Annotated in this window: 50 protein-coding genes, 2 pseudogenes and 1 riboswitch (1 of these 53 cut by a window edge); of the genes and pseudogenes, 30 read left to right on the plus strand and 22 right to left on the minus strand. The window is 60.2% G+C overall.

The features are described from left to right. Positions 1-958: 958 nt before the first annotated feature. Positions 959-1,879: a LysR substrate-binding domain-containing protein gene (locus tag QWI20_RS19260; RefSeq protein ID WP_192173225.1), complete on the minus strand. Its 921-nt coding sequence runs from the start codon at positions 1,877-1,879 to the stop codon at positions 959-961. Between the two features lie 165 nt (positions 1,880-2,044). Between QWI20_RS19260 and QWI20_RS19265 the strand changes: the two genes are divergently transcribed. The 8 genes from QWI20_RS19265 to hydA all read left to right on the plus strand — a co-directional run bounded on the left by QWI20_RS19265 (position 2,045) and on the right by hydA (position 9,836). Beyond that, positions 2,045-2,662 (plus strand): hemolysin III family protein, encoded by a 618-nt coding sequence (locus QWI20_RS19265; RefSeq protein ID WP_369306787.1) that lies wholly within the window; start codon positions 2,045-2,047, stop codon positions 2,660-2,662. 377 nt (positions 2,663-3,039) lie between these two features. After that, a complete protein-coding gene (locus QWI20_RS19270) occupies positions 3,040-3,816 on the plus strand; it encodes a transporter substrate-binding domain-containing protein (protein WP_369306788.1) in 777 nt (258 codons plus the stop codon). Positions 3,817-3,868: 52 nt separating this feature from the next. Further along, a complete protein-coding gene (locus tag QWI20_RS19275) occupies positions 3,869-4,546 on the plus strand; it encodes an amino acid ABC transporter permease (RefSeq protein ID WP_369306789.1) in 678 nt (225 codons plus the stop codon). Next, the gene (locus QWI20_RS19280; RefSeq protein WP_369306790.1) at positions 4,543-5,277 is read left to right on the plus strand and encodes an amino acid ABC transporter ATP-binding protein; all 735 of its coding nucleotides are present in this window, start codon (positions 4,543-4,545) and stop codon (positions 5,275-5,277) included. Before QWI20_RS19275 ends, QWI20_RS19280 begins: the two co-directional genes overlap by 4 nt. Positions 5,278-5,298: 21 nt before the next feature. After that, positions 5,299-6,546, plus strand: coding sequence for a cysteine desulfurase-like protein (locus QWI20_RS19285; RefSeq protein ID WP_369306791.1), 1,248 nt, complete (start codon positions 5,299-5,301; stop codon positions 6,544-6,546). 18 nt (positions 6,547-6,564) lie between these two features. Beyond that, the gene (locus tag QWI20_RS19290; protein WP_369306792.1) at positions 6,565-7,437 is read left to right on the plus strand and encodes a MurR/RpiR family transcriptional regulator; all 873 of its coding nucleotides are present in this window, start codon (positions 6,565-6,567) and stop codon (positions 7,435-7,437) included. Between the two features lie 52 nt (positions 7,438-7,489). Next, the gene (locus QWI20_RS19295) at positions 7,490-8,386 is read left to right on the plus strand and encodes an allantoinase PuuE (protein WP_369306793.1); all 897 of its coding nucleotides are present in this window, start codon (positions 7,490-7,492) and stop codon (positions 8,384-8,386) included. Positions 8,387-8,399: 13 nt separating this feature from the next. Further along, positions 8,400-9,836, plus strand: coding sequence for a dihydropyrimidinase (hydA, locus tag QWI20_RS19300; RefSeq protein WP_369306794.1), 1,437 nt, complete (start codon positions 8,400-8,402; stop codon positions 9,834-9,836). A gap of 452 nt (positions 9,837-10,288) precedes the next feature. On the opposite strand, the gene QWI20_RS19305 is transcribed toward hydA, so the two are convergent. Together QWI20_RS19305 and QWI20_RS19310 are read right to left on the minus strand one after the other, a co-directional pair. Next, positions 10,289-11,008, minus strand: coding sequence for a 16S rRNA (uracil(1498)-N(3))-methyltransferase (locus QWI20_RS19305; protein WP_369306795.1), 720 nt, complete (start codon positions 11,006-11,008; stop codon positions 10,289-10,291). A 59-nt stretch (positions 11,009-11,067) separates the two neighbouring features. Next, positions 11,068-12,474 (minus strand): adenosylmethionine--8-amino-7-oxononanoate transaminase, encoded by a 1,407-nt coding sequence (locus QWI20_RS19310; protein WP_369306796.1) that lies wholly within the window; start codon positions 12,472-12,474, stop codon positions 11,068-11,070. A 235-nt stretch (positions 12,475-12,709) separates the two neighbouring features. On the opposite strand from QWI20_RS19310, the gene QWI20_RS19315 reads away from it, so the two are divergent. From QWI20_RS19315 to QWI20_RS19325, 3 genes are all read left to right on the plus strand, one after another. Next, complete coding sequence (locus QWI20_RS19315; RefSeq protein ID WP_369306797.1) at positions 12,710-14,524, plus strand: FAD-dependent oxidoreductase; 1,815 nt, start codon at positions 12,710-12,712, stop codon at positions 14,522-14,524. A gap of 205 nt (positions 14,525-14,729) precedes the next feature. Beyond that, positions 14,730-15,281, plus strand: coding sequence for a cytochrome b (locus QWI20_RS19320; protein WP_369306798.1), 552 nt, complete (start codon positions 14,730-14,732; stop codon positions 15,279-15,281). 31 nt (positions 15,282-15,312) lie between these two features. Beyond that, a complete protein-coding gene (locus QWI20_RS19325) occupies positions 15,313-15,909 on the plus strand; it encodes a YceI family protein (RefSeq protein WP_192173215.1) in 597 nt (198 codons plus the stop codon). Positions 15,910-16,041: 132 nt separating this feature from the next. On the opposite strand, the gene QWI20_RS19330 is transcribed toward QWI20_RS19325, so the two are convergent. The 4 genes from QWI20_RS19330 to ahcY all read right to left on the minus strand — a co-directional run bounded on the left by QWI20_RS19330 (position 16,042) and on the right by ahcY (position 21,640). Continuing rightward, on the minus strand, positions 16,042-17,961 hold the full coding sequence (locus QWI20_RS19330; protein ID WP_369306799.1) for a DEAD/DEAH box helicase: 1,920 nt from the start codon (positions 17,959-17,961) through the stop codon (positions 16,042-16,044). Positions 17,962-18,238: 277 nt separating this feature from the next. Then, positions 18,239-19,048 (minus strand): substrate-binding periplasmic protein, encoded by an 810-nt coding sequence (locus QWI20_RS19335; protein WP_369306800.1) that lies wholly within the window; start codon positions 19,046-19,048, stop codon positions 18,239-18,241. A 155-nt stretch (positions 19,049-19,203) separates the two neighbouring features. Beyond that, positions 19,204-20,049, minus strand: coding sequence for a methylenetetrahydrofolate reductase [NAD(P)H] (gene metF / locus QWI20_RS19340; protein WP_369306801.1), 846 nt, complete (start codon positions 20,047-20,049; stop codon positions 19,204-19,206). Between the two features lie 181 nt (positions 20,050-20,230). Then, entirely contained in the window at positions 20,231-21,640 is a 1,410-nt protein-coding gene (gene ahcY, locus QWI20_RS19345) for an adenosylhomocysteinase (RefSeq protein WP_192173211.1), read from the minus strand. Between the two features lie 21 nt (positions 21,641-21,661). Next, positions 21,662-21,770, minus strand: a riboswitch (S-adenosyl-L-homocysteine riboswitch). 196 nt (positions 21,771-21,966) lie between these two features. Between ahcY and QWI20_RS19350 the strand changes: the two genes are divergently transcribed. Beyond that, complete coding sequence (locus tag QWI20_RS19350) at positions 21,967-22,371, plus strand: acyl-CoA thioesterase (protein WP_133775566.1); 405 nt, start codon at positions 21,967-21,969, stop codon at positions 22,369-22,371. 144 nt (positions 22,372-22,515) lie between these two features. Here QWI20_RS19350 and otnI read toward each other — a convergent pair whose 3' ends face one another. From otnI to QWI20_RS19380, 6 genes are all read right to left on the minus strand, one after another. Continuing rightward, a complete protein-coding gene (gene otnI / locus QWI20_RS19355; RefSeq protein ID WP_369306802.1) occupies positions 22,516-23,307 on the minus strand; it encodes a 2-oxo-tetronate isomerase in 792 nt (263 codons plus the stop codon). Positions 23,308-23,329: 22 nt separating this feature from the next. Further along, positions 23,330-24,787, minus strand: a complete 1,458-nt coding sequence (locus tag QWI20_RS19360) for an SLC13 family permease (protein ID WP_369306803.1) — start codon at positions 24,785-24,787, stop codon at positions 23,330-23,332. A gap of 84 nt (positions 24,788-24,871) precedes the next feature. Then, a complete protein-coding gene (locus tag QWI20_RS19365; RefSeq protein ID WP_369306804.1) occupies positions 24,872-25,534 on the minus strand; it encodes an aldolase in 663 nt (220 codons plus the stop codon). Further along, entirely contained in the window at positions 25,531-26,823 is a 1,293-nt protein-coding gene (gene otnK, locus QWI20_RS19370) for a 3-oxo-tetronate kinase (RefSeq protein WP_369306805.1), read from the minus strand. The genes QWI20_RS19365 and otnK overlap by 4 nt, the downstream gene beginning before the upstream one ends. A 10-nt stretch (positions 26,824-26,833) precedes the next feature. After that, the gene (ltnD, locus tag QWI20_RS19375) at positions 26,834-27,739 is read right to left on the minus strand and encodes an L-threonate dehydrogenase (protein WP_369306806.1); all 906 of its coding nucleotides are present in this window, start codon (positions 27,737-27,739) and stop codon (positions 26,834-26,836) included. 322 nt (positions 27,740-28,061) lie between these two features. After that, positions 28,062-28,889 carry a DeoR/GlpR family DNA-binding transcription regulator gene (locus QWI20_RS19380; RefSeq protein WP_369306807.1) on the minus strand — a complete coding sequence of 276 codons (828 nt, stop codon included), beginning with the start codon at positions 28,887-28,889 and terminating at the stop codon, positions 28,062-28,064. 380 nt (positions 28,890-29,269) lie between these two features. Here QWI20_RS19380 and QWI20_RS19385 point away from each other — a divergent pair, with 380 nt between their 5' ends. Continuing rightward, entirely contained in the window at positions 29,270-29,656 is a 387-nt protein-coding gene (locus tag QWI20_RS19385) for an MAPEG family protein (RefSeq protein ID WP_369306808.1), read from the plus strand. 186 nt (positions 29,657-29,842) lie between these two features. Here the strand turns inward: QWI20_RS19385 and QWI20_RS19390 are convergent, their stop codons facing one another. Then, on the minus strand, positions 29,843-30,262 hold the full coding sequence (locus QWI20_RS19390; protein WP_369306809.1) for a DUF1090 domain-containing protein: 420 nt from the start codon (positions 30,260-30,262) through the stop codon (positions 29,843-29,845). 59 nt (positions 30,263-30,321) lie between these two features. Beyond that, positions 30,322-32,007: an NAD-dependent DNA ligase LigB gene (gene ligB / locus QWI20_RS19395; RefSeq protein ID WP_369306810.1), complete on the minus strand. Its 1,686-nt coding sequence runs from the start codon at positions 32,005-32,007 to the stop codon at positions 30,322-30,324. A 189-nt stretch (positions 32,008-32,196) separates the two neighbouring features. Between ligB and QWI20_RS19400 the strand changes: the two are divergent. After that, positions 32,197-32,815: pseudogene (locus tag QWI20_RS19400) on the plus strand (LysE family translocator). 100 nt (positions 32,816-32,915) lie between these two features. Here QWI20_RS19400 and metK read toward each other — a convergent pair. After that, the gene (gene metK / locus QWI20_RS19405) at positions 32,916-34,106 is read right to left on the minus strand and encodes a methionine adenosyltransferase (protein ID WP_369306811.1); all 1,191 of its coding nucleotides are present in this window, start codon (positions 34,104-34,106) and stop codon (positions 32,916-32,918) included. Between the two features lie 17 nt (positions 34,107-34,123). Beyond that, positions 34,124-35,122, minus strand: a complete 999-nt coding sequence (locus tag QWI20_RS19410; protein ID WP_369306812.1) for an ArsR/SmtB family transcription factor — start codon at positions 35,120-35,122, stop codon at positions 34,124-34,126. Between the two features lie 258 nt (positions 35,123-35,380). Here QWI20_RS19410 and tkt point away from each other — a divergent pair, with 258 nt between their 5' ends. From tkt to fba, 6 genes are all read left to right on the plus strand, one after another. Next, positions 35,381-37,378: a transketolase gene (gene tkt, locus QWI20_RS19415; RefSeq protein ID WP_369306813.1), complete on the plus strand. Its 1,998-nt coding sequence runs from the start codon at positions 35,381-35,383 to the stop codon at positions 37,376-37,378. Positions 37,379-37,502: 124 nt separating this feature from the next. Next, a complete protein-coding gene (epd, locus tag QWI20_RS19420; RefSeq protein ID WP_369306814.1) occupies positions 37,503-38,549 on the plus strand; it encodes an erythrose-4-phosphate dehydrogenase in 1,047 nt (348 codons plus the stop codon). A gap of 19 nt (positions 38,550-38,568) precedes the next feature. Next, complete coding sequence (locus QWI20_RS19425) at positions 38,569-39,732, plus strand: phosphoglycerate kinase (protein WP_369306815.1); 1,164 nt, start codon at positions 38,569-38,571, stop codon at positions 39,730-39,732. 24 nt (positions 39,733-39,756) lie between these two features. Beyond that, on the plus strand, positions 39,757-39,984 hold the full coding sequence (locus QWI20_RS19430) for a hypothetical protein (protein ID WP_369306816.1): 228 nt from the start codon (positions 39,757-39,759) through the stop codon (positions 39,982-39,984). Positions 39,985-40,076: 92 nt separating this feature from the next. Beyond that, positions 40,077-40,400: an MliC family protein gene (locus tag QWI20_RS19435; protein ID WP_065991241.1), complete on the plus strand. Its 324-nt coding sequence runs from the start codon at positions 40,077-40,079 to the stop codon at positions 40,398-40,400. A 121-nt stretch (positions 40,401-40,521) separates the two neighbouring features. Beyond that, positions 40,522-41,586, plus strand: a complete 1,065-nt coding sequence (fba, locus tag QWI20_RS19440; RefSeq protein ID WP_037018967.1) for a class II fructose-bisphosphate aldolase — start codon at positions 40,522-40,524, stop codon at positions 41,584-41,586. A gap of 76 nt (positions 41,587-41,662) precedes the next feature. Here fba and QWI20_RS19445 read toward each other — a convergent pair whose 3' ends face one another. The 3 genes from QWI20_RS19445 to QWI20_RS19455 form a co-directional block, all read right to left on the minus strand. Continuing rightward, on the minus strand, positions 41,663-42,136 hold the full coding sequence (locus QWI20_RS19445; protein ID WP_369306817.1) for a thioesterase family protein: 474 nt from the start codon (positions 42,134-42,136) through the stop codon (positions 41,663-41,665). Between the two features lie 224 nt (positions 42,137-42,360). After that, positions 42,361-43,326 (minus strand): L-carnitine dehydrogenase, encoded by a 966-nt coding sequence (locus QWI20_RS19450; protein ID WP_369306818.1) that lies wholly within the window; start codon positions 43,324-43,326, stop codon positions 42,361-42,363. A 138-nt stretch (positions 43,327-43,464) separates the two neighbouring features. After that, positions 43,465-44,352, minus strand: a complete 888-nt coding sequence (locus QWI20_RS19455; protein ID WP_369306819.1) for a 3-keto-5-aminohexanoate cleavage protein — start codon at positions 44,350-44,352, stop codon at positions 43,465-43,467. A 249-nt stretch (positions 44,353-44,601) separates the two neighbouring features. Here QWI20_RS19455 and QWI20_RS19460 point away from each other — a divergent pair, with 249 nt between their 5' ends. Both QWI20_RS19460 and QWI20_RS19465 read left to right on the plus strand, forming a co-directional pair. Further along, positions 44,602-45,558, plus strand: coding sequence for a GlxA family transcriptional regulator (locus QWI20_RS19460; protein ID WP_369306820.1), 957 nt, complete (start codon positions 44,602-44,604; stop codon positions 45,556-45,558). A 67-nt stretch (positions 45,559-45,625) separates the two neighbouring features. Then, positions 45,626-46,801 carry a hypothetical protein gene (locus QWI20_RS19465; protein WP_369306821.1) on the plus strand — a complete coding sequence of 392 codons (1,176 nt, stop codon included), beginning with the start codon at positions 45,626-45,628 and terminating at the stop codon, positions 46,799-46,801. A gap of 9 nt (positions 46,802-46,810) precedes the next feature. Here QWI20_RS19465 and QWI20_RS19470 read toward each other — a convergent pair whose 3' ends face one another. Both QWI20_RS19470 and QWI20_RS19475 read right to left on the minus strand, forming a co-directional pair. Continuing rightward, complete coding sequence (locus QWI20_RS19470) at positions 46,811-47,230, minus strand: DUF3010 family protein (RefSeq protein ID WP_369306822.1); 420 nt, start codon at positions 47,228-47,230, stop codon at positions 46,811-46,813. A 47-nt stretch (positions 47,231-47,277) separates the two neighbouring features. Further along, complete coding sequence (locus QWI20_RS19475) at positions 47,278-47,682, minus strand: lysozyme inhibitor LprI family protein (RefSeq protein ID WP_369306823.1); 405 nt, start codon at positions 47,680-47,682, stop codon at positions 47,278-47,280. A 335-nt stretch (positions 47,683-48,017) separates the two neighbouring features. On the opposite strand from QWI20_RS19475, the pseudogene QWI20_RS19480 reads away from it, so the two are divergent. The 8 genes and pseudogenes from QWI20_RS19480 to QWI20_RS19515 form a co-directional block, all read left to right on the plus strand. Beyond that, a pseudogene (locus QWI20_RS19480) lies at positions 48,018-48,505 on the plus strand (Hcp family type VI secretion system effector). 9 nt (positions 48,506-48,514) lie between these two features. Continuing rightward, positions 48,515-49,474, plus strand: a complete 960-nt coding sequence (locus QWI20_RS19485; RefSeq protein ID WP_074886729.1) for a hypothetical protein — start codon at positions 48,515-48,517, stop codon at positions 49,472-49,474. Beyond that, on the plus strand, positions 49,471-49,848 hold the full coding sequence (locus tag QWI20_RS19490; RefSeq protein ID WP_369306824.1) for a hypothetical protein: 378 nt from the start codon (positions 49,471-49,473) through the stop codon (positions 49,846-49,848). Before QWI20_RS19485 ends, QWI20_RS19490 begins: the two co-directional genes overlap by 4 nt. Before the next feature lie 803 nt (positions 49,849-50,651). Further along, positions 50,652-51,629, plus strand: a complete 978-nt coding sequence (locus QWI20_RS19495; RefSeq protein WP_074886739.1) for a dipeptidase — start codon at positions 50,652-50,654, stop codon at positions 51,627-51,629. 89 nt (positions 51,630-51,718) lie between these two features. Further along, positions 51,719-52,249, plus strand: coding sequence for a 4-vinyl reductase (locus QWI20_RS19500; protein ID WP_065991251.1), 531 nt, complete (start codon positions 51,719-51,721; stop codon positions 52,247-52,249). 15 nt (positions 52,250-52,264) lie between these two features. Next, positions 52,265-54,325, plus strand: coding sequence for a dimethylglycine demethylation protein DgcA (dgcA, locus tag QWI20_RS19505; protein WP_369306825.1), 2,061 nt, complete (start codon positions 52,265-52,267; stop codon positions 54,323-54,325). A 161-nt stretch (positions 54,326-54,486) separates the two neighbouring features. Continuing rightward, complete coding sequence (gene dgcB, locus QWI20_RS19510; RefSeq protein ID WP_369306826.1) at positions 54,487-56,448, plus strand: dimethylglycine demethylation protein DgcB; 1,962 nt, start codon at positions 54,487-54,489, stop codon at positions 56,446-56,448. Continuing rightward, positions 56,448-57,103: the 5' portion of an electron transfer flavoprotein subunit alpha/FixB family protein gene (locus tag QWI20_RS19515; RefSeq protein ID WP_369306827.1), read on the plus strand. 565 nt of this gene lie beyond the right edge of the window; the window shows 656 of its 1,221 coding nt (coding positions 1-656); it begins with the start codon at positions 56,448-56,450; its stop codon lies off the right edge, out of view. The genes dgcB and QWI20_RS19515 overlap by 1 nt, the downstream gene beginning before the upstream one ends.

Consider the following 57,103-nt stretch of genomic DNA (forward strand, 5'->3'; position numbering starts at 1 on the left):
TAACGAGGGGCGACTGCACTCGACGTTGGGCAACATGACGCCCAATCAGTACGAGCGGCAAGCGGCCTGACAATCACCGATTGAGGTGTCCGGAAAAAGTTGACCACTTCACGTCTTCGTGAGCAAGCTCACTCCCACAAAGGATGTGTCTGATGCAACAAATCGCGGTGTCAGAAGGCGCCGCAAATGTATCTGCCGACAGGTAATTTGTGGGAGCGAGCTTGCTCGCGAAGGGGCCGGTACATCCGCTATAAATTCAGCGCCTGAACTGCCGTCTTCGTGAGCAAGCTCACTCCCACAAGGGATGTGTTTGATGCAAGAAAGCGCGGTGTCAGAAGACGCCGCAGATGTATCTACTGACAGGTAACTTGTGGGAGCGAGCTTGCTCGCGAAGGGGTTAGTGCATCCATCAAATTGTCAGCGGCTGAAATGCCGTCTTCGTGAGCAAGCTCACTCCCAGAAGGGATGTGTTTGATGCAAGAAAGCGCGGTGTCAGAAGACGCCGCAGATGTATCTACTGACCGGTAATTTGCGGGAGCGAGCTTGCTCGCGAATGGGCCGGTACATCCGCTATACATTGAGCGGCTGAAATGCCGTCTTCGTGAGCAAGCTCACTCCCACAAGGGATGTGTCTGCTGCGAGAAAGCGCGGTGTCAGAAGGCGCCGCAGATGTATCTACTGACAGGTAATTTGTGGGAGCGAGCTTGCTCGCGAAGGGGCCGGTACATCCGCTATAAATTCAGCGCCTGAACTGCCGTCTTCGTGAGCAAGCTCACTCCCAGAAGGGATGTGTTTGATGCAAGAAAGCGCGGCGTCAGAAGACGCCGCAAATGTATCTGCCGACAGGTAATTTGTGGGAGCGAGCTTGTTCGCGAAGGGGCCGGTACATCCGCTATAAATTCAGCGCCTGAAATGCCGTCTTCGTGAGCAAGTTCTCTTCCACACGGGGGAGTCAGACTCAGCCTTGTGCCAGCCGGTTCGAGTACATCCGGCATTCCGCCAGCAACGCCAAGAGGTTTGGGTCGCGTTCGCGGGCTTTGAGGAACACCAGCCCGATGTGCTGCTGCATGCGGTATCGCGCCTGCAGCGGCACCAGGCGGACGCGGTTTTCGTAGACGGCGGCGATTCGCCCGGGCAACAGCGCGTAGCCCACACCCGAGCTGACCATGCTCAGCAGCGTGAAGATGTCGTTCACTTGCATGGCGATCTTCGGTTCAAAACCGGCTTGTTCAAACACCCGCGCGCCATCGCGGTGGGTGGCGAAGCCTTGGGTCAGGGTGATAAAGGTCATTTCCCGCAGGTCGCTCAGGTCCACCTCGCTTTGTAACGCAAAGGGTGAATCAGCCGGCGTGGCGAGAAAAATATCGTCGGAGAACAGCGGCAACTGCTCGCAATCCGGATCACTCACGGATTCGTTCAGCGACACCAAAATCGCATCCACCTCCATGTTCTTCAGTTTGTAGAAAAGGTCGATGTTCGAGCCCAGGATCAGGTCGATGTTGAGTTCGCTGCGGCGGATCTTCAGGCCCATGATCAGCTGCGGCACGGTTTTGACCGTCAGTGAATACAGCGCGCCCAGCTTGAATCGCGCCGCCGAAAACCCCGCCGCCTGCCGCGTCTGTTCGATGGTGCTGAGCACGTCCTGCACCAGTTTCTGCGCGCGCTCCTCCAGCACATAAGCGCCTTCGAGCGGCGTAAGGTTGCGCCCCTCGTGCTTGAACAGCGGACAGCGCAACGCGCTTTCCAGCGAGTGAATCGCCCGGTGCACGCTGACCGTGCTCGTCTGCAGCTCCGCCGCCGCGCGCGCGAGATTGCCGGTGCGCATGAACGCCAGAAAGATTTCCAGCTTCTTGAGGGTGAGCTCTTCGTCGATCTGCATCGTATGGATCCGCGCCGGATTCTTGTTCCAAGAGCGCCCGATTGTGCCGAAGAGATCGGCGGCTGACTGCATAAATTCTCGATAACACGACACTAGACGTTGTCATCGCGGTTCAGAAGCAGGACGCTTGGCGCGTGTCACGCAATTGAGAGAGGTAGTTTGCGGATGTACTACGGAGAAAAATTCAACGCCTGGACCCATTTGGTCGGCGCGATTCTGGCGACGATCGGCGCCGTCTGGATGCTGGTTGTCGCCACGATGACCGGGGATATCTGGAAGATCATCAGCGTTGCGGTCTACGGGGTGGCGCTGGTGATGCTGTACAGCGCGTCGACGGTGTATCACAGCGTTCGCGGCCGGGCGAAAGTGATCATGCAGAAGGTTGATCACTTTTCGATCTATTTGCTCATTGCCGGGAGTTACACGCCTTTTTGTCTGGTGACGCTGCACGGGGCGTGGGGCTGGACGTTATTCGGTATCGTCTGGGCGCTGGCGATCATTGGCATCCTCCAGGAAATCAAACCCCGTTCCGAGGCTCGGGTGATGTCCATCGTCATTTACGCGGTCATGGGCTGGATCGTGCTGGTCGCGGTCAATCCGCTGATCGCCGCGCTGGGCATGACCGGATTCATCTGGCTGGCGCTGGGTGGCGTGTTCTACACCGTGGGGATCATTTTCTTTGCGTTCGACACCAAGGTCCGACACTTTCATGGGGTGTGGCACCTGTTTGTCATCGCCGGCAGCCTGCTGCACTTTGTCGCGATTTCGCGTTACGTGCTTTAGGCGTGTGGGGCGAGAGTGGCGCTCCCGCTTGCTCGCGACGATGACGATTCATCTGCTGGATTTTCAGCGGCTGGGATGACGTCTTCGTGAGCAAGCTCACTCCCACACTAGGCGATACCCGACGCACGGCGAGCAATCCATGCGCCGCTTCGGTGCATATCATCCTTCACATCATTGATCATTTTCTGTACACCCCACAGCCTTGTGCGCTTTCCCACCTGCACCAATGCGGATAACTTTCGCACCCGATTGAAGCATTTAATTCATTTATTTTATTTGTTGAATTATTTGATTCGTCATCCTAGTCTGATCCTCGAAACGCCCCCTCTGTGGTAAGGCGGCCTTCTTGAACTGACTGATCAATCGGGGAGCAAGACATGAATGTGAAAGTACTCTTGAGCATGGCCGTGGCAACCGCCTTTTCCGCATCCACCTGGGCCGCTGACTGGACCGTCGGCGCCAACGTGGGCAACGTGCCGTGGGAGTTTCAGGACGCCAAAGGCGAGATCGTCGGCTTCGAAGTCGACGTGGTGAAAGAAGTCGCCAAACGCGCCGGCAAGACCGTGGAATTCGTCAACATCCCCTTCAACGGCCTGTTCAGCGCCGTGCAGTCCAAGCGGGCTGACATCGCCATTTCCTCGATCACCATCACCCCTAAGCGCCTTGAGTCCGTCGGCTTCGCCCAGCCGTATTACGACAGCGACCAGTCCCTGTCCGTGCTCGCCAAATCCGGCATCAACGGCCTGAAAGACATGGACGGCAAGGTGGTCGGCGTCGACACCGGCTCCACCGGCGACATGTGGGTCAACACCCATCAGGCCGAATACAAATTCAAGGAAGTCTCACGCTACGAAGGGCTGTCGCCTGCGATGCTCGATCTCGCGTCCGGCCGCATGGACGGCTACATCAGCGACATCCCGGCGGTCCTGTACTACATCAAGGACAAGCCGCAGTACAAAGTCGTCGCGAAAATTCCTACCGGTGAAAAGTATTCGTTGATGCACGCCAAGGGTTGGGCATCGGCCGGTCAGGTCAACGACATCATCACCACGATGAAGAAGGAAGGCGTGATCGCCGACCTGCACAAGAAGTGGTTCGGTGCCGACGCTGATCCGGAGTCCAGCACCGTCAAAGTGGTCGATGTGCTCAAGTAACCCCTGACCGCTCACGCCCGCGTCTGTCACTGCTCGCCACCAAGGAATCGCAATGGAGTTGTTAGAAACGTTCTTCAACTGGAGCGTGTTCGTCGATGCGCTGCCATTGATGCTCCGCGGCCTGGGCGTGACGGTGATGCTCGGCGTTGTCAGCATCATTCTCGGCCTGGTGGTCGGGCTGGTGCTGGCGATGCTGCGGCTGTACGGCTACGCGCCGGTGCGGTTTCTGGCGCGGGTCTACATCGACGTGCTGCGCTCGATTCCATTGCTGGTGCTGTTGGTGCTGATCTATTACGCGCTGCCGTTCGTGGGCATTCGCCTGTCGTCGTTCGCGGCGGCGACTGCGGCGCTGTCACTGGTGTCCTGCGCGTATTCGGCGGAGATCTTCCGCTCCGGCATCGAAGCCATTCCGCGCGGACAATTCGAAGCCTCGGCCTCCCAGGGCATGAGCTTTTTCAGCACCATGCGCGACATCATCCTGCCCCAGGCCATGCGCATCGTCATGCCGCCGATGACCAGCAACTGCATCAACGTCATGAAAGACACTGCGCTGGCGTCGGTCGTGGCCATGCCTGACCTCCTGAAACAAGCCACACAGGCCCAGGCGCTGGCGGCCAACCCGACACCGCTGGTGGGCGCGGCGGTCATGTACCTCTTGCTGCTTCTGCCGCTGGTGCAACTGGTGAGCTGGATCGAGCGGCGTAACGGCGCCGGGAGGAAAAGCGCATGAGCACCGTGATTGAGATGGAAGGCGTGGCCAAATTTTACGGGCCGTTCCAGGCCCTGACCGACATCAACCTGACCGTCGATCAAGGCGAAGTGGTGGTCATCCTCGGGCCGTCGGGCTCCGGGAAGTCGACACTGATCCGCTGCATCAATCTGCTGGAGGAATATCAGCAGGGCGATATCCGCGTCGGCGATCAGCGCGTTGAAACCGGCCCGAAGCTGGCGGGCATTCGTTGTGAAGTCGGCATGGTCTTTCAGAATTTCAATTTGTACCCGCACCTCACCGTGCTCGCCAATGTGGCGCTGGCGCCGGTCCGGGTGCGCGGCATGTCGCGCCGTGACGCCAACGAACGCGCGCGCCTGCTGCTGGAGAAAGTCGGCATGGGCGCCCACGCGGCGAAATACCCGAGCCAGTTGTCCGGCGGACAGCAGCAACGCGTGGCCATCGCCCGAACCATGGCGATGGAGCCACGGGTGATTCTGTTTGACGAGCCCACTTCGGCACTCGACCCGGAGATGGTCGGCGAAGTGCTGGACGTCATGCAGAACCTCGCCCGCTCCGGCGTGACCATGGTCGTCGTGACCCACGAAATGGGCTTTGCGCGGAAGGTCGCCGACCGGGTGATCTTCATGGAAAACGGCCGAATCATCGAACAGAACAACCCGCACGATTTCTTCACGGCCCCGCAAGAGCCGAGAACCCGCGCGTTTTTGCAGGCCATCCTGCATCACTGATCAGACTCTGGAGCTCATCCCTTGAATGCCTTGGACATCGATTACGTACGCAGCCAGTTTCCCGCCCTCGCCAGCGGTTACGCCTACCTGGACAACGCCGGCGGCTCGGCCGTGCTCAAGCCGGTCGCCGAGCGCATCACCGATTACTTGCTGAACAGTGCCGTGCAGCTGGGCGCGTCATACAGCGATTCGGTGGACGCTGGCGCACGTGTGATGAAGGCGCGGGAATCGGTCGCGCAACTGATCAACGCGCGCTTCCCGGAAGAGTGCGTGATGGGCGGCTCGACCACCCATTTGCTGCAAATCCTTTGCCGCGCCATCGCTCCGTCGATCAATCCCGGCGACGAAATTATCGTCACCAACTGCGACCACGAAGCCAACATCGGGCCGTGGGTGCGGCTGTGCGAAGACCGCGGCGCGACGTTGCGCGTCTGGGCGGTCAACGCGCAGAGCATGGACCTGGAATTGGCTGATCTTGATGCGCTGCTCAGCGACAAGACCCGCTACGTGGCGATGACCCATGCGTCGAACATCCTCGGCAGCGTCAACCCGGTCGCCGAAGTGGCGCGCCGGGTGCACGCGGTCGGCGGCAAGTTGTGCGTCGATGCCGTGGCCTACGCGCCCCATCGGCTGGTCGATGTGCAGGCCAGCGGCGCCGATTATTACGTGTTCAGTTTCTACAAGACCTTCGGCCCGCACTTCGCCGTGATGTGGGGCAAGCGGGAAGCATTGCTGGAGCTGCCGAGCCTGAACCACTTTTTCATCGGTCAGGAGGTCATCCCCTACAAGCTGCAGCCCGGCAACTTGAACTACGAGCTGTCCTACGGCTGCATCGGCATCAGCGATTACCTGATCGACGTCGGCCGCCGCCTCGGCGCCAGCGGCAGCGAACGCCAGTTGATGCAGGCTGCGTTCGATGCATTCGAAGTCCAGGAAGACCTGTTGGCCGAAACACTGCTGGCGTTTCTGCGGGAGACGCCGGGCGTACGAATCATCGGAAAATCCCGTGTGACCGACGGCGATCGCGTGCCGACCATCAGCTTTGTGGTGGAAGGCATTCAATCCGAAGCCATCGTGCGCCGGGTGGACAATCAACGCATGGGCATCCGCTTTGGTGACTTCTATGCGCGCCGCCTGATCGAACAGTTGGGTCTGACCCCTTACGGCGGCGTGGTCCGTGTCTCGATCGCACACTACAACAGCGTCGATGAGCTGAATCGTCTGGTGGAGCATCTGGCTCAGGCGATCACAGAACTGCGTCCATCCTGACTTCTATCGAGCCTTTTTATGCCTGTACCCCAAACCCTGGCCGAGCTGCGTGCAGCCATCGTCGAACATCAGGGACGCCTGACCGCGCGGCAGCGTGACGCGGCGCATTACCTGAACGAGCACCCCCACGACGTGGCGCTGAACACGGTCGCGGCGCTGGCGAAAATCTCCGGCATCCCGTCGTCGGCGTTCATTCGGCTGGCCCAGGCGCTGGGCTTCGGTGGGTTTAGCGATCTGCAGCGCTTGTTCAAGCAGCCGTTGCAGCAGGCCGGGCAGGGCAGTTTCAAAGAGCGCATCCGGCACTATCGCGGCGAGCAATTGCTCGACGATCCCACCGATGTGGGCGCTATGCTCTCGGCGTTCAGCCGCGCGAATATTGTGTCGCTCGAACACTTGGCCGAAGGCGACCAAGTCGAAGCCATCGAGCGCGCCATCGAGCTGTTGGAGCAGGCGCGCACCACCTTCGTGGTCGGCATGCGTCGCTCGTTTCCCATGGCCTCCTACCTGAGTTACGCGCTCAGCCGTGTCGGTCGTCGCGCCGTTCATATCAGCGGTCTGGGCGGCAGCTTGCGGGAGCAGGTCGGCGCACTGCACGGCGATGACGTGCTGGTGGCGGTGAGTTTTCCGCCGTACGCGCAGGAAACCATCGACGCCTGTCAGCAAGCCGTCGCCGCGGGGACGCGCATCGTGGCGATTACTGACAGCATTCTCAGCCCCATCGGACAAACCGCGTCGGTGATGATCGAGGTCAACGACGCCGAACTGCTGGGCTTTCGCTCGCTCACCGCAGCGTTCTGCATTGCGCAGACCCTTGCCATGGGCCTGGCCTTTCGCACCGGCCAGAACCTCGATGGCCCCGACCACGATGCACTGAAAACCATCGACTGCTGAGCCCTGGCTTGGCGGTCTGCCGACTGTTCGAACGTTGCAGGAGTAGGCTTTTATGGCGTCACCCATTCGAGATCTGGTCGGCTACGGCCGGCAGCGCCCCCAGGGCACCTGGCCCAACGGCGCGCGGCTGGCCGTCAACTTTGTCATCAATTACGAAGAAGGCTCGGAGCGTTCCCTGGCCATAGGCGATCCTGACCAGGAGAGCATGACCGAGTGGGGCAGCTATCAGTTTCCCGATGGCGTGCGCAACCTGGCGATGGAGTCGATGTACGAATACGGCGCCCGCGTCGGCATCTGGCGGATCCTCGACATCCTGCAACAGGCCAACGTCCCGGCAACCTTTCATGCCTGCGCGGTGGCCTTCGAACAGAACCCGGATGTCGCTAAGGCGGCGGTCGAGCTGGGCCATGAAATCTGCAGCCACGGCTATCGCTGGGAAGAAGTGTTCCGCCTGACTGAGGCCGAGGAACGCGAGCACATTCGTCTGGCGATCGAGTCGTTCGAACGTACCTGCGGCAAGCGTCCGGTGGGCTGGTATTGCCGCTACGGCGCCAGCGTTCATACGCGTCGGCTGGTGGCGGAAGAGGGCGGGTTTCTCTATGACTCGGACGCCTACAACGATGACGTGCCGTATTTCGTTGACGTCGAGGGCAAGCAACATCTGGTAGTGCCGTACACCAGCGACGTCAACGACTTCCGTTACTGGAACTCCCCGGGCTTGTCCCAGGCGTCCGATTTCCTCGAGTACATGAAGGAAAGCTTCGATGTGCTGTACGAAGAATCCGCCGACGGCTTGCGAATGATGTCCATCGGACTGCACCCACGCATGGTCGGACGTCCAGGCCGGGTCCGCGCGATCAAGCACTTCATCGAGTACGCCCAGGCCCGCGAAGGCGTCTGGTTCACCACCCGCGAAGAGATCGCCAAGGCCTGGCTGACCCGCGCCTGACGGAGTGAACGACATGCAGGCTTTTGATCTGATCATCCGCAACGCCAATGTGGTGACGGCGGCGGACGGTTTCCTGTGCGACATCGGCGTGCGCGACGGCCGGATTGTCGCGCTGGGCCTGGGCCTGCAAGGTGCCGCAGAGGAAGTCGATGCGCGGGGGCGAACTGTGACGCCGGGCGGGATCGACAGCCATGTGCATCTGGATCAGCCCACCGGCGACGGTTCGGTCATGGCCGACGACTTCGAAAGCGGCACCCGCTCGGCGGCCTGCGGCGGGACGACAACGGTAATTCCCTTTGCCTGCCAGCAGAAGGGCCAGACCCTGCGGGCGGCGGTGGAGGATTACCACCGCCGCGCGGACGGTCGCGCGCTGATCGATTACGCGTTTCACCTCATTGTCACCGATCCCACCGAGGACGTGCTGCGCCGCGAGCTGCCCGAGCTGATTGACGAGGGCTACACCTCGTTCAAGATTTACATGACTTACGACGCGCTGAAGCTCAACGACCGCGAGATTCTGGAAACCCTGTCAGTGGCGCGGGCCGAAGGCGCGATGGTGATGCTCCACGCCGAAAACAGCGACTGCATCGCCTGGCTGACCGAGCGCCTGCTTGCCGCCGGTCTCAGCGCGCCGCGTTATCACGCCACGTCCCGGCCGATGCTGGTCGAGCGCGAGGCCACGCACCGGGCCATTGCGCTGGCCGAGCTGGTGGATGTGCCAATGCTCATCGTCCATGTGTCCGGACGCGAGGCCATCGAGCAGATCCGCTGGGCGCAAAGCCACGGCCTGAAGGTCTACGGCGAAACCTGCCCGCAGTATCTGTTTTTGACCGCGGATTCGCTGGGCTGCGATGACAGCTTCGAAGGCGCGAAATGCATCTGCAGCCCGCCGCCGAGAGACGCCGGCAATCAGCAAGTGGTCTGGGACGGCTTGCAGAATGGCTCGTTCGAAGTGTTCTCATCGGATCACGCGCCGTTTCGCTACGGCGGCCCGGACGGCAAACGTGCCCACGGCGAAACGGCGCCGTTTTCTGAAGTGGCCAATGGGATTCCGGGCGTGGAGACGCGCATGGCGCTGCTTTGGTCGGAAGGCGTGCGCAAAGGGCGAATCACGCCGCAGGCATTTGTCGCGCTGACGGCGACTAACGCGGCGCGGCTGTACGGTTTGTATCCGCGCAAGGGCAGCATCGCCATTGGGTCGGACGCGGATCTGGTGATTTGGGATGAGGACCTGGACATCGAGCTGACCAACGAAATGCTGCACCACAACGTCGATTACACCCCGTACGAGGGTATGCGCTTGAGTGCATGGCCGGCGATGACCTTCGCCAGAGGTGAACGGGTGTGGGATGGCAGTCCGTTGGGTGAACCGGGGCGCGGAGAATTTCTGCCCTGCGCCCGCCCGGAGCCTGCGAAAGCCCGGCGTAGAGAGTCGGAGTTACCGGAGTGATGACGGTGATACGCGTCGGGTATCAAAGCCCCCGCAATATGAGCTGACTCACACCATTCCTGTGGGAGCCGAGCTTGCTCGCGAAAAGGCACTCACATCCGCTAAATCTCCAGCGGCTGGAATGCCGTCTTCGTGAGCAAGCTCACTCCCACATGATTTGCTCGGCTGAGCGACCGCGCAGTGTCAAAGCGAGGTATGCACGCGACCTCAGTGGGACCGGCTTCAGCCGGGAAGAGGCGATCCCAGTCGCAGCAAGCTTCACTGACATAACGCTATCCTTGTGGGAGCGAGCTTGCTCGCGAAGGCAATGTGCCTCCCGTCAGAGATTTTCAGCGTATGCATGGGCCCCTTCGTGAGCAAGCTGACTCCCACATGGACCGTGTTCGCTGCCCGACAGCGCGGCGTCGGGACGAAGGAGGAATTCTCCAGAGCCTATTGGCGTCGTCTCTAACCTAGAAATCCCCCCACAACTGCTGCGCGATGCTCAGCGCCACCACTGGCGCGGTTTCGGTGCGCAGCACGCGGGGGCCGAGGCGGGCGGCGTGGAAACCGGCGTCCTGCGCCTGCGCCACTTCGGCGTCATTCAGCCCGCCCTCAGGACCGATCAGAAACGCCAGACTGCCGGGCTTTTCATGACTGGTCAGCGGCGCCGCGACCGGGTGCAGTACCAGCTTCAGGTCTGCTTCCGTCTGCTTGAGCCAGTCGGTCAGGGTCACCGGCGCATGGATCACCGGCACCACGGAGCGCCCGCACTGTTCGCAAGCGCTGATCGCGATCTGCTGCCAGTGCGCCTGGCGCTTTTCCGCACGCTCATCTTTCAGACGCACTTCGCAGCGCTCGCTGATGATCGGGGTAATCTGCGTCACGCCCAGCTCGGTGGCTTTCTGAATCGCCCAGTCCATCCGCTCACCCCGAGAGAGACCCTGGCCGAGATGGATGTGCAACGGAGACTCCGGCTGACCGGCGAAGCTTTCCGTGACCCGAACCCGCACCTGCTTTTTGCCGACTTCCGCCAGCGTGGCGCGGAACTCATTGCCCGAACCATCGAACAGCTGCACCGCGTCGCCTTCGGACATGCGCAACACGCGGCTGATGTAATGGGCCTGGGCCTCTGGCAGTTCGTGCTCACCGACGCTGAGGGTGGCATCGACGAAAAAGCGGGACAGTCTCATGGTTGTTTCTCTAAAGATTGTGTTGAATGCAGCACCTGGAGAATGGGTGTAACGGCCTGTTAGCCGGGATCACGAAAGTCCGGATGGAAGTTTTCCCTCACTGCCACACTCACGCTGCTGCGCGTCGCGATGTCGATCCCCTCGGTCGCGACGTCGGCCAGGAAGTCGATCTGCTCTGGCGTGATCACGTAGGGCGGCAGGAAGTACACCACGCTGCCCAGCGGACGCAGCAGCGCGCCTCGGGTCAGCGCGTGCTCGAACACCTTCAGCCCGCGCCGTTCCTGCCACGGATACGGCGTTTTGCTTGCCTTGTCCTGCACCATCTCGATGGCAATCGCCATCCCGGTCTGCCGCACTTCAGCGACGTTCGGGTGATCGACCAGATGCGCCGTCGCGGTCTTCATGCGCTGGGCCAGCGCCTTGTTGTTTTCGATGACGTTGTCCTGCTCAAAAATATCCAGCGTCGCCAACGCCGCCGCGCACGCCAGCGGGTTGCCGGTGTAACTGTGGGAGTGCAGGAACGCGCGCAGGGTCGGGTAATCATCGTAAAACGCGTCGTACACGTCGTCGGTGGTGATGCAGGCCGCCAACGGCAGATAACCACCGGTCAGTGCTTTGGACAGGCACAGAAAATCCGGACGGATGCCGGCTTGCTCGCAGGCAAACATGGTCCCGGTGCGGCCGAAGCCTACGGCGATCTCGTCATGAATCAGGTGCACGCCATACCGGTCGCAGGCTTCGCGCAGCAGCTTCAGGTAAATCGGGTCGTACATGCGCATGCCGCCGGCGCCTTGAATCAGCGGCTCGATGATCACTGCCGCGACGCTGTCGTGATGCTCGGCCAAGGTCTGCTCCATCACCGCGAACATCGTGCGGGTGTGCTCTTCCCAGCTCACGCCTTCAGGGCGGTGGTAGCAGTCCGGGCTCGGCACCTTGATGGTGTCCATCAGCAGCGCTTTGTAGGTCTCGGTGAACAGCGGCACGTCGCCGACCGCCATCGCCGCCATGGTCTCGCCGTGGTAGCTGTTGGTCAGGGTGACGAAGCGTTTCTTGTCCGGCTTGCCGCGATTGAGCCAGTAATGAAAGCTCATCTTCAGCGCGACTTCGATGCAGGACGAACCGTTGTCGGCGTAGAAGCAGCGCGTCAGGCCTTCGGGCGTCATCGCTACCAGCCGTTCGGACAGCTCGATGACCGGCTGATGGCTGAAGCCCGCCAGAATCACGTGCTCCAGCTGATCGACCTGGTCCTTGATGCGTTGATTGATGCGCGGGTTGGCGTGGCCGAATACGTTGACCCACCACGAGCTGACTGCGTCGAGGTAGCGCTTGCCTTCGAAGTCCTCCAGCCAGACCCCTTCGCCGCGCTTGATCGGAATCAGCGGCAGTGTTTCGTGGTCTTTCATCTGGGTGCAGGGGTGCCAAAGGACCTTTAGGTCGCGCTGCATCCACTGGTCGTTAAGGCCCATTACTCTTCTCCACATAGCGGCTCGCATGGCGCGAGGGCAAACAATCGCGCAAGCCTATGCAATGCATGCCAGCGGGACAACCTTTTGCGCGTTGTTTAAATCGCCGCGGGCGCCGTTTTCAAGCCTGACGGACATTGGTGGCGGGCGTTTCGCGGCTCGCGTATCCTTCGCGCTCTTCGAAAAATCGGACAACAAAATCCGACAATTCCCCCCGTTTTTCTCCGGAGTTCGCTGAATGCTTTCTGGTTGGCTGCGCGCCTGTGCGCTGGTGATGGTTGGGCTGGTCAGCGCTTCAGCGCTTGCCGTGGATAAACCGCATACGGTGATCGTCGTCGGCGGCGGTCTGGCGGGACTCACAACGGCTTACGAGCTGCAGAGCAAAGGCTGGCAAGTCACCTTGCTGGAAGCCAAACCCAACGTCGGCGGCCGCTCCGGTCTGGCCGGCAGCGAATGGATCGGCAACGCCAAGGCTCAGCCGGTCCTGAATCAATACATCGATCGCTTCAAAATCAAAGCGGTGCCTGCGCCGGAGTTCGTGCGGACCCCGAGCTACCTGATCGAAGGCGAATACTTCACTGGCGCCGACCTGGCGACCAAACAGCCAGCGACTGCTGAAGCCATCAAGCGCTACGAAGCGGCGGTGGATGACTTGGCTCGCTCGATCACCGACCCGGACAACCCGGCTGCCAACAGCACGCTGTTTGCGCTGGACCAGATCACCGTCGCCAACTGGCTGGACCGTCTGAGCCTGCCCCCGACCGCACGCCAGCTGATCAACCAGCAGATTCGTACGCGCTACGATGAACCTTCGCGTTTGTCGCTGCTGTACCTCGCACAGCAGACGCGGGTCAATCGCAACGTCGACGACCGCGACCGTCGCGCCGCTCGCCTGCCGGGTGGCAGCGCCGTGTTGGCCGAGGAATTCGTCAAACAGCTGAAAGTCATCAAGACCAATTCGCCCGTGTCGGCCATCAATCAGGACAAGGACGGCGTGACCGTCAAAGTCGGTTCGCTGGGCTACGAAGCCGAATATGTCGTGTTGGCCGTGCCGTTGCGCGCGCTGAGCAAGATTCAGATGACCCCGGCGCTGGACGCCCAGCGTCTCGGCGCGATCAAGAGCACCAACTACGGCTGGCACGACCAGATCATGCTCAAGTTCAAGACCCCGGTCTGGGACAGCAAAGCGCGCATGTCTGGCGAGATTTACAGCAACACCGGCCTGGGCATGTTGTGGGTCGAGCCTGCGTTGAAGGGCGGCGCCAACGTCGTGATCAACCTGTCCGGCGACAACGCCCGCATCATGCAGGCGTTCGGCGACAAGCAGTTGGTGGATCAAGTGCTGATCCGCATGCAGGCGTTTTATCCACAGGCGCGCGGCGCGTTCACCGGTTATGAGCTGCGTCGTTCCAGCATCGACCCGTCCAGCGGCGGCGCGTACCTGGCGTTCGGCCCGGGCCAGATCAGCAAATACTGGCGCTTGTGGGAACGCCCGCTGCAGCGCGTAGCCTTTGCCGGCGAACACACTGACACGTTGTACCCGGGCACCCTGGAAGGCGCATTGCGTTCAGGTCAGCGCGCGGCCATTCAGGTGCAGGGTCTGTCTGAAGGCAAGTCGTACGAGCCGGTCAAAGCGCCGCCACCGAAAGCCCCTGAACCGGCCAAAGAGAGCAGCGGCGGCATTGGCGGCTTCTTCTCAAACATGTTCGGCGGTTCCAAGCCTGAGCCGAAACCGGCCGAGAAAGCGCCAGCACCTGCTCCGGCCCCAGCTCCAGCGCCTGCCCCGGTAACGCCGCCGCCAGCTCCAGTGGTTGAACCGGCCAAGCCTGCTGTCGTAGAACCTGCGAAAAAGGCCCCGGCCAAGAAAGAGCCGGCGAAAAAGGAGCCCGTCAAAAAGGCCCCGGCCAAACCGGCAGCCACCCACAAAGCCCCTGCCAAAACCGACGCTGCGAAAAAAGCGCCGGCCAAGGCCACGGGTGACAAGGCGGCACCGGCCCCTCCGGCGGCTCCGGCAACGGCTCCGGCAGCACCCGCGACCGACAGCAAAAACTGATCGGTAACGGCTGAAAACAAAGGCGCGGCTTGATACCGCGCCTTTTTTTCGCCTGGATGAACCGTAACGCTGGCTTAATCTCATTCGGACGAAAATATGTCAGGAGATTTCAATCGGATTTCCTGATTCTTCAAAGCAACATTTTGCGCTTTCTTTCGATAGGTAAAGCGCTAGTCTCTCCCTCGGCCCTCACAGGATATTCAGCATGCAGCTACGCAACTCTTCTTCTCGCTATGGCTGGGTCAGCATCGTTTTGCATTGGGGTGTCGCGCTGACGGTGTTTGGCATGTTTGCGCTAGGGTTGTGGATGGTGGGGCTGGGCTATTACGACACGTGGCGCAAGGCTGGCCCGGACCTGCACAAGAGCATCGGCATCACGCTGTTCCTGTTCATGCTGATCCGGGTGATCTGGCGCTTCGTCAGCCCGCCGCCAGCAGCGCCTGCCTCCCACAGCCGGTTTGTGAAAACCGCTGCAAAGCTGGGCCATGCCTTTCTGTACCTGGACCTGTTTTTGGTGATGTTCGCCGGTTACCTGATTTCCACCGCAGACGGTGTCGGGATTCCGGTGTTTGGATTGTTCGAAGTGCCTGCATTGATCAGCGGACTGCCCGACCAAGCAGACGTCGCAGGCACCGTTCACTTGTACCTGGCCTGGACCTTGGTGATTTTCGCTGGACCCCACGGGCTGGCCGCTTTGAAGCATCACTTCGTTGATCGTGATGCCACGCTTGTACGCATGCTTGGCCGCAAGGCCTGATACTCAATTCAGCTGAAAAGGAAGAAGACGTATGTTGAAAAAGACACTGGCTGCACTGGCCCTCGGTACCGCGCTGCTGACAGCGGGTCAGGCCATGGCCGCTGATTACACGATCGACAAGGAAGGCCAGCACGCCTTCATCAACTTCAAGATCAGCCACCTGGGCTACAGCTTCATCTACGGCACGTTCAAGGACTGGACCGGCACATTCAGCTTCGACGCCGCCAAGCCTGAAGACAGCAAGATCAGCATCGACCTGAAGACCGCCAGCGTTTTCACCAACCACGCTGAACGTGACAAGCACATCAGCAGCAAGGACTTCCTCGACGTCGCGACCTATCCTGACGCCAAGTTTGTTTCCACCAAGGTCACCAACGTCGGCAAGAATGCTGACGGCAAGACCACGGCTGACGTGATCGGCGACCTGACCCTGCACGGCGTGACCAAGCCGGTCACCGTCAAGACCACTTTCCTGGGCGAAGGCAAGGATCCATGGGGCGGCTACCGTGCCGGCTTCGAGGGCACGACCTCGATCAAGCGTTCTGATTTCGGCAAGATGATGGACCTGGGTCCACAGTCCGACACCCTGGACCTGATCATCTCGTTCGAAGGCGTCAAAGCCAAGTAAGACGAGTTGTTGTGGTGATAAAGCGCCGACCTTTGGGTCGGCGTTTTTGTGTGTGGCATTGCTTGAATCACGCAAACAAAAACGCCCCGAACCAGTCGGGGCGTTTTATGTGCTGCGAACAGCCGGCGCTGCTTAACCTTCGCGGTTGCGGGTCAGCAGGGCTGGTTTTTCACCGCGTGGGCGGCTTGGCAGCTGATCAAGTTGTTCAGCCGAAGGGAATCGATCGCCCTTGGACTCTTTGTGCATGATCTTTGGTGCCGGCTGGCCGTCGCGAGGCCCGCGAACCGCTGGCTCCTGACGCGCTGGCTGCTCTTCGCGTGCCGGACGACGGGCACGCGGCGAGTCTTCACGGCGGGCCTGACCATCACGGCCGGAGCCATTGCGAGGACCGCTGCGCTTGGCCGGAGCGCCGGCGCTGTCGGTGCTGGCAGGCGCGCCAGATGCCGAACCGCCGCCTGAACCGCTGCGCGGACCGCTACGGCCTGGCGCCTGACCGCGAGGTGCCGGTGCAGCGCCAGTGGCAGGAGCGCCCGGACGACGGCCGCGGCTCTGGTTCTTGTTCTGGTACGGGCTGACGTAGTCGGCGCGGTTGCCGAAGTTGTCCACTTCGTCATCCAGGAATTCGTCGGGGGCGCGATTAGCACCTGACGCTGCTGGCTGCGACTGACGTGACTCGCTCGACGCGGTGCCCTGACGCGGCTTTTGCGGACGCGCCGGACGTGCCGGGCGCTCGCCTGAAGCGGCGGCCGCTGCGGGCTTTTCCTTGCCCTTGTCTTTGCCTTTGTCCTTGCGAACGCCACCACCACCGCCGCCGTTCGGACCGTCGCCACGGGGGCCACGGGCATTGCGCGGGTTACGCACGTCCGGACGCTCGCGGACTTCCGGCTTCTCGGCTTCAACGGCCGTGATGTCGAAGCCCATCAGATCGCCGTCGGCAATCTTCTGCTTGGTCATGCGTTCGATGCTTTTCAGCAGCTTTTCTTCGTCCGGCGCAACCAGCGAGATCGCCTCGCCGCTACGGCCTGCGCGACCGGTACGACCGATGCGGTGCACGTAGTCTTCGTCGACGTTAGGCAGTTCGAAGTTGACCACGTGGGGCAACTGGTCGATGTCCAGACCGCGGGCAGCGATGTCGGTCGCGACCATGATGCGAACGGTGCCGGCCTTGAAGTCGGCCAGCGCTTTGGTGCGCGCGTTCTGGCTCTTGTTGCCGTGGATCGCCACAGCGCTGAGGCCGTGTTTATCCAGGTATTCGGCCAGGCGGTTGGCGCCGTGCTTGGTGCGGGTAAACACCAGCACTTGTTCCCACGCGCCTTGAGTGATCAAGTGCGCCAGGAGCGAGCGTTTGTGGTTGGCCGGCAGGCGGAAAACGCGTTGTTCGATGCGCTCGACCGTGGTGTTCGGCGGCGTGACTTCGATGCGTTCCGGGTTGTGCAGCAGTTTGCCGGCCAGAGCGGTAATGTCCTGCGAGAACGTTGCCGAGAACAGCAGGTTCTGACGCTTGGACGGCAGGCGCGCGAGGACTTTCTTCACGTCGTGAACGAAGCCCATGTCGAGCATGCGGTCGGCTTCGTCCAGCACGAGGATTTCAACGTGGGACAGATCGACGCTGCCCTGACCGGCCAGATCGAGCAAACGACCCGGGCAGGCGACCAGGACGTCAACGCCGCGGGCCATGGCCTGAACCTGCGGGTTCATGCCGACACCGCCGAAGATGCAGGTACTGACGAACTTGAGGTTTTTGGCGTAGATCTTGAAGCTGTCGTGGACTTGGGCGGCCAGTTCACGAGTCGGGGTCAGGACCAGAACACGCGGTTGGCGCGGGCCGTGACGCTGGGATTTGTCCGGATGACCGTTGGGAAACAACCGCTCCAGGATAGGGAGGGCGAAACCACCGGTTTTACCAGTACCTGTCTGGGCGGCGACCATCAGATCGCGGCCTTGCAACACGGCGGGAATGGCCCGCTGTTGCACTGGGGTAGGCTGGGTGTAGCCAGCAGCCTCGATGGCGCTGACTAAAGCCTCGGAGAGACCGAGGGAAGCAAAGGACATGAGTAATCCTGTCTTGAGTTGGGGCCATAGAGGCCCAAATAGGGATGATCTTCCAGGCGCAGACTAAGGTTCTGCACGTAACGTGAATGCGCTCGACCCTGCTGCGGTCATCGCACACTCCTTGGAAGGTGCAATGGCGTCCGGTCCTGTGGAGGTCTGTAAGTTCAACTCGAGGCAGGGGCGCAAAAAGTGCGCTGCTGACGTGTTCGAGAAGTCTTCTGTGAGACCGTGCACCCGGGCGCAAGCCTGGCGGAGACGCCGGAGTATAACAGAGCAATCACAACGCGCTGCTTTCCTGCTGCTCAACGGTTTTATCGACACTTTCCCCCGATTGTGCAGGGATTGGCGCCGGCGTTTCTCCGGTATACCGCTCTAGCAGTTTCGCGTAGGCGGGTTCTTGCTTGAAACGCTTCAGTTCTGCGCTGAACCGCTGGGCCAAAAGGTCCATGCCGGCATTGCGGCGCAGCGCCAGGTACTGGCCCCGATGATTGAGCACGGTGGGCAACTGACTGACCTGGCCTTCGAGCTTGAGCCGCTCGATCATCTGCCGCCCCAGCAGCTGATCGGTCACCATCAGGTCGATGCGGCCGCGGATCAGTTTGCCGAAGTTCGCTTCATGGCTCGGCGCAGGCTCACGGATGAACTCGGTGGAGCGGTCGAACGCCGGGCTGTATCGATAACCTGGAGATACACCGACGGTCAGCCCGTGCAGGTCTTCCACGCCATTGAAAGCATGGGGCCTGGCATTGGCCTGAAACAGCACCCAATCGATGCTCGACAACGGTTCGTCCGGATACAACAGATCGGCGCGCGCTTCTTCCTTGTTTATATCGAGAATGCCGTCGGCCTCGCCTTCGCTGAGCATCATCAGGCAGCGCTTCCACGGAAGAAACTGCCACTCGACGTCGATGCCCAGGCGCTCGAAGACAATCGCCGTGGCGTCGTAATCCAGGCCGGAGGCATGGTTGCCGTCCACGATGACGTAGGGAGACCAGGGTTCGGTGACGATCCGCAGTTTTTCGCCCAGTGCGCTGAAGCTCAGGCAGGTGAGGAGGGCAGCAACGGATAGGGAGAGGATGAACGGCATGCGCGCGAGATTACGACGCGAGCTGATTAAATAGAAGCAGTGATTCTCAATGAAAACAGAAGCCTGGACGCAACGACGGGACTGGCAGGCGTCCTGGTGACGAAGCCTGCCGGTGAGACCAGCGTGGTTTCAATCCGTATGGATTGAAACCGATATCACGCAGAAAGCTGCAGGTTGTTCCAGACCGCCAGACTCGGTTCGGCCTGATTCAGCGTGTAGAAATGCAGACCGGGCGCACCGCCGTGCAGCAGTCGTTCGCACATTTCGGTGATGACCTGCTCGCCGAACGCCTGAATGCTCGCTGTGTCATCGCCGTACGCTTCCAGCTGCTTGCGAACCCAGCGCGGGATCTCCGCACCGCACGCGTCCGAGAAACGCGCCAGCTTGCTGTAGTTGGTGATCGGCATGATGCCCGGCACGATCGGAATATCCACGCCCATCTTCTGCACGCGCTCGACGAAGTGGAAGTAGCTGTCGGCGTTGAAAAAGTACTGGGTGATCGCACTGTTGGCGCCGGCGTTGGCCTTGCGCACGAAGTTTTTCAGATCGTCTTCGAAGTTGCGCGCCTGCGGGTGCATCTCCGGGTAGGCCGCGACTTCGATGTGGAAATGATCGCCGGTTTCTTCACGGATGAAGCTCACCAGGTCGTTGGCATAACGCAGCTCACCGCTGGCCATGCCCATGCCGGAGGGCAGGTCACCGCGCAGGGCAACGATGCGTTTGATGCCAGCTTCCCGGTACTGCGTCAGCAAGCTGCGCAGGTCGGCCTTGCTGTCACCGACACACGACAGGTGCGGTGCGGCCGGGATGTGCACTTCTTTTTCCAGCTGCAGCACGGTGTTGATCGTGCGGTCGCGCGTGGAGCCCCCGGCACCGTAAGTGCAGGAGAAAAAACTGGGGTTGTAGCTGGCCAGCGTACGCGCCGTGGCAAGCAGTTTTTCATGACCAGCGTCGGTCTTCGTCGGGAAGAATTCGAAGCTGTAGCTACGGTCTTGGCTCATGGAGCGAGTCTCCAGCGGCAAGCTACAAGCCATAAGCTGCAAGAGTGGCGGTGCGCCGTATCCTGCAGCTCAAGGCTTGTCACCTGGTGCTGCTAAATGCTTGGACGATTTAAAGCCTGACGCGGCAAGTCATGACAATGGTGATGCCTTCACTTGCCGCTTGAAGCTTGCCGCTTATTGCTTAGTAGCGATAAGCGTGCGGCTTGAACGGACCTTCGACGGTCACGCCGATGTAGTCGGCCTGGGTCTTGGTCAGCTTGGTCACGACGCCGCCGAAGCCACGTACCATTTCCAGCGCCACTTCTTCGTCCAGCTTCTTCGGCAACACTTCAACGGTCAGACGCTCGGCTTTCTGGGCAGGGCTCAGGTCAGCGTACTTCTGGCCGAACAGGAAGATCTGCGCCAGCACCTGGTTGGCGAACGAGCCGTCCATGATGCGGCTCGGGTGACCGGTGGCGTTGCCCAGGTTCACCAGACGGCCTTCGGCCAGCAGGATCAGGTAGTCATCGTTCTGAGGATCGAACGAGCCCGAACCGGTGCGGTGGATCTTGTGCACTTGCGGCTTCACTTCTTCCCATGCCCAGTTCTTGCGCATGAAAGCCGTGTCGATTTCGTTGTCGAAGTGACCGATGTTGCAGACCACTGCGCGTTTCTTCAGGGCCTTGAGCATGTTGGCGTCGCAGACGTTGACGTTACCGGTGGTGGTGACGATCAGGTCGATCTTGCCCAGCAGTGCTTTGTCGATGCTCGCTTCGGTGCCGTCGTTCTCGCCGTCGATGAAAGGCGAAACCAGTTCGAAACCGTCCATGCAGGCTTGCATGGCGCAGATCGGGTCGACTTCGGTGACCTTGACGATCATGCCTTCCTGACGCAGCGACTGAGCCGAACCCTTGCCCACGTCACCGTAGCCGATGACCAGCGCCTGCTTGCCGGACAACAGGTGGTCGGTGCCGCGCTTGATGGCGTCGTTCAGGCTGTGACGGCAGCCGTACTTGTTGTCGTTCTTGCTCTTGGTGACCGAGTCGTTGACGTTGATCGCAGGGATCTTCAGTTCGCCCTTGGCCAGCATGTCCAGCAGACGGTGAACGCCAGTGGTGGTCTCTTCGGTCACGCCGTGAACGCGGTCGAGGATGGCTGGGTATTTCTTGTGCAGCAGCTCGGTCAGGTCGCCGCCGTCGTCGAGGATCATGTTGGCGTCCCATGGCTGACCGTCCTTGAGGATGGTCTGCTCCAGGCACCACTCGTACTCGGCTTCGGTTTCGCCTTTCCAGGCGAAAACAGGAATGCCGGCAGCAGCGATAGCGGCAGCGGCCTGATCCTGAGTCGAGAAGATGTTGCAGGACGACCAGCGTACTTCGGCACCCAGGGCAACCAGGGTTTCGATCAGCACGGCAGTCTGAATGGTCATGTGGATGCAGCCGAGAATCTTCGCGCCCTTGAGCGGTTGCTCGGCAGCGTACTTGCGACGCAGGCCCATCAGGGCAGGCATTTCGGATTCGGCGATGATGGTTTCGCGACGGCCCCAGGCAGCCAGGGACATGTCGGCGACTTTGTAGTCGTTGAAATCGTTGGGCGTCAGTACAGCACTCATTAAGAGTCTCCATTCGTAGGGTGCGAATGGGCGCCGTTGTGCGTTTAAAGCTTGACCGGCGCAAAGCCTGATCAAACAACGCCCTCTCCGAGCCTGACAGGTCTGACCTGCTGCAGCGCCCCTCGGACAGGTGGCGGGAAAACGGTAACAAGGTGTGATGACCGTTTTTTGAAGCGGTGCCGATTATCTTTCTTTGAGCTGCAAGTGGCAAGCTGCAAGCGGCAAGCGGTAAACAACAGCGGACCTGCTTTTAACTTGCAGCTTCAGGCTTGAAGCTTGAAGCTGGGGCACATCCACCACCGTCTCCCAAACACCCCGGAGCCCCCATGAACTTTCACACACGCAAATGGGTAAAACCCGAAGACCTCAACCCCAACGGCACGTTGTTCGGCGGCAGCCTGCTGCGCTGGATCGACGAAGAGGCGGCCATCTACGCCATTGTTCAGTTGGGCAATCAGCGCGTCGTGACCAAGTACATTTCCGAGATCAACTTCGTCAGCGCCTCGCGTCAGGGCGACATCATCGAGCTGGGCATCACCGCCACCGAGTTCGGGCGCACCTCCATTACGCTGACCTGCCAAGTCCGCAACAAGATCACCCGCAAGAGCATTCTCACGGTCGAGAAAATGGTCTTTGTCAATCTGGGTGAAGACGGCCTGCCGGCGCCCCACGGCAAGACCGAAATCACCTATGTGAAAGATCAGTTCAAGGAAGACGTGATCAACGAGTGATCGCGCAATGGACGCGGATGACTGATCAAGGAAGACCTCGTAGGAGTGAGCTTGCTCGCGATTGCGGTGTGTCAGGCGAAGAAGCTTCGTCTGGTCTGACGCATCGCGAGCAAGCTCACTTCTACAGTAAAAAGACAGCGCCTGTTATGCCGGATGACGCGCCTGCCAGTCGCGCAGCCACTGCAGGCCTTCGCTGGTATCGCCTTTCGGACGGTATTCGCAGCCGACCCAGCCGGTGTAGCCCAGGCGGTCGATCTGTTCGAACAGCCACGGGTAATTCACTTCCCCCACGGTTGGCTCATGGCGGTCCGGCACGCCGGCGATCTGGATGTGGCCGATGCCGGCGAAGTCGCGACGCAGTTTGCTGGTGACGTCGCCTTCCACGATCTGGCAGTGATAGCAGTCGAACTGCACCCGCAGATTATCGGCGCCGACTTCTTTCAGCACAGCCTGGCCTTGATCCTGACGATTGAGGAAGAAGCCCGGAATGTCTCGGGTGTTGATCGGTTCGATCAACACCGTCAACCCGACCTTGGCGGCTTGCTGTGCGGCGAAGCTCAGGTTTTCCAGGTACACCGCGTGATGCTTCTGGCGCAGGTCTTCACTGGGCAGCAAACCGGCCATGACGTGAATCCGGTCGTTGCCCAGCACCGCTGCGTAATCCAGCGCCTTCTGGAAACCGTCGCGAAATTCACTCTCCCGGCCCGGCAACGAAGCAATGCCGCGCTCGCCCTTGGTGAAGTCGCCGGGCGGGGCGTTGAACAGCGCCTGGGTCAAACCGAAGTCGTCCAGACGCAGCTTGATTTCCTCGGCCTTGAAGTCGTACGGAAACAGATACTCCACGCCCTTGAAGCCGTCACTCGCCGCAGCCGAGAAACGCGTCAGAAAGTCGTGTTGCGGATACATCATGCTGAGGTTGGCAGCGAAGCGAGGCATGGTTATCTCCCAATTGAAGCCGTTAGACGAAAGGCCAGAGCAGCAGCGTCATCAAGAACCCGAGGGTGCCCAGAATGGTCACCAGAAAGGTCCAAGTGCGCAGGCCGTCGGCAACATTCAGGCCCGCCAGTTTGGTGAACATCCAGTAACCGGCGTCGTTGATGTGCGACATGGCCAGACCGCCACCGCCCATGGCCAGGCAGAGCAGGGCCATGTGGTTGGCGCTCAGGTTCAGCGTGGCGATCAGCGGGCTGAGAATGCCGGCCGTGGTCACCAGCGCCACTGTGGTCGAGCCCTGTACGGCGCGCAACAGCAGCGTGAGCAGAAAGCCCAGGGCGAGAACCGGCAGGCCGGTGTTGCGCAGTGCTTCAGAGACGACTGCGCCGATACCGGTATCCACCAGCACCTTGCCGAATACGCCGCCAGCGCCTGCAATCAAAATCACCATCGCCACGCCGGGCAATGCCGAACCCACGACATCGGACACCTGACTGCGGCTCCAGCCACGGCGCGAACCCAGCAGCCACGCGCACAGCAGCGTGTCGATCAGCAGGGCCACCAGCGGCGCACCGAGGACGGTCAGCACGCTGCGCAGCATTGATTCGGCCGGCAACATCGTGGTCGCCAGTGTGCCCAGCAGGATCAGAATGATTGGCAGCAGAATCAGCGCGATGATGATGCCTGCGCCCGGCGCCGGCGCTTTTGGCAGACGTGCCGCCAGGCTGCTGGCGTTTTCTTCCAGCCCCAGTACCTTGGCGTGTGCCGCTTCGGAGGTCGTTGAGTAATCGTTGTTCGCCCACGCCACCAGGTCCTGGTTGGTGATGTGCGGACCGTAGACTTCGCTCCGGATATCGTCAGTCATCGGGTAGGTCTTGCGGGTGATGCGACCGGCAATCAGGTAGCCGATCAGGCACAACACAGCAACGATCGGCAGCCCGAACATCAACACGCGGCCCAGGTCCGCACCCAACTGACCGGCTGCCGCAACGGCGCCCGGGTGTGGCGGCAGGAAGGCGTGTACCGACAGCAGCGCGGCGCACATGGGCAGCGCGAAAATCAGCAGCGGTTTACGTGCGGCGCGAGCGACACCATAGGCCAGTGGCATAAGGATGATCACGCCCACTTCGAAGAACACCGGAATACCGACCATGAACCCCGCGACGGTCAGGGCCAGCGGCGTGCGCCGGTTGCCGAAGCGGTTGATCAGCGTCTTGGCCAGCGCCTCGGCGCCACCGGACAGCTCGATGATGCGGCCGATCATGGCGCCCAAGGCAATGATGATCGCGATGTGGCCGAGGGTTTTGCCCATGCCGCCTTCGATGGTCGCCACCAGATCGCTGGGTTTAACCCCGGCCACCAGCGCCACGATAATGCTGACCAGCATCAGCGCCACGAACGGTTGGAATTTGTATTTCAGGACCAGAAGCAGCAACAGCGCAATGCCGGCTCCGGCGATGATCATGAGCAATAGAGGAGTCATGTTGTGTCCCGTTGTTATTGTTTTCCGGCGAAGCCGGTCCGCCGAAAACCGGGAGTCCGGTTTTCGATCCAAACGCCGTTGGGGTTACCAGTTCACGCCAAACGTCTGGCGCAGTTCTTCCAGAGCCGCTGCGTCCAGCGGTTCAGGTTTAGGGTTGCTCATCAGCCAGAGGCGTGCCGTCTCCTCCAGCTCTTCCAGCGCATAAGAAGCCTTGGCGACCGAGCTTTCCCAGATCACCGGGCCGAGTCGCTCGAGCATCACGCCGCGCACGCTGTTCGCCAGTTTCGCCACCTGATCGGCGACATTCGGCGAGCCGGGGCGCTCGTAGGCAATCAAGGGAATGTGCCCGACTTTCATCACCTGATATGGCGTGATGGGCGGGAGGATGTCGTCCGGTTTCCAGACGCCGGCCAAGGTCAGCGCGACCAGATGCGTCGAGTGGGTGTGCACCACGCCGCCCACGCCAGGGTTGCGGTCGTAGACCTGACGATGCAGGGCCAGGGTTTTCGACGGCTTGTCGCCTGAGACCCATTCGCCGGCCAGATTGACCTTGGCGATGGCGTCAGGATCAAGACGCCCCAGGCACGCGTCGGTCGGTGTGATCAGCCAGCCATCGTCGAGACGCGCGCTGATGTTGCCTGCGCTGCCGACGGTGTAGCCGCGCCCGAAAAGCAAGCGGCCGATGGTGCAGATTTCTTCACGCTGCTTGTTTTCGGCGCTCACTGAACTGCTGGTTACGTTGCTCATTGCGCACCCCCCGCCAGTTGCGTGAGGGCTTTGTCGAAAAAGTCGCGGCCACCGAAATTCCCGGACTTCAGCGCCAAGGCCAGCGGCACTGCGCCGCTGCTGACGGTTGCTGGAACCCCTGGGTCGATCTGCGCGCCGATCTTCAGCAGGCTCACGCCCAACGCCTGAACCACGGCGCCGGAGGTTTCGCCGCCGGCGACCACAAAGCGTTTCACGCCCGCGTCCAGCAGGCCGCGGGCGATCTGCCCCAGCGCGTCTTCGACCAGCGCGCCGGCACGTTCGACGCCGAGTTTTTGCTGCACGGCTTTGACTTCTTCCGGGCTGCTGGTTGCGTAGATCAACACGGTTTGCCCGGCATCGCGGGCGAACGCCAGCGCATCGGCAACAACGGGTTTGCCTTCGGCAAGTGCCAATGGATCGATGCGCAGCGCAGGCCGTTCGGCCTCAAGCCAGGCGGCCACCTGGCCGTTGGTGGCGACCGATGCGCTGCCCGCCAGCACCACTTCGCCGCCGTCGACGTGCTCAAGCTTCGCCGCATCGATGTCACGCAATTTGCCCGCTTTACGGAAATTGCCCGGCAGCCCCAGCGCCAGACCCGAGCCACCGGTGAGCAGCGGCAGGTCGGCGCAGGCTTCGCCCAGCGTGTACAGGTCAGCGTCCGACAATGCGTCGGCAATCGCCATGACGACGCCTTCGGCACGCAGCTCGTTGATACGCGCCCGCACGCCCTCGACACCTTTGGCGATGCTGTCGTAACGCAGCAGGCCAACTTTCTGGGCGGTCTGCGATTGCAGCACGCGCACCAGATTGGCATCAGTCATCGGCGTCAGCGGATGGTTCTGCATGCCGCATTCGCTGAGCAGTTGGTCCTGCACGAACAAGTGGCCGCGGAAAATCGTGCGCCCGTTCTCCGGGAACGCCGGGCAGGCCAGGGTGAAGTCGCTGTTCAGCGCCTTTAGCAGCGCTTCGCTGACCTGGCCGATGTTGCCTTTGGCGGTGGAATCGAACGTCGAGCAGTACTTGAAGAAGATCTGCTCACAACCGCGATCACGCAGCCACTGCAGCGCGGCGAGGGATTCCTCAACCGCTTCTGCAGCCGGCGTGGTACGGGATTTCAGTGCGATGACGATGGCATCGGCATCCAGTTCGGCCAGGCTGTCGGCGCTCGGGATGCCAATGCTTTGCACGGTGCGCATGCCGCCGCGCACCAGCATGTTGGCCAGGTCGGTGGCGCCGGTGAAGTCATCGGCGATGCAGCCCAACAGAGGGCGCGGAGTCGTGGTGCTCATCAGCGTCATCTCAGTTGTTTTCAGGCTTGGCGGTCGGCAGTTCGATGCCGGGGAAAATCTTGATCACGGCAGAATCATCCTCGCGCCCGAAGCCTGCGGTGGAGGCCTGCATGAACATCTGGTGGGCGGTGGACGACAGCGGCAGCGGGAATTTGCTGGCGCGGGCGGTATCCAGTACCAGGCCCAGGTCCTTGACGAAGATGTCCACGGCCGACAGCGGCGTGTAGTCCGCTTTGAGGATGTGCGGCACGCGGTTCTCGAACATCCACGAGTTACCGGCGCTGTTGGTGATCACTTCGAACAGCGCGTCCGCGTCGACGCCTTCGCGCAGGCCCAGGGCCATGGCCTCCGCGCTTGCGGCGATGTGGACGCCGGCCAGCAGCTGATTGATGATTTTGACTTTCGAGCCCAGGCCGTGGACGTCGCCCAGGCGATAGACTTTGCCGGCCATGCCGTTGAGGATCGCGTCGGCTTTGGCGTAAGAATCAGCCGGGCCGGAAGTCATCATCGTCATTTCGCCTGCGGCTGCCTTGGCCGCGCCGCCGGAGATCGGAGCGTCGAGGTAAAGCAGGCCCTTTTCGGTGAGGCGCTGACCCAGCTCGATGGCGAAGGTCGGTGCGACCGTGGCGCAACCGATGATCAGACTGCCCGGGCGCAGGGCGGCGACTGCGCCGTTGTCGCCGAACAATACGGTTTCGGTCTGCTCGGCGTTGACCACCACGGTGATGATCACGTCGCAGGCAGCGGCCATGCTCGCAGGGGATTCACAGGCAACGCCGCCTTCGCTGGCGAATTGCTCGGTGACGGCCGCGCGCACATCACAGGCATGAACGTTGAAGCCGCTGCGCAGCAAGGAGCGCGCAATGCCCAGGCCCATCGCACCCAGACCAATGACGCCGACATTCTTGTTATTCATGAATCTCTCCTCGGGTGAGCGCCGAAAGTTCATCAGCACTCGAACGGTGTTTGTTCTGATCTGTTAAAGATAGTGAACCCATGATCGAATAATGTGAAGTCCTTTTTTGAGTTAACAAAAATTAACATCAGCCTGATCGGGCACAAAAAAGCCCTGGCTGGCTGCCAAGGCTTGGGTGCACGGTTTTGGGTGGGATGTCTCTGTCAGCACGTAAATTGTGGGAGCGAGCTTGCTCGCGAAGCAGCAGGAGCATCCACCGCATCTTCAGCGGCTGAAAGACCGCTTCGCGAGCAAGCTCACTCCCACACCAGGGATGTCAGCCTCAGGAGAGCGCGACCTTACCCACTGACGCCAACATCAATTCAACCCCAAGCCCGCGAATGCTGTCCGCTGCGCCGTGGGCGAGGCGGTCATCGCTGATGATCGTGTCGAATTGCTCCAGGCCCGCGACCTTGTACATGCCAAAGGTGCCGTATTTCGTGCTGGTCGTCAGCAACACCGTGCGCGACGCCGACTGCATCGCTGCTTGTTTGACCTCAACCTTCAGCGCCGAAGGCGTGGTCGTGCCTCGCTGCAGATCCCATGAGCTGGTCGACATGAACGCTACATCGGTTGCCAATTGCCGCAACGTCGCTGCCGCAAGACCGCCAACACAGGATCGATTCGGATGGTCCAGCAGCCCGCCGGTATGAATCACGTCCACATGGGCTGCGTCAGCGAGTGCATTGACGACGCCGAAGTCGTTGGTCACCACCGTCATGCCTGCCAGCGCGACGATGTGCGGGACGATTTCCAGCGTGCTGGTGCCAGCGTCCAGGTACACGGTCATCTCGGGGTGCAACAGGCTGGCGGCCAGTTTCGCCATCGCCTGTTTGTGCGGAAGCTCGACCACCGCTTTGGACTGGTGACTGGGCTCGCTGTGAACCTGGCTGGCGATGCGCACCCCGCCGGTCACCGAATAAGCGCGACCGCTTTGCTCAAGCAGCGCGATGTCGCGGCGAACGGTCATGTGCGAGCAGTCGAACATCTCCATGAGCTGATGCACGCTCAGCACCTGATGCTTGCGCAACTGACGCAGCATCAACTCCCGGCGCTGATCGGGAATCATCGGCGCAGCACCACTGAGGGTGGCGTCTTCTTCGCTGGACATGCAGGCTCCTGGGCAACGAGATACAGCCGGGGTCGGCTGGGTGGCTGGCATCTTAGCCAATCGGGCTGGCGGTCGCAGTAACGACGAATAATCAGTGCTGAGTTACGCTCATTTAACTGACTGAATGCGATGTTTAGTAGGACCGGCTTTAGCCGGGAAGGGGGCCGGTGTGTGCGCATCAAATTTGCGGTGTGGCGGGTGCCGCCTTCCCGGCTAAAGCCGGTCCCACTATGGGGGCACGATGGCCCACTGGAGGCGTGTGATTCGTGTAACGCTTTCAGGCATGCAGGACCTGAAAGAACCTTTCGCCAGGCTGCAGTTCTTAGGCTGTAGAGGGGCATCGTTCTAATGAAGCTCAAATTCTAAAAAAGGATGTGGTTATGACCGTTGCTTTTTGGTGCGTGTTGATCGTGATTCTGTTGCCGATAGGGTGCGCTGGCATTGCCAAGTTCAGCAGCGGCAAATTCAGTCCACGGCACAATCATGATCCCCGGGACTTTCTCGACCGCCTCGAAGGTCTCCCGCGGCGCGCCCACAACGCGCAGCAGAACAGCTTCGAAGCGATTCCAGGGTTTGCCGCTGGCGTGATCATCGCCCATGTCGCCGGCGTGGCGCAGTTGGTGACGATCGACGTGCTCGCGGTGCTGTTCGTGACAAGTCGCCTGCTCTACATCATCTTTTATCTAGCCGATCTCGCGGCCTTGCGCTCGCTGGCCTGGATCGTCGGGTTGGGGTTGGTGATCGCGCTGTTTGGCGTTTCAGTTTGATCACTCAACGGTAGCGCTGACACCCTGAGGTCTTGCCGCGAAAAAGACCGGGTGGGAGTGAGCTTGCTCACGAAGAGGCCAGTACATCCGCCAAATCTTCATCGGTGGAAATGCCTTCTTCGCGAGCAAGGTGGAGCGCCATTCCGGTCACTCCTGTAGAAAAAGATAAAGGCCCCGCCGACGACCTTACTCGTCATCCTCGTCGGGCTGCACCTTCTCCAGCTTTTCCTGCTCGTCCTGCAGTTCTTTGCGGGACTCGGCCAGCTTGTCTTTTCGCTTGTCGATTTTCTCCGGATCGCCCTTGCTCATGGCCTTGTTCAGGTCCGCCTGGCGACGGCTGACTTCGCGCTTGGCATCCAACACCTTTTGCTCCTGCTGCTTGACCAGGTCGACGTCGTTGCAGTTGGCGTTTAACTCGCTCAGGGCTTTTTGCAACCCGGCCTGTTGATTGGTATTGCCTGCGGCCTTGGCGTTTTCAATCTGAGTGGTGATGTCCTGACGCTTCGCGGCGCATCCGGACGGTTCCGGCGCTTGGTCGGCCGCAAACACGGGCGCGACCAGAAATCCGCACGCGGTGAACGCAAAAAGGGATGACAGGAATTTCATGAATACTCCTTGAACACAAATAGCCGCACGCTCGACACAATCATGCGGCCCTAAAAATACTAAAAACCGTTGATGCCTTCGTCCCGCAGTTGGCGACTTAACGCCTGCACCTGCGGGTCTTGAAAAAATGCATGTAACTGCTTCGCCCGTCCTGAGCCAATGCCGGGTTCGGCCTGCCATTCCACGGCGCTTCGCGAGGCCAGCGCTACCCAGGATCCGCCCAGATCAACGCCCGTCGCGGGCGGCAAACCGATGGCTTTGAGCCACACGACAAAGGGCTTCTCACGTGCAGCCTGAAAACTTGCCAGCAGTTTAGCGCTGCTGCGCTCGCCCAGGCCGGGAATGTTAGCAAGCTGTGCACCGTCGAGGGTCATCCAGTCCAACAAACCCTTTAATTGCCCCGCCTTAATCAACTTGTCCCACGTGCCCGGTCCTACGCCGCTGAGCGCCAACCCCTTCTTCCCGCTCAGCCATTTAAGTCGTTCACGGAACTGGCTTTCGCAGCCTTCGGTGGGCTGCCAGCAACTCAGTGGATGGAAATCCTCCGCTCTCGGAACATTCAGCGGAGCGCGCTCGACGCTGCGCGATACCACCTCGTCCAGACGCGGAATCGTCAGCCCGGCGAGGCTGATCGCGACCTGATCCCCGGGCCGTATGTCCATCTGCTCCCAGCGCCTCAGCGAACCGACGCTGATGCGGGCGATCATTCGGTCATCCAGGCGCACCGGTTCGATGTCCAGCACGGGCGTGATCTTGCCGCTGCGCCCGACATTGAAATGAACCTTGCGCACCTCGGCCAGCGCTTGCGCAAACGGGTACTTCCACGCCGCGATCCAGTAAGGCGCTTTCGCCTGCCAGCGCTCGGCCGATGGGCGCTCGCCCTGCCGGATGACCACGCCATCGGTGGCAAACGGCAGCGGCGAACAGTACCAGTGCTCTCGCCAGTTCTTTGCCTGAGTGAAACCCTCCAGCGGCTCACTGAATCGCGCGCTGTCCTCGAAACCCATGGCTCTGAGCCCTGCCAGTCGCTCGTTCATCCCCGTCGGACCTTCCGGCCAGTCCCAGACGAACAAGCCGATGTGCGCGCCTGCCTCCTCGCTGATCGCGTGACGCGCCAACAAGCCGGCTACTTTGCTGCGAGCGTTCAGACTGCCGGCGTCCGCCTGAACGTGATCTGTCAGCTTCCAATACAGCTCGCCTTGGAGGATCACGGTCTTTTCCCACGCGAGATGGCGAGGAATCGCCTCGATCTGGTGGGCATGCCCCGTCCAGTCCTGGCCGAAAACGCCGTCGCCCCGGCTGATGGCACTCACCAGTTTGCCGTCGACATAAACCAGCGTGACCGCCACGCCATCCACTTTTGGCTGAATCCACAGATCGCTTCGCTCTTCAAGCCACGCTTGAACGGCGGCCTCGCCCGGCAATTTTGTCAGGCCGGTGTGCGGGATGGGATGTGCGACAGGACCGCGAGAGGTTTTCAGGGGGTTGGAGGGCGACGCCGACGTGGTCGCGAAACAACTGCGCAGATCGGCGAGGCGCTGAACGGATTGGTCGTACAACTCATCGGCCACCAGAGAAACGCCTTGGCGGTGATAACTGTCGTCCCACTGGGTGATCTGGCTTTGCAGCGCCAGGATCTCGCTTCGGGCTTTGGCCGGTGGCCAGTCGGGGCAGGAGGTGGCATTAGTAGCGATGGAAACGAGGGCGATTAAAGCGCAGGTTATAGCGCGGAGGAGGGGCAGCATTGGAGCGTCCTTGCCGGGGGAGGGACTGCAAGGCTAGGTTTTCCCGATGGGCGTTTCATCGCGCCTTGGTTACCGCTTTTGTCTCGCACCGGTACAGCCAGGCCTTTTTTCCACGCCCGGCTGTGTCTTGAGCTGGGTGGTCACGAGTGCAAAATGATGTTTCATCCCAGCAATAGGAAGAAACGCGCCATGGACCTGTCGACCGTCGCTTTATTCGTTCCTGCCTGTTTCGCTTTGAACATGGCGCCTGGCCCCAACAACCTGCTCTCCATCAGCAACGCCTCACGTTACGGATTCGGCGGCGCTTGCATGGGCGGGCTCGGTCGGTTGCTGGCATTCGCGATCATGATTGCGCTGGCGGCGGTCGGGCTTACGGCAGTGCTGCACACGTCCGAGTGGTTGTTTCATGCGATCAAAATTGTGGGGGCGGCGTATCTGTTCTATCTGGCGTTACAACTGTGGCGAGCGCCGTCGGAGGCCCACGATATTGAAGCGGGCGCGCAGGTTGGCGTGGCGAGGCTGGCACGTCAGGAGTCTGGTCGCCATCGGCAATCCCAAAGCCATTCTGTTGTTCACGGCGTTTCTGCCGCAATTCTTGGACCGTACCGGCGTTGTCACCACTCAATTCGCACAATTGGGCGCGATGTTTCTGGCGCTGGAATGTATCGCTATCGGGCTGTATTGCTGGATGGGTGTGCATGCGCGGCGGTTGTTTGCCAAGCCCAGTGGCAAGCGGCTGTTCAACCGGGTGTGTGCGGGGTTGTTGGCGAGTGCGGCGTCGTTTTTGCTGGTGGCGCGTAGGGTGTGATTGTTTCCGCAGCCCGAATGCAAAAAGCCCCGGGCGACTCACATCGCCAAGGGCTTTTTCTTTTACCGGGTGCCGCTAAGCGCTATGCACCCAGCGGATATTACAAACCGGCAGCGGCGCGCAACGCGTCGGCGCGGTCGGTTTTTTCCCAGGTGAACGTGGTGAAGGTGTCGTCGCCCACGGTCTTGGTTTGCGGCGTGCGGCCGAAGTGGCCGTAGGCTGCGGTTTCCTGGTACATCGGGTGCAGCAGGTCGAGCATTTTGGTGATTGCGTATGGACGCAGGTCGAAGTGCTCGCGGACCAGCTGGACGATCTTGTCGTCGCTGATCTTGCCGGTGCCGAAGGTGTTCAGCGAGATCGACGTAGGCTGTGCAACGCCAATGGCGTAGGACACCTGAATCTCGCAGCGCTCGGCCAGGCCGGCAGCGACGATGTTCTTGGCGACATAACGGCCAGCGTACGCAGCCGAGCGGTCGACCTTCGATGGATCTTTACCGGAGAACGCGCCGCCACCGTGACGGGCCATGCCGCCGTAGCTGTCGACGATGATCTTGCGACCGGTCAGACCGCAGTCGCCCACTGGGCCGCCGATGATGAACTGGCCAGTCGGGTTGATGTGGAACTGAGTGTCCTTGTGCAGCAGTTCGGCCGGCAGCACGTGCTTGACGATCAGCTCCATCACGCCTTCGCGCAGATCTTTGTAGGACACTTCCGGGTTGTGCTGGGTCGACAGCACAACGGCGTCGATGCCCACCACGATGCCGTTTTCATAGCGGCACGTGACCTGGGATTTCGCGTCCGGGCGCAACCACGGCAGCAGGCCGGATTTACGGGCTTCGGCCTGGCGGTGTACCAACTGGTGCGAGAACGCGATCGGCGCAGGCATCAGCTCGGCGGTTTCGTTGCTGGCGTAGCCGAACATCAGGCCTTGGTCGCCAGCGCCCTGATCTTCAGGTTTTGCGCGGTCGACACCCTGGTTGATGTCAGGGGACTGCTTGCCGATGATGTTCATCACGCTGCAGGTCGCACCGTCAAAACCGACGTTGGAGCTGGTGTAGCCGATCTCGCAGATCACGTCACGAACGATCTGCTCCAGGTCGACCCACGCGGTCGTGGTGACTTCGCCGGCAACAATGGCCACACCGGTCTTGACCAGGGTTTCCACGGCGACGCGCGCCTGCTTGTCCTGGGCAATGATGGCGTCCAGCACCGCATCGGAGATCTGGTCGGCGATTTTGTCCGGATGTCCTTCAGACACGGACTCGGAGGTGAAAAGGGAGTATTCGCTCATCTCGACGGTTTTCCTGATTAGTACCGATGGTGAGTGTTGCCAGCCGGTCGCTGAAAATGGCGGACCTGGATCTGGAAACCATTACGTAAGCCTATGTACAGGCTTTCCCCGGGGACCAGCCCCGCAGCGATGGCCCAACGGGCCAGATCTTCCTGTTCGAAGCCTAACCAGAGATCGCCACAGGCCTCCTTGGCCCAGCTCTGGTCATGACTGCACAACTCTGTCACCAGCAGGCTACCGCCCGGTTGCAACAGGTTGGCCAATTGTTTGAGCGCTTCGGCGGGCGCGGCGAAATGGTGCAGCACCATATTCAAGACCACGCAGTTGCCGGAGATATTAGCGTTGGTCAGTGCATCGGCCAGTTTCAGCTCGACGTTAACCAGCGACTTCTGCGTGCAGATCTTGCGCGCCAGATCGAGCATTTCCGGGCTGTTGTCCAGGCCCGTCACATGTCGGAAACGCCGCGCCAGATCCGGCAGAAAACCGCCATCGCCCGGCCCCACTTCTATCGCCGTGGCATCGGCGGTGAAGCTCAGCTTGTCCAGCAACGACAGCAGGCTGTCGCGGTATTGCGGCAGCCCTGCGATCAGGTCCTGCTGGGCCCGAAATTTCTCGGCAGTGCGTGCGAAGAAATCCTGACTGGCATTGGCCCGCTGGCGATGCACCAACCCGATCCGGGTCTGTACGTCATCGGGCAGGCGCAGGTTGTCGGCTTCTTCAAGCATCGCCGCGTGCAGCTTGCCGCCGGTGTGTTCGGTGTGGGGCAGGGCGCGTCGATAAAAGATCGCGTTGCCTTCACGCCGCGTCGCCACCAGGTCTGCCTGGGCCAGGACCTTGAGGTGGTGGCTCATGCCGGACTGACCGATCGCAAAGATCTGCGCCAGCTCCAGTACGCCGAAGGAATCGTTCGACAGTGCGCGCAAGACATTCAGCCGCAGCGGATCGCCGCCGGCTTTGCACAGGGCAGCCAGCTCGTCGCATTCATCATGGCTAATGGCAGGCACGCGAAGATTCATAAGGCAGGCAGTCTAGTTATCGACCAGTGGTGTCGCAAGGGCAATATCAAAAAGTTTTGATATTGGTCGATCAGTGGCGGCACCCCGGCGCCGTGATTCTGCCGTTTGCCGTCGCGCGCTGGGTGCGGTGTACGAAAACACGTTAGCGGCAGAGGAAAACACCGATGGTGTGTGATCTGTCATTGCCCCCGGAGGGTGCCTGAGGGAAAATGGCCGCCTTTTTCCGGTCCCACTTTTATCTGCCCCAGGAGATCAGCGATGCCAAGCCGTCGTGAGCGAGCCAATGCCATTCGTGCCCTCAGCATGGATGCCGTGCAAAAGGCCAATAGCGGCCACCCGGGTGCCCCGATGGGCATGGCGGATATCGCTGAAGTGCTTTGGCGCGATTATCTGAAGCACAACCCAGCCAATCCGATGTTTGCTGACCGCGACCGGTTCATCCTGTCCAACGGTCACGGCTCGATGCTGATCTACTCGCTGCTGCACCTGACCGGCTACGACCTGTCCATCGAAGACCTGAAAAACTTCCGTCAGCTGCACAGCCGCACGCCGGGCCACCCGGAATACGGCTACACCCCGGGCGTTGAAACCACCACCGGCCCACTGGGTCAGGGTTTCGCCAACGCCGTTGGTTTTGCGGTTGCCGAGAAAACTCTGGCTGCTCAGTTCAACCGTCCAGGCCACAACATCGTCAACCACCACACCTACGTGTTCATGGGTGATGGCTGCATGATGGAAGGCATCTCCCATGAAGTCGCGTCGCTGGCCGGTACGCTGCGACTGAACAAGCTGGTCGCGTTCTACGACGACAACGGGATTTCCATCGACGGCGAAGTCGAAGGCTGGTTCACCGATGACACCCCGAAGCGCTTCGAGTCCTACGGGTGGCTGGTCATCCGTAACGTCGACGGCCATGACGCCGACGAGATCAAAACCGCCATCGACACCGCTCACAAGAGCGACAAGCCGACGCTGATCTGCTGCAAGACCACCATCGGTTTCGGTTCGCCGAACAAGCAGGGCAAGGAAGACTGCCACGGCGCTCCGCTGGGCACTGAAGAAATCGCCCTGACCCGCGCTGCGCTGAAGTGGACCCACGGTCCGTTCGAAATCCCGGCCGACATCTACAGCGAGTGGAACGGCAAGGAAAAAGGCCTGGCCGTCGAAGCCGAATGGGACCAGCGTTTCGCTGCCTACTCCGCTGCCTTCCCGACCGAGGCCAACGAGCTGATCCGCCGCATGAGCGGTGAACTGCCTGCTGATTTCGCCGAGAAATCCGCCGCGTACGTGGCTGAAGTCAACGCCAAGGGCGAAACCATCGCCAGCCGCAAGGCCAGCCAGAACGCCTTGAGCGCCTTCGGTCCGCTGCTGCCTGAGTTCCTCGGCGGCTCCGCTGACCTGGCAGGTTCCAACCTGACCATCTGGAAAGGCTGCCGCAGCATCACCGGCGAAGACGCCACCGGTAACTACCTGCACTACGGTGTTCGTGAGTTCGGCATGGGCGCCATCATGAACGGTATCGCCCTGCACGGCGGCTTCGTGCCGTACGGCGCGACCTTCCTGATCTTCATGGAATACGCCCGCAACGCCGTGCGCATGTCTTCGCTGATGAAGAAACGCATCATCTATGTGTTCACCCACGACTCCATCGGTCTGGGCGAAGACGGCCCGACTCACCAGCCGATCGAGCAACTGACCAGCCTGCGCACCACGCCGAACCTGGACTGCTGGCGCCCGGCTGATGCCGTTGAATCCGCCATCGCCTGGAAACACGCCATCGAACGTGATGACGGCCCATCGGCGCTGATCTTCTCTCGTCAGAACCTGCAACATCAGGCGCGTGATGCCGAGCAGCTGGAAAACATCAACCGCGGTGGTTACGTGCTGCGCGACTGCAGCGGCGAGCCGGACCTGATCCTGATCGCCACCGGTTCCGAAGTCGGCCTGGCTGTTCAGGCATACGACAAGCTGACCGCAGATGGCAAGAACGTGCGTGTGGTTTCCATGCCGTGCACCAGCGTTTTCGAAACCCAGAGCGCCGAGTACAAGCAGTCGGTTCTGCCGCTGCAAGTCAGCGCCCGCATCGCCATCGAAGCTGCTCACGCCGACTACTGGTACAAATACGTGGGCCTGGAAGGTCGCGTCATCGGCATGACCACCTTTGGCGAGTCGGCACCTGCCAATCTGCTGTTCGAAGAGTTCGGCTTCACGCTGGAGAACGTTCTTTCCACGGCTGAAGAGCTGCTGGAAGACTAAGCACCACCGCGTTGCCCTTGTAGGCGCGTGACTTGTCCTGCGATCTGCTGCCTGTAACTGGCAGATCGCGGGAAGAGCCACGCGCCTGCAGGTTCTCTGTACCACTCAAGATGTTGAGAACCCCATGCCTCAGCCACGCCCTTATAAAGTCGCCCTCAATGGTTACGGTCGTATCGGCCGCTGCGTGCTGCGCGCGCTGTGCGAGCGAGGTGCAAAGGCTGGCTTTGACGTGGTGGCAATCAACGACCTGGCCGACATGGCCAGTCTCGAATACCTCACGCGCTTTGACTCCACACACGGCCGATTTCCCGGCGAAGTGCGGGTCGAAGGCGATTTTCTGCACATCAACGATCACGTCATCAAAGTGTTTCGCAGCGCGACGCCGGAAGGCATCGACTGGGGCTCGCTCGACGTGGATCTGCTGCTCGAATGCTCCGGCGTCTACAACACGCGCGCCGACGGCGAGCGCTTTCTTTCGGCCCGTGCACCACGGGTGTTGTTCTCCCAACCCATGGCCAGCGAAGCCGACGTCGACGCCACCATCGTCTACGGCATCAATCAGGAAACCCTGACGGGCGATGAGCGGCTGGTGTCTGCCGCGTCGTGCACCACCAATTGCAGCGTGCCATTGCTCGACCTGCTGAATCGCGAACTGGGCCTCGAATACGTCACCATCACCACGATTCACTCGGCGATGAACGATCAGCCGGTGATCGACGCCTATCATCACGAAGATCTGCGCCGTACGCGCTCGGCGTTTCAGTCGATCATCCCGGTGTCCACTGGTCTGGCGCGCGGCATCGAGCGGCTGCTTCCGGAACTTGCCGGCCGAATTCAGGCCAAAGCAGTTCGTGTGCCGACGGTGAACGTCTCGTGCCTGGACATCACGCTGCAGGTCGCTCGTGATACCGATGCCGTCGAGATCAACCGCATCCTGCGCGAGGCCGCCACCCGCGGCCCGCTGAAGGGACTGCTGGCGTATACCGAATTGCCGCATGCCAGTTGCGATTTCAACCACGACCCGCACTCGGCCATCATTGATGCCAGCCAGACGCGGGTCTCGGGCCCTCGGTTGGTGAACATCCTGGCGTGGTTCGACAACGAGTGGGGTTTTGCCAATCGCATGCTGGATGTCGCCGATCACTACCTGCACACCACTCATAAACAATAGTAAAAACAGGGAATGCCTCATGACCGTGTTGAAGATGACCGACCTCGATCTGCAAGGTAAGCGTGTACTGATCCGCGAAGACCTCAACGTTCCGGTCAAAGACGGCGTGGTGACCAGCGATGCCCGCATTCTCGCGTCGCTGCCAACCATCAAGCTGGCGCTGGAGAAAGGCGCAGCCGTTATGGTCTGCTCTCACTTGGGTCGCCCCACCGAGGGCGAGTTTTCTGCCGAGAACAGTCTCAAGCCGGTTGCTGACTACCTGAGCAAGGCGCTCGGTCGTGAAGTGCCGCTGGTCGCGGAATACCTGGACGGTGTCGACGTCAAGGCGGGCGATATCGTGCTGTTCGAGAACGTGCGCTTCAACAAGGGCGAAAAGAAGAACGCTGACGAGCTGGCGCAGAAGTACGCCGCTTTGTGTGATGTGTTCGTGATGGACGCTTTCGGCACTGCCCACCGTGCAGAGGGCTCGACCCACGGCGTGGCCAAATTCGCTAAAGTCGCCGCCGCCGGTCCGCTGCTGGCCGCTGAACTTGACGCGCTGGGCAAGGCCCTCGGCAATCCGGCCCAGCCAATGGCGGCTATCGTTGCCGGCTCCAAAGTCTCCACCAAACTGGACGTGCTCAATAGCCTCAGCGAGAAGTGTAATCAGCTGATTGTCGGGGGTGGCATCGCCAATACCTTCCTGGCAGCAGCGGGTCATCCAGTTGGCAAGTCCTTGTACGAACCAGATCTGCTTGAGACTGCCAAAGCCATCGCGGCCAAGGTCAGTGTGCCGTTGCCGGTGGACGTGGTGGTTGCCAAGCAATTCGCCGCCGATGCCGAAGCGACCGTCAAACTGATCGCCGACGTGGCCGATGACGACATGATTCTCGACATCGGTCCTCAAACAGCTGCTCACTTTGCCGAACTGCTGAAATCTTCCAAGACTATTCTCTGGAACGGCCCGGTCGGCGTATTCGAGTTCGATCAGTTCGGCGAAGGTACCAAGACGCTGGCTCAGGCAATCGCTGAGAGCTCTGCTTTCTCCATCGCTGGCGGGGGCGACACGTTGGCCGCCATCGACAAATATGGTGTAGGCGACAAAATCTCCTATATCTCTACAGGCGGCGGTGCGTTCCTCGAGTTTGTCGAGGGCAAGGTTCTGCCTGCCGTGGAAGTTCTGGAACAACGCGCCAAGGCCTGACCGGCCAAGGTGAAGGGGAGTGAAATGGTCAAGCCATTACCGCTGTTGATCATGGCGGGTTTGCTGGTCGGCTGCGCAAGCAAGCCTGAAGCGGAGACGACGTCCAGCGCGGCACCGGGATTGCTTCAGGTCAGCTGCTATCAGGCGGGCTGGCAGGCGGAAACCGTACCGATCGTTTACAAGCGTGGCGGGCCTGAGGTCTGGGAAAAATACGAATTCATGCCTGCCGTGGGACCAGTCCCCTGTCACTGAGTGTCAGTTGATGGTGTGCCGGAATACAGGAACAGCATTGCCCCTACCATGATCGACATCCGTCACGCGGTGCAGGGGATTCAGGAGTAGTAATGAAAGGCTTGTTAGCCCTTGCGACACTGATGCTGCTGAGCGGTTGCGCCAGCATGAAGGCATCGGAACCGGCAGCCCCCTGGACCCATTGGGTCTGCGACAGCAAAGCCGAAATTTTCTGGAAGTACGCCGATGCCGCGAAGAAGGAGGTGGATGTACGCCTCAATCAGAGCGAGCAGGTATTCCGTCTGCAAGCATCGCCCGGAGCTTCGGGCGCGCTCTACAGTAACGGCGTGCTGGCGTTCGACAACAAGGGCAGCGAAGGCCTGGTCTACTGGGACGCTACCAACGATTTGATCGGTCGTGGCTGCAAGGCGCCGTAAAGGGCCGAGCAGTTCGAGCGAGGCTGCACCGGGGCGATGACTGAGCAATCGACCCCTATAATTTGAATAGCCGCCAATACGGCACGCACGATTAACGACCCCACCGGGAGAGAGACAGACAATGGCACTTATCAGCATGCGCCAGATGTTGGACCACGCAGCCGAATTCGGTTACGGCGTCCCTGCATTCAACGTGAATAACCTGGAACAAATGCGCGCCATTATGGAAGCGGCCGACAAGACCGATTCTCCGGTGATCGTTCAGGCTTCGGCCGGTGCGCGCAAATACGCTGGCGCCCCGTTCCTGCGCCACCTGATCCTGGCGGCGATCGAAGAATTCCCGCACATCCCGGTGGTTATGCACCAAGACCACGGCACCAGCCCGGCCATCTGCCAGCGCTCCATCCAGCTGGGCTTCAGCTCGGTGATGATGGACGGTTCGCTGCGCGAAGACGGCAAAAGCCCTGCGGACTATGAGTACAACGTTCGCGTCACCCAGGAAACCGTCGCCATGGCTCACGCCTGCGGTGTTTCGGTTGAGGGCGAACTGGGCGTTTTGGGTTCGCTGGAAACCGGCATGGCCGGTGAAGAAGACGGTGTCGGCGCAGAAGGCATGCTGGACCACAGCCAGATGTTGACCGATCCGGAAGAAGCAGCGGATTTCGTCAAGAAAACCCAAGTCGATGCCTTGGCCATCGCCATCGGCACCAGCCACGGCGCTTACAAGTTCACCAAGCCGCCTACCGGCGACATTCTGGCGATCGAGCGCATCAAAGAAATCCACAAGCGCATTCCGAACACCCACCTGGTGATGCACGGTTCTTCTTCCGTTCCGCAGGAATGGCTGAAAATCATCAACGAGTTCGGCGGCGACATCAAAGAAACCTACGGCGTGCCGGTCGAAGAAATCGTTGAAGGCATCAAGCACGGCGTGCGCAAGGTCAACATCGACACCGACCTGCGTCTGGCGTCCACCGGTGCCATCCGCGAGTTCATGGCAAAAAACCCGAGCGAGTTCGACCCACGCAAGTACCTGGCGAAAACCGTATCGGCCATGCGCGATGTGTGTATCGCCCGTTACGAAGCATTCGGCACCGCCGGCAACGCCTCCAAGATCAAGCCGATCTCCCTGGAGAAGATGTTCGAGCGTTATGCCAAGGGCGAGCTGAACGCCAAAGTGAACTGATCGTTTTCTGATCAATTTGCAAGAATGAAGAAGCCCGCAGCGATGCGGGCTTTTTTGTGGCTGTGATTCGCGAACGTTATTTCGGCAGTCCGATGACTCGGCCGACATACATTGGGTCAGGCTGGTCACGCTGTGCTTCAGTGAACAATCGCAGTGCCTGTAGTGACGCGTCGCTGAACGGCGCCGACTTCGGCCCGGCGGCCAAGTCCACATGCAGCAGCATCTGCTCGCTCGCTGCCAACTCGACATCCCCTTCTGCTTTGTAAAGCCCGTGATAAAGCTGCACCCGCTTGCGGTCGTGTCCGATGATGTGCGTACGCACTTCCACCGCTTCCCCGAGCTTCACTTCGTGCAGGAAGTTGATGTGCGCCTCGAGCGTGAACAGCGAGTGGCCGCTCGCATCCCGATCGTCACTGGCGAGGCCGATTCGGTCCATGAAGGCGTCTGTGGCGAAGCTGAAAATCAGTAAATAATAGGCATCGCGGAGGTGACCGTTGTAGTCGACCCAATCGGCGAGGACCGAGGTTTTGTAGGTAATGAGCGCAGGCATAGAATTCCCATGGCTGAAATCGTGGTGAGCTGAATGGGCCTGTTCGTGAGCAAGCTCACTCCCACAGGTCTTGCGTGAACCAATGTAGGGCCGGCTTTAGCCGGGAAGACGGCAAGCGCCACACCGCGAAATTTCGGGTGCACATCAGAACAGTATTTCTCGATCCCCTGTAGGAGCGAGCTTGCTCGCGAAGGCCCCAGTTCAGACGATAGGGCGCTGGCGTATCAATCCTCGAACGCCATCCCATGCTTGGCTTTTGTGATTCTCACCGCTTCAATCACCGCCAGCAGGCAGTCATCGCGATACCGCTCCAGCGCTGAAATGCTGTGGCTGCCCAGTTGATCCGAGGTGCCATCGACCACATCGTCGATCAGCTTGTCGGTCAGCTCGGGCGCCGGAAGATAGGTCCACGGCAACTGCAGCGCCGGGCCGAATTGCGCCATGAAGTGGCGCATGCCCGCATCACCGCCGGCCAGGGTGTAGGTCAGGAAGGTGCCCATAAATGACCAGCGCAAGCCAGCGCCGAAACGGATCGCGTCATCGATTTCGCCGGTGGTCGCCACCCCATCGTTCACCAAGTGCAACGCCTCACGCCATAGCGCTTCCAGCAAGCGATCTGCAATGAAGCCGGGGACTTCTTTGCGCACATGCAGCGGGCGCATGCCGAGTGATGCATAGACCTGAATCGCCGCCTGCACCGCTTCAGGCGCAGTGTTTTTGCCGCCGACCACTTCCACCAGTGGCAGCAGATAAACCGGATTAAACGGATGACCCACCACGCAGCGTTCCGGGTGGGTGGCGCTTTCGTAAAACTCCGATGGCAGCAGGCCGGAAGTGCTGGAGCCAATGATTGCGTCAGGCTTGGCCGCCGCGCTGATCTTGCTGTGCAGATCCAGTTTGAGGTCAAGGCGCTCCGGGGCGCTTTCCTGGATGAAGTCAGCATCGCGGACGCATTCCTCGATCGTGTCGACGAATCGCAGGCGTTCCTGGGAGGCGCCCCCCGTCAGGCCCTTTTGCTCAAGCGCCGGCCAGGCGTTGGCGACGCGCTTGCGCAGCGCCGCTTCCGCACCCGGCGCCGGGTCCCAGGCCATGACATCCAGGCCATGAGCCAGCGCGCGCGCCACCCAGCCGCTGCCGATGACACCGCTGCCCAAGGCGGCGAAGGTTTTGATCTGTGTAATGAAGGTCATGTCGGTTACTCGAAAAAGTGTCGAAGCCCTTGTGGGAGTGAGCTTGCTCGCGATAGCTATTTATCTGTGCGGCATGTGTGACTGACACACCGTTATCGCGAGCAAGCGCACTGCTGCACGGTAGGATTTGTGGAGGGATCAAAACCGCTTCTTAAGCCCCATCTTCACGCGGCCCTCTGCCGGGGTCATAACCCGGGCGCCCAGGCGGCTGAGAATCTCGCTGGCGCGCTCGACCAGTGCGCCGTTGCTGGCGAGTACACCTTTGTCGAGCCAGATGTTGTCCTCCAGACCAACCCGCACGTTGCCACCGAGCAACACGGCCTGCGCGGCCATCGGCATTTGCATGCGGCCGATACCAAAGGCGGCCCAGACTGCATCGGCAGGCAAGTTGTCGACCATGGCTTTCATCGTGGTGGTGTCCGCCGGCGCCCCCCACGGAATGCCCAGGCACAGCTGAAACAGCGGGTTGTCGAGCAAGCCTTCTTTCATCATCTGCTTGGCAAACCACAGGTGGCCGGTGTCAAAAATCTCCAGTTCGGCCTTAACACCCAGCTCCTGAATGCGCTTGGCACCGGCCCGCAGTTGCGCGGGCGTGGACACGTAAATGGTGTCGCCATCGCCGAAGTTGAGGGTGCCGCAATCCAGCGTGCAGATTTCCGGCAGCAGCGCTTCGACATGCGCCAGCCGGGTCAGCGGACCGACCAGATCGGTGCCGGGGCCGAAATCGGTCGGACGTTCGCCCGAGCCGATTTCCAGATCGCCGCCCATGCCCGCGGTCAGGTTGACGATGATGTCGATGTCGGCTTCACGAATGCGGTCCATGGTTTCGCGGTAAAGCTCGACGTCACGGCTGAACTTGCCGGTCTCGGGGTCGCGCACATGGCAGTGCACGACCGTCGCCCCGGCCTTGGCGGCCTCGACTGCGGCAGCGGCAATCTGCTTGGGCGTGATCGGGACCAGGTGGCTTTTCCCGGTCGTGTCGCCAGCACCGGTCAGTGCGCAGGTGATGATGACGTCGTGATTCATGGGTGAGGTTCCTTGCAGGCCAGACAGTAACGCGGACATTTGCATTCCGCTTTTGAGGTGCAAAGCTACGCAGCGGCGAACCCCTCAAAACGCACAGCGGCGACACGGTCTTGCACAGCAGCGACCTGTGCTGTTGCTGCCCATCGGCAAGAGGTGTATTTGATGATCGGGCCCAGGAAGCTCGCTTGCTTCTGATCACGTCTCGCCCAAATCGCCTCTGTCGCTCAAATCCCAAGGAACGCGCCAACGATGTCCCAGGATTTCTACTTTCTGCTCATGCCCGGCTTTTCGATGATGGGCTTCGTGTCGGCGCTTGAGCCGTTGCGCGTCGCCAATCGCTTTGGTGGCGAGCTGTTTCGCTGGCACATCCTGAGCGTCGACGGCGGTCCTGTGATTGCCAGCAACGGCATGTCGGTAAATGCCGATGCCGCGCTTGAGCCGCTGAAAAAAGGCGCGACGTTATGGGTGATGGGCAGCGTCGATCCACTGAAGTTTTACACAGGCACGCTGGAACACTGGCTGCGCCGACTGGACCTGGAAGGCGTGGTTCTTGGGGCGATCGACACAGGCAGCTTCATCCTCGCCCAAGCCGGTCTGTTGGAGGGTTATCGCCTGACCCTGCATTGGGAAGCGCTCGACGCCTTCAAGGAAACCTATCCCCGGCTGCTAGCAACGCAGGAATTGTTCGAGATCGACCGACGCCGCATCACCTCGGCCGGCGGCACCGCCTCCATCGACATGATGCTCGACCTGATCGGGCAGGCTCACGGGCCAGAATTGGCGATCCAAGTGTCCGAGCAGTTCGTCCTCGGGCGCATACGCCAGCGCAAAGACCACCAGCGCATGCAGATTGCCACGCGCTATGGCATCAACAACAAGAAAATGGTGCAGGTCATCGGCGTCATGGAGCAGCACACCGAGCCGCCGCTGAGCACGCTGGAACTGGCAGAAGGCATTCAGGTGACGCGGCGTCAGCTGGAGCGGTTGTTCCGCTTGCACCTGAATGACACGCCGAGCAATTTTTATCTCGGCCTGCGGCTGGAAAAAGCCAGACAGCTGCTGCGCCAGAGCGATATGAGCGTGCTGGAAGTCAGCATTGCCTGCGGGTTTGAATCGCCGTCGTATTTCACCCGCAGTTACAGGGCGAGATTTGTGGTGTGCCCTAGGGAAGATCGCGGTCGCACGCGCGAGACGAAGGCTGTTTGACTCCTGATTATTGTCAATTATACTCGCGACTATAAATTATAGTCCGAGCAATAATTGGGTATAAATCATGACCAAACGCACTGGTTTTGTGTTCAAGCGCACTGGCCTCGCGTCTACCGTCGCCGAAGGTTTGACCGGCGAAGGACTGCACGACTACTCATCAGGACTGTTCCTCGCGGCGCCGCGTCGCACGGGCAAGAGCACCTTCCTGCGCGAGGATCTGGTTCCGCAGTGTCTGAGCGAAGGCTGGCTGCCAGTGTATGTCGACCTCTGGGCTGATCGTAAACAGGACCCCGCAGACCTGATCAGTGCGGCCATCGCCGTTGCTCTGGTGCCGTACGAAAAAGGCATTCGCAAGCTCGCCAAATCAGCCGGCATCGATAAGCTCAATTTCCTGCGCACGTTGTCGTGGGACTTCACCACGCCGCAATTGCCAGTGGGCTCGACGTTAACGCAGGCCTTGCAGCTGTTGCACAGTGCGTCGCAGAAGATGATCGTGCTGATCATCGATGAAGCTCAGCACGCCTTGACCAGTGAAGCCGGGGTCAACGCGATGTTTGCGTTGAAGGCCGCACGGGACGAGCTCAATCAAGGTCATGAGCAAGGCAACGGCGCCTTGCGGCTAGTGTTGACAGGCTCGAACCGAGACAAGCTGGCCCATCTGGTATTGAACAAAAATCAACCATTTTATGGCTCAAGCATTACGCCGTTTCCGCTGTTAGGCAAAGACTTCACCAAAGCCTACACGGCCCACCTCAACAGCCATCTGGCCCTCACCAACCAGTTTTCCGCAGCGGATATCGATTCAGCGTTCGAGCTCGTGGGGCGCCGTCCCGAAATGCTGCGTGCAATCATCGGCGATGTGGCGCTTGAGCTGGGAGACGCCGAGAATCTTGGCCAATTGCTGCATGACAGCGCCCGGTTGCTGCGGGCGGGCGTGTGGGAGGAGTTTGAAAGCGCCTACAACGCCCTGACGTTGCCGCAGCGCGCGGTGCTGGAAGTGATGGCTGATCGCGCCCGCGACAACCAGCCGTTCGCACCCTTCGCCGATGCCACGTTACTTGCAGTGGGAAAGGCACTGGAGGCGCTGGGCAGCGAAGTGGTGCCGGGTACTCAGACCATTCAGGCGGCCATCGACGCGTTACGTGACAAAGAGTTGGTGTGGAAGTCCAGTCGCGGCGCGTACGCCCTGGAGGACAAGGCGCTGGGCGAGTGGCTGCTGCAGCGAAGAGAACCCCAGTAAACGTATTGCTTACTGGGTCTTCATCAACGCCGAACACGCCGCTTTGTAAGCCTCGTGCTGATATTTGTTCAGCGCCGTCGGCAGTTCAAAGCTGTGCTTCTTCATCTGAGCATTAATGGTCTGGGGCGACAGCAGGACGACGTCGCAGTCTTCCAGCAGCTGAAAGATGGTCTCGATCTTGAACGTCGTCGGGCCGCCGGCGAACTCGCCTTTCTTGCTGCGCTTTTTGATTGCGATATGACCAATGCCATTGTCACGCACGAATGCCTCGATCTGGCGGGCAAACGCTTTGACGTTGACGGCCTCATCGTCGTCTTCGAGTGCGATCTTCTTGGTAGGCAGTGCAACGTGTTCGAGTGCGCCGGACGCGCGAGTGGCGACAGCGAAGATGGCCTCGCTGCCTTTGATTTCTACGCCGCAGATGTTCATGTGCATACCTTGAGCTCGGGAAGGGCGTCAGGGTAGCGCATTCGGGATCACTCAGACTGCGCGACGGTGTCCAGATACTCCGATCGTTCGTCGCTGGCGCGGGTCAGGCAGTCGTTCTGGTCGATGTTGAATTCCTTGGTGCCGGGCTTGGCCGGGAACACTTCAACGGCGCAATCCGCGTCACGCAGTTTTTTCCAGGCTTCCTGGGCCGCCTTGAGTTTGGTGGCGAATTCCTCGGCCTGAGCCTTGTTCGCCCCGAACTGCGTCTGCACGCGCTCAAGCACGTTCTGCACATTCTCGGTCAGCAACTTCTCCGCCGTGTCGCGGCTGTACACCGAGCACTCGAGCGTCTGCTGATCTTCTTCAACGCCGTCACAAGGGCTGGCGGCCGGATTGGCTGCTGCGTGTGCGCCTGTCGCGAATAGAGCCAGAGCCAGAAACATGGTTTTCATTGGGGCTTTCCGAGTCAGAGATGGAATGGATTCTCGCCCAAGCGCGAGCCAAAGAACAGGTGTCAAATGCGGGCATCGACCGTACGCCGTGAGCCAGCGTCGCTTGTTGACGGTTTCGACCATTTTGCAGTCGTTTTTGCTCGCGACGCTTGGACTTCTGATGCGTCAGATAGGGAGTTTTCTCGAATATTCGCGAAGTAAAAGAACCGTCCTACGGAAAAGTCTGAAATTTTCCATCAGGGTTTTTGTAGCGAGTTTCTTTGGGTAGGATCCAATCCGCGCCGTTAACCGGCACTCGCAAATGACACCGGTCAAGCAACTCTGGGAGAGAACTCATGGCGCTCGACGCATTTATCCAATTCGACGGCATTCCAGGTGAGAGCCTCGACGACCAGCACAAGAACTGGATTGAAATCCTCGGCTATAACTTCGGCACCCATCAAAGCGCATCGGCAACTGCCAGTTCGGCGGGCGGTGCTTCGTCAGGCCGGACCACTGTTACCACCTTCAACTTCTCCAATTCCTCGACGCTGCCAGTGCGAAGCTGCTGCAGGCAAGCTGTGCAGGTCAGCACTTTTCAAAGGTGACCATCGCGGTACATCGTGCCGGTGGCGACAAGCTCAAATATTATGAGATCGTCCTCGAGGAAGTGATCATCGCTGACTATGCCCAAAGCGCGAGTGATGGCGTGCCCCGCGAAGTGGTGCAGCTCGATTACGGACGTATCAAAACCAACTACGTTCAGCAGCGTCGTAGCGATGGTGGTGGGGGCGGCAACGTGACGGGTGGCTGGGACCGTATCAAAAACACGATTTACGCGTGAGGGTCTTCTATGTCGCGGCCTTACAGCTTCATCAATGATCAGATGCAGACCTATTTTTCTATCAAGGCAAAACTGCCCTTGGGGCGCCGCGCGGCCGATAAATTCGATGTGCTTAATGCCCACATCCGCAATTCCACCGTAGCGGCGGGAGAAATCGTCATCGTCCCCGATGATTCAACCTCCGCGTGCACGTCTGAAGAAGCCGAACTCATGAGGCTTGCTACGATGACCCATCAGGGCCTCATCGATAACGACGCAGGAGGCGACGACTTCATCGTGGCCAACCACGAACTCATCACGCGGCTACTTGGCAATACCTCAATCGGTATCGGAATGGCTGCTGACGCTTGGGAAAAGCATCTGGAGCAGATCAAGACCACGCTCGACAGCATCGATGCCCTGCATAAGCAACACATGGCCTCGGGAACCCTGATCGAACGAAATCTGTTCTATACCAAACGCCGTCAGCTTTTCGACAAACTCGAAAAGCTGCTGAAAGGCTTTCTTAGTCTGGGAGCAGGACTGCGGAACACAGGCTCAATCCGGCGAATGCTGGGGATCTCAACTAAAAGCTACCTGCACACTGGCGAGATCAGACACTACGCCGAAAAAACGAGCGGCGTTGCCAAAGCGGCGAAGCTAATAAAAAGAGGAGCTTATGTGGGGATAGTTCTCGATACAGCTTCGACGGCGGTTGATATCAAGACGGCTTGCTCGACGGGCCGGGAGGATGAGTGTACGAAGGCGAAGTATGTTGAGGGGAGTAAGCTGGTTGGTAATTTGGGGGGCGCTGCGGCCGGCGCGGGAGTGGCTACTGTGATTTGCGTTACCGGGTTGGGGCTTACAACAGGTCCGGGTGCACTCGCCTGCGGTGTCATCACTGCTGGGATATTGGGTTGGTTGGGGGGCGAGATAGGAGGTAAGGGAGGCGAGATGACGGGCGAGTTACTCTATGAGGTCTCTCAATGAAAGATATCGTACCTGGCCTAGTTGCAACTTCGATAATGATCCCTGGAATCCTGAACTTATTGGTGCTGCTATTCATCACCTGGTGGGTAAGGGACGAGGTGGACAGCCGTCTTTCTCGATGTTCCATAATTATAGATATCAAGACCACTTTTGGTGGCTTGGGATTTATCGGAGATGTCTATAGGGTAGGCACTGTGGCGTGTATCTTAATTTTCCCTAAGCTGTTCCTCAAGCGAGGAGTCATTGATGTCCGGCAGGTAGTGGACTTTCCAAAAAAATGGAAACTATTGATCGTGGTGCCGTTTTTTCTAAATATCATTTTTTTTACGGCCATGTTGGTGTTTCGTGCCTGGCTCTACTTTTATGATTTCTAACGACTTCATATGCTTTGAAGAATATCTCCATTGGCACCGAAATAGCAGCCGACGCTGGTGAGAGCTATTTTCAAAGGGTGGCATCATTAATGTAAGCATATAAGTATTTTGGTTGTATTTGCAGGGTGCGTGAAGCTATTAGTAGCTGACAGCTTTTTTGCGATTGGCCCGGAGGTCATTATGATAATTAGAAGCGGACACTATCGTCATGGTGGCGCCATTCATTCTGCGGATCATGACTTTATCGTTTTGACGATGTGTATCCTTTTCGTAGTCACTCTGTTGTATACGGTGTTGATAACGTTGTATCTGCGAAACAAGATCAATAAATCACTGGATAACTGTTTAGCGGTCACGGACTCTAGTTTGTTCCAGATCGGGACCGGGTTTCTAGGAGATATCAGAAAATTAGCCATCGTAAGCGCGATGTTCCTTCGGCCCCAAATGTTCCTGAAACTGGGCGCCATCGACTTGGAGCAGGTCGATACATTCCCAAAAAATTCAAATACATGATGTTGGCTCAGGTGGCTCTAGTCACATTGACGACGTTAGTCACCCTCGTTTTTTTTGTTTGGGCGTATCTTCCCGACTTCTGAATTCCGCCCCAGAGCGCCCCCCTGCCTGAATGGCTGCATCATCGTGAGGACCTGCTGCGTCGTCATGCCTATGCCTTTGTCGTTTCTTGACGCTTTCGGCAATTCCCCTGTCGTTTTTGCACCCGGCTCCTCCGACCCTCAGGCATATGCTGACCCCAAAGCGCCGGCAGACCTTCCGGCCATTAAAGAACCCCAGGGGACCGCCTGATGAGCCCAGCCGAATTACACGCCGACAGCATCGTCATTGACGGGTTGATCATTGCCAAATGGAACCGTGAGCTGTTCGAGGACATGCGCAAGGGCGGCCTGACCATGGCCAACTGCACAGTTTCGGTGTGGGAAGGTTTTCAACAGACCGTCAACAGCATCGCGTCCAGCCAGAAACTGATTCGTGAAAACAGCGACCTGGTCATCCAGGTGCGCAACACGGCCGACATCCGCAAGGCCAAGGAGCTTGGCAAGACCGGCATCCTGTTCGGCTTCCAGAATGCCCATGCTTACGAGGACCAGATCGGCTACGTCGAGATCTTCAAACAGCTGGGCGTGGGCATCGTGCAGATGTGCTACAACACCCAGAATCTGGTGGGCACCGGCTGCTACGAGCGCGACGGCGGCCTGTCAGGTTTCGGTCGTGAAATCGTCGCGGAAATGAACCGCGTCGGCGTCATGTGCGACCTCTCCCATGTCGGTTCAAAGACCTCCGAGGAAGTCATCCTCGAATCGAAGAAGCCGGTCACCTATTCCCACTGCCTGCCTTCGGGCCTCAAAGAACACCCGCGCAACAAATCCGATGCCGAGCTGAAGTTCATCGCCGATCACGGCGGCTTTGTCGGCGTGACCATGTTCGCGCCGTTTCTGGCCAAGGGCATTGATTCGACCATCGACGATTACGCCGAAGCCATCGAATACGTGATGAACATCGTCGGCGAAGACGCCATTGGCATCGGCACTGACTTCACCCAGGGTCACGGCCAGGAATTTTTCGAATACCTGACCCACGACAAAGGCTACGCCCGCCGCCTGACCAACTTCGGCAAGATCATCAACCCGCTGGGCATCCGCACCGTCGGCGAATTCCCGAACCTCACCGAAACCCTGCTCAAACGCGGCCACTCCGAGCGCGTGGTGCGCAAGATCATGGGCGAAAACTGGGTTCGCATCCTGGGCGATGTCTGGGGCGAATAAGCCTGCGGCCCCACGCGCCGAGCACTGAATTTTTCCCTCTCCCCCTCGTGGAGAGGGCATCCACTCGAATTTTCCGGAGTTAAGTTTCCATGGCCAAGATCGCCCCGCAATTGCCAATCGAAGTCGACAGCGAGACCGGTGTCTGGACCTCCGACGCCCTGCCGATGCTGTACGTGCCGCGCCATTTCTTCGTCAACAACCACATGGGCATCGAAGAAGTGCTGGGCGCCGAGGCGTACGCCGAGATCCTCTACAAGGCCGGCTACAAGTCCGCCTGGCACTGGTGCGAGAAAGAAGCCGAATGCCATGGCATCGAAGGCGTTGCGGTGTTCGAGCACTACATGAATCGTCTGTCCCAGCGCGGTTGGGGCTTGTTCAAGATTCAGGACATCGATCTGGAAAAAGGCACCGCCAGCGTCAAGCTCGAGCACTCGGCCTTCGTATACGTCTACGGCAAAGTGGGGCGCAAGGTCGATTACATGTTCACCGGCTGGTTCGCGGGCGCCATGGACCAAGTGCTGGAAGCCAGCGGCAGCAAAATCCGCACCGTGGCCGAGCAGGTTTACGGCGGGTCGGAAGAAGGCCACGACGACGGCCTGTTTGTCGTCAAGCCGTTGTAAGTCGAGGTTTCCGTCATGGCTTTCGAAGCGATGTTTCAACCGATTCAGATCGGTAAATTGACCATACGCAACCGCGTATTGAGTACCGCGCACGCCGAGGTCTACGCCACCGACGGCGGCATGACTACCGACCGTTACGTGAAGTACTACGAGGAGAAAGCCAAGGGCGGCATCGGTCTGGCCATCTGCGGCGGCTCGTCCAGCGTGGCCATCGACAGCCCGCAAGGCTGGTGGAAATCGGTCAACCTGGCGACTGACAAGATCATTCCGCACTTCCAGAACCTCGCTGACGCCATGCACAAGCACGGCGCCAAGATCATGATCCAGATTACCCACATGGGCCGTCGCTCCCGCTGGGACGGCGATCATTGGCCAACGCTGCTGTCGCCTTCGGGCATCCGCGAGCCGGTACACCGCGCGACCTGCAAGACCATCGAGCCTGAAGAAATCTGGCGCGTGATCGGCAACTACGCCAGCGCAGCGGCACGGGCCAAGGCCGGTGGTCTGGACGGTGTCGAACTGTCGGCTGTTCACCAGCACATGATCGACCAGTTCTGGAGCCCGCGGGTCAACAAGCGCACTGATGAATGGGGCGGCAGCTTCGAAAACCGCATGCGATTCGGCCTGGAAGTGATCAAGGCGGTGCGCAAGGAAGTCGGTCCAGACTTCTGCGTCGGCCTGCGTATCTGCGGCGACGAGTTTCACCCGGATGGCTTGAGCCACGAGGACATGAAAGAGATCGCCAAGTATTACGACCAGACCGGCATGATCGACTTCATCGGGGTCGTGGGTTCGGGGTGCGATACGCACAACACCCTCGCCAACGTCATCCCGAACATGAGTTATCCACCGGAGCCGTTTTTGCACCTGGCGGCCGGCATCAAGGAAGTGGTCAAGGCGCCTGTGCTGCACGCGCAGAACATCAAGGACCCGAATCAGGCGACCCGCATTCTCGAAGGCGGCTACGTCGACATGGTCGGCATGACCCGCGCGCACATCGCCGACCCGCACCTGATCACCAAGATCAAAATGGGCCAGGTCGATCAGATTCGTCAGTGCGTCGGTGCCAACTACTGCATCGACCGTCAGTACCAGGGTTTGGATGTGCTGTGCATTCAGAACGCCGCGACGTCCCGCGAATACATGGGCGTGCCGCACATCATCGAAAAGACCACCGGCGTGAAGCGCAAGGTGGTGATCGTCGGTGCAGGGCCTGCGGGAATGGAAGCGGCGCGCGTCTCGGCCGAGCGGGGCCATGACGTGACCTTGTTCGAGAAGAAAGACGCCATCGGCGGGCAGATCACCACGGCCTCGAAAGCACCGCAGCGCGACCAGATTGCCGGCATCACGCGCTGGTTTCAGCTGGAGCTGGCGCGTTTGAAAGTCGATCTGCGTTTGGGCACGGCGGCAGACATCGCGACCATCATGGACCTGCGCCCTGACGTAGTTGTGCTGGCGGTGGGCGGTCATCCGTTCATTGAGCAGAACGAGCACTGGGGCGCCGCTGAAGGCTTGGTCGTCAGCAGTTGGGACATCCTCGACGGCAAAGTTGCGCCGGGCAAGAACGTGCTGGTCTACGACACCATTTGCGAGTTCACCGGGATGTCCACGGCCGATTTCCTCGCGGACAAAGGCTGCCAGGTCGAGATCGTTACCGACGACATCAAGCCCGGCGTAGCCATCGGTGGTACGTCGTTCCCGACCTACTACCGCAGCATGTACCCCAAAGAAGTGATCATGACCGGCGACATGATGCTGGAAAAGGTCTACCGCGAGGGCGACAAGCTCGTAGCGGTGCTGGAGAACGAATACACCGGCGCCAAAGAGGAGCGGGTAGTCGATCAAGTGGTGGTCGAGAACGGCGTGCGTCCTGACGAAGCGCTCTATTACGGGATGAAGGAAGGTTCGCGCAACAAAGGCCAGATCGACATCGACGCCCTGTTCGCGATTCAGCCGCAGCCGTCGTTGAGTCAGCCGGGTGACGGGTATCTGCTGTTCCGTATTGGCGATTGCGTGGCTCAACGCAATACCCATGCGGCGATCTATGACGCACTCAGGCTGTGCAAGGATTTCTAGCGGCCGGCACACAACCCTGTAGGAGTGAGCTTGCTCGCGAAAGCGGCGGGTCTGTCGACATCCATGCTGAATGTCAGTACAGGTTCGCGAGCAAGCTCACTCCTGCAGGAATCGAGTAAGGCATCCCGACCTGCAAGACCCTGAGTCTTTGGGAGCTCCACATGTTAAACACCCTTCTTCCCATCCTGCTTTTCGCTGCCCTGGGCCTCGCGGTCCTTGGCGCGTTGCGGCGGGTGAGCCTGTGGCGCAACGGGCGTGCCGCCAAGGTCGATCTGCTCGGCGGATTGCTGGCCATGCCCAAGCGCTACATGGTCGATTTGCACCACGTCGTTGCGCGGGACAAATACATCGCCAACACCCACGTGGCCACAGCGGGCGGCGCGGTCGCGTCGATCATCCTTGCGATTCTGGTGCACGGCTTCGGCTTGCATAACCGGGTCCTCGGCTACGCGCTGCTGCTGATGTCGGCGGTGATGTTCGTTGGTGCAATCTTCATGTACCTGCGTCGTCGTCAGCCGCCGAGCCGCCTGTCAAAAGGCCCGTGGATGCGCCTGCCGAAAAGCCTGCTGGCGTTCTCGGGCTCGTTCTTTATCGTCACGCTGCCCGTCGCGGGCGTGCTGCCGGCGAACTTCGGTGGCTGGTTGCTGGCGATCATTCTGGGGATTGGCGTGCTGTGGGGCGTCTGTGAATTGTTCCTCGGGATGACCTGGGGCGGCCCGATGAAACACGCCTTCGCCGGCGCGCTGCACCTGGCGTGGCACCGTCGCCCCGAGCGCTTCGGTGGTGGCCGCTCCACAGGGCTGAGACCCCTCGATCTGACAGACAGGACCGCGCCACTGGGTGTGGAGAAGCCCAAGGACTTCACCTGGAATCAGCTGCTCGGTTTTGACGCCTGCGTGCAGTGTGGCAAGTGCGAAGCTGCTTGCCCGGCCTTCGCCGCAGGTCAGCCGCTGAACCCGAAGAAACTGATACAGGACATGGTCGTCGGGCTGGCGGGCGGCACTGATGCAAACTTTGCGGGAAGCCCCTATCCGTCCCTTGACGGCCAAGGCAAGCCTATCGGCGAGCATGGCGGCAACCCCCATCAACCCATCGTCAACGGGCTGGTCGACGCCGACACCCTGTGGTCGTGCACGACCTGCCGTGCCTGCGTGGAAGAGTGCCCGATGATGATCGAGCACGTGGACGCGATCGTCGACATGCGCCGTCATCTGACCCTCGAAAAAGGCGCAACGCCCAACAAGGGCGCCGAGGTCCTGGAAAACCTCATAGCGACGGACAACCCGGGCGGCTTCGCTCCGGGGGGGCGCATGAACTGGGCGGCAGACCTCAACCTTGACGTCATGAGCCACAAGAAGACCGTGGACGTCTTGTTCTGGGTCGGCGATGGCGCGTTCGACATGCGCAATCAGCGCACCTTGCGCGCCTTCGTCAAGGTGCTGAAAGCCGCAAACGTCGACTTTGCCGTGCTGGGTCTCGAAGAGCGCGACAGCGGCGACGTGGCCCGTCGCCTGGGCGATGAAGCTACCTTTCAGATGCTCGCCAGACGCAATATTCAGACGCTGGCCCAGTATGACTTCAAGCGCATCGTCACCTGCGACCCGCACAGCTTTCATGTGCTGAAAAACGAATACGGTGCGTTCGACGGTCACTACGTCGTACAGCATCACAGCACCTATCTTGCCGAGCTGATCGGCAACGGCGCATTGAATCTGGGTACGCACAGAGGCGCCAGCGTCACCTATCACGATCCGTGCTACCTCGGCCGTTACAACGGCGAGTACCAGGCGCCCCGCGATGTGCTGCGTGCGCTGGGCATCGAGGTCAAGGAAATGGTGCGGTCCGGTTTCCGCTCACGCTGCTGCGGCGGCGGTGGCGGCGCGCCGATCACCGACATTCCGGGCAAGCAGCGGATCCCTGACATGCGCATGGATGACATCCGCGAGACCGGCGCTGAGCTGGTGGCCGTGGGTTGTCCACAGTGCACTGCGATGCTCGAAGGCGTGGTCGAGCCGCGACCGATGATCAAGGACATCGCCGAACTCGTTGCTGATGCACTGCTTGAGGAAACCGCACCTGTAAAACCGGCAGCGGCCCGACGTGAACCTGCGGAGGCGCATTGATGAGCGACATTATCCGCCGCGACCCGCGCGTTGAATGGATTGCACGAAATCGCCTGCATCCCTTGCACGCTGCCATGCAACCGGCTCAAACCAGCTGGATGGGCCCCAACGGGGTGCTGCGTAAAAATGTGCATGGCATCGGTTTTATCGGTCCCAACGGCGTTAAGCGCATCGATCGAAGCGGGGCGCAACAAGGCGGCGCGGTCAAACGCTCGGCATCGGTGGACGTGCAATTGCCACTGCATCGGATTGCCACGCCAGCCTTCTACATCGCTGTCGTTCCCGACATGGTTGGTGGCCGTTTGAGCAGCCACGACCGCGATCTGCTGGGCTTGGCCCATGGGCTGGCTGGCAACGAGGGCGCTGTCCTGGCGGTGATTTTTGGCGAGCACAAAGAGACGGCGTTCGACACCGCTGGCGTCGATCGTCTGTTGATATTGGAAGGCAATGCGTTCAGTGGTTATTCGCCCGAGCAACGGGTGCAGGGTTTACGGGCTGTGGATAACCAGTTCGACCCCCATCACTGGTTGCTGCCCGACAGCCGAAACGGCGGGGGAGAGTTGGGACGCCGTTTTGCGGCAAGTCTGGGAGAGCGGCCGTCGACACGCGTCTGGCAAGTGGCTGGCGAACAGTGCCTAGGCCGCGCAGGCGCTGG

Origin of the sequence: Pseudomonas sp. W2-17 (genome assembly GCF_041060445.1) — a bacterium.
In the GTDB taxonomy this organism is placed as follows: Bacteria; Pseudomonadota; Gammaproteobacteria; order Pseudomonadales; family Pseudomonadaceae; genus Aquipseudomonas.

Excerpts from the sequence above, each read along its gene's own strand:
- QWI20_RS19490 (WP_369306824.1), top strand. The coding sequence starts at position 49,471 with ATGAAAGATATCGTACCTGGCCTAGTTGCAACTTCGATAATGATCCCT.
- QWI20_RS19295 (WP_369306793.1), top strand. The coding sequence starts at position 7,490 with ATGGCGTCACCCATTCGAGATCTGGTCGGCTACGGCCGGCAGCGCCCC.
- dgcA (WP_369306825.1), top strand. The coding sequence starts at position 52,265 with ATGGCTTTCGAAGCGATGTTTCAACCGATTCAGATCGGTAAATTGACC.
- QWI20_RS19410 (WP_369306812.1), bottom strand. The coding sequence starts at position 35,122 with ATGAATCTTCGCGTGCCTGCCATTAGCCATGATGAATGCGACGAGCTG.
- QWI20_RS19390 (WP_369306809.1), bottom strand. The coding sequence starts at position 30,262 with ATGAAATTCCTGTCATCCCTTTTTGCGTTCACCGCGTGCGGATTTCTG.
- QWI20_RS19430 (WP_369306816.1), top strand. The coding sequence starts at position 39,757 with ATGGTCAAGCCATTACCGCTGTTGATCATGGCGGGTTTGCTGGTCGGC.
- QWI20_RS19450 (WP_369306818.1), bottom strand. The coding sequence starts at position 43,326 with ATGACCTTCATTACACAGATCAAAACCTTCGCCGCCTTGGGCAGCGGT.
- QWI20_RS19500 (WP_065991251.1), top strand. The coding sequence starts at position 51,719 with ATGGCCAAGATCGCCCCGCAATTGCCAATCGAAGTCGACAGCGAGACC.
- epd (WP_369306814.1), top strand. The coding sequence starts at position 37,503 with ATGCCTCAGCCACGCCCTTATAAAGTCGCCCTCAATGGTTACGGTCGT.
- QWI20_RS19275 (WP_369306789.1), top strand. The coding sequence starts at position 3,869 with ATGGAGTTGTTAGAAACGTTCTTCAACTGGAGCGTGTTCGTCGATGCG.
- QWI20_RS19470 (WP_369306822.1), bottom strand. The coding sequence starts at position 47,230 with ATGAACATCTGCGGCGTAGAAATCAAAGGCAGCGAGGCCATCTTCGCT.
- QWI20_RS19460 (WP_369306820.1), top strand. The coding sequence starts at position 44,602 with ATGTCCCAGGATTTCTACTTTCTGCTCATGCCCGGCTTTTCGATGATG.
- QWI20_RS19360 (WP_369306803.1), bottom strand. The coding sequence starts at position 24,787 with ATGACTCCTCTATTGCTCATGATCATCGCCGGAGCCGGCATTGCGCTG.
- QWI20_RS19265 (WP_369306787.1), top strand. The coding sequence starts at position 2,045 with ATGTACTACGGAGAAAAATTCAACGCCTGGACCCATTTGGTCGGCGCG.
- QWI20_RS19445 (WP_369306817.1), bottom strand. The coding sequence starts at position 42,136 with ATGCCTGCGCTCATTACCTACAAAACCTCGGTCCTCGCCGATTGGGTC.
- QWI20_RS19435 (WP_065991241.1), top strand. The coding sequence starts at position 40,077 with ATGAAAGGCTTGTTAGCCCTTGCGACACTGATGCTGCTGAGCGGTTGC.
- metF (WP_369306801.1), bottom strand. The coding sequence starts at position 20,049 with ATGAGCCAAGACCGTAGCTACAGCTTCGAATTCTTCCCGACGAAGACC.
- otnK (WP_369306805.1), bottom strand. The coding sequence starts at position 26,823 with ATGAGCACCACGACTCCGCGCCCTCTGTTGGGCTGCATCGCCGATGAC.
- QWI20_RS19380 (WP_369306807.1), bottom strand. The coding sequence starts at position 28,889 with ATGTCCAGCGAAGAAGACGCCACCCTCAGTGGTGCTGCGCCGATGATT.
- QWI20_RS19385 (WP_369306808.1), top strand. The coding sequence starts at position 29,270 with ATGACCGTTGCTTTTTGGTGCGTGTTGATCGTGATTCTGTTGCCGATA.
- QWI20_RS19365 (WP_369306804.1), bottom strand. The coding sequence starts at position 25,534 with ATGAGCAACGTAACCAGCAGTTCAGTGAGCGCCGAAAACAAGCAGCGT.
- ltnD (WP_369306806.1), bottom strand. The coding sequence starts at position 27,739 with ATGAATAACAAGAATGTCGGCGTCATTGGTCTGGGTGCGATGGGCCTG.
- QWI20_RS19320 (WP_369306798.1), top strand. The coding sequence starts at position 14,730 with ATGCAGCTACGCAACTCTTCTTCTCGCTATGGCTGGGTCAGCATCGTT.
- fba (WP_037018967.1), top strand. The coding sequence starts at position 40,522 with ATGGCACTTATCAGCATGCGCCAGATGTTGGACCACGCAGCCGAATTC.
- QWI20_RS19280 (WP_369306790.1), top strand. The coding sequence starts at position 4,543 with ATGAGCACCGTGATTGAGATGGAAGGCGTGGCCAAATTTTACGGGCCG.
- ahcY (WP_192173211.1), bottom strand. The coding sequence starts at position 21,640 with ATGAGTGCTGTACTGACGCCCAACGATTTCAACGACTACAAAGTCGCC.
- QWI20_RS19475 (WP_369306823.1), bottom strand. The coding sequence starts at position 47,682 with ATGAAAACCATGTTTCTGGCTCTGGCTCTATTCGCGACAGGCGCACAC.
- QWI20_RS19305 (WP_369306795.1), bottom strand. The coding sequence starts at position 11,008 with ATGAGACTGTCCCGCTTTTTCGTCGATGCCACCCTCAGCGTCGGTGAG.
- QWI20_RS19270 (WP_369306788.1), top strand. The coding sequence starts at position 3,040 with ATGAATGTGAAAGTACTCTTGAGCATGGCCGTGGCAACCGCCTTTTCC.
- QWI20_RS19335 (WP_369306800.1), bottom strand. The coding sequence starts at position 19,048 with ATGCCGTTCATCCTCTCCCTATCCGTTGCTGCCCTCCTCACCTGCCTG.
- hydA (WP_369306794.1), top strand. The coding sequence starts at position 8,400 with ATGCAGGCTTTTGATCTGATCATCCGCAACGCCAATGTGGTGACGGCG.
- QWI20_RS19325 (WP_192173215.1), top strand. The coding sequence starts at position 15,313 with ATGTTGAAAAAGACACTGGCTGCACTGGCCCTCGGTACCGCGCTGCTG.
- dgcB (WP_369306826.1), top strand. The coding sequence starts at position 54,487 with ATGTTAAACACCCTTCTTCCCATCCTGCTTTTCGCTGCCCTGGGCCTC.
- QWI20_RS19310 (WP_369306796.1), bottom strand. The coding sequence starts at position 12,474 with ATGGGCCTTAACGACCAGTGGATGCAGCGCGACCTAAAGGTCCTTTGG.
- ligB (WP_369306810.1), bottom strand. The coding sequence starts at position 32,007 with ATGCTGCCCCTCCTCCGCGCTATAACCTGCGCTTTAATCGCCCTCGTT.
- QWI20_RS19495 (WP_074886739.1), top strand. The coding sequence starts at position 50,652 with ATGAGCCCAGCCGAATTACACGCCGACAGCATCGTCATTGACGGGTTG.
- QWI20_RS19350 (WP_133775566.1), top strand. The coding sequence starts at position 21,967 with ATGAACTTTCACACACGCAAATGGGTAAAACCCGAAGACCTCAACCCC.
- QWI20_RS19260 (WP_192173225.1), bottom strand. The coding sequence starts at position 1,879 with ATGCAGATCGACGAAGAGCTCACCCTCAAGAAGCTGGAAATCTTTCTG.
- QWI20_RS19425 (WP_369306815.1), top strand. The coding sequence starts at position 38,569 with ATGACCGTGTTGAAGATGACCGACCTCGATCTGCAAGGTAAGCGTGTA.
- QWI20_RS19485 (WP_074886729.1), top strand. The coding sequence starts at position 48,515 with ATGTCGCGGCCTTACAGCTTCATCAATGATCAGATGCAGACCTATTTT.
- QWI20_RS19330 (WP_369306799.1), bottom strand. The coding sequence starts at position 17,961 with ATGTCCTTTGCTTCCCTCGGTCTCTCCGAGGCTTTAGTCAGCGCCATC.
- metK (WP_369306811.1), bottom strand. The coding sequence starts at position 34,106 with ATGAGCGAATACTCCCTTTTCACCTCCGAGTCCGTGTCTGAAGGACAT.
- QWI20_RS19455 (WP_369306819.1), bottom strand. The coding sequence starts at position 44,352 with ATGAATCACGACGTCATCATCACCTGCGCACTGACCGGTGCTGGCGAC.
- QWI20_RS19290 (WP_369306792.1), top strand. The coding sequence starts at position 6,565 with ATGCCTGTACCCCAAACCCTGGCCGAGCTGCGTGCAGCCATCGTCGAA.
- otnI (WP_369306802.1), bottom strand. The coding sequence starts at position 23,307 with ATGCCTCGCTTCGCTGCCAACCTCAGCATGATGTATCCGCAACACGAC.
- QWI20_RS19465 (WP_369306821.1), top strand. The coding sequence starts at position 45,626 with ATGACCAAACGCACTGGTTTTGTGTTCAAGCGCACTGGCCTCGCGTCT.
- QWI20_RS19315 (WP_369306797.1), top strand. The coding sequence starts at position 12,710 with ATGCTTTCTGGTTGGCTGCGCGCCTGTGCGCTGGTGATGGTTGGGCTG.
- tkt (WP_369306813.1), top strand. The coding sequence starts at position 35,381 with ATGCCAAGCCGTCGTGAGCGAGCCAATGCCATTCGTGCCCTCAGCATG.